This is a genomic window from Paenibacillus sp. FSL H7-0714, from assembly GCF_038003765.1.
GTDB lineage: Bacteria > Bacillota > Bacilli > Paenibacillales > Paenibacillaceae > Paenibacillus_AQ.
Genome location: NZ_JBBOPT010000001.1, coordinates 6745712 through 6803382, shown reverse-complemented (window position 1 = coordinate 6803382; position 57671 = coordinate 6745712). Strand labels below are relative to the sequence as shown.

Genomic DNA, 57671 nt, shown 5'->3' with positions numbered 1-57671 from the left:
TGCATTCCTACGCGGCAGGTAAGCCGGCAGTGTTTCGTTATCTGCGGATTCGCAATAGCCTGCCCTATGTATTTACAGCACTGAAGATCAACGCAACGGCGAGTATGATTGGCGCCATAGTTGGGGAATTCTTTTTCTCCTCAAAAGGGCTTGGGTATTTGCTCTCCAATTCCATTAAAGTCGCCAAAATGCCGCTGGGCTGGTCGTGTATCGTTCTGGCCGCAATTGCCGGCGTGCTTTTCTATTTAGTGGTTGAGCGGCTTGAGAAAGTATTCATTAAGTGGCATCCTTCGCAGCGTACTTAATCTCACACTCACTTACATCCAGCTATAGTGGGAATGGAAGAGAGAAACCGCCCACGGCTGTATGCATACAACGCACCACGATGATTGTCCATACTGTGCTTGTTACAAACTTAAATTACGATAGGGGGAGTTCGATTGATGAACGGGAAAAAACGCAAATTTCGTGGTGGTTTGTTGGCAATCGTGATGATGTTGAGTGTTTCTTTAATGGCGGGTTGCGGTGGCAACAATAATAACTCGGCAGCTGAAGCTACGACTGCCCCTGAAGCTTCTACAGCTCCTGAGGCAAGTGCTACGGCTGAACCAGCGGCTGATCCAGTTACAGTGAAGCTACAGCTGAAATGGGTGCCGCAGGCACAATTCGCTGGATATTTTGTGGCGCAGGATAAAGGATATTACAAGGAAGAAGGACTAAATGTAGAGATTCTGCCGGGAGGTCCAGATATTGTTCCAGAGCAGCAAGTGGCTGGGGGCTCCGCAGATATCGGTGTTGGCTGGGTAGCAAGCTTGCTTCCAAGTCTTGAGCAGGGAATGCCACTCGTGCAAATTGCTCAAATCTATCAAAAGAGCGGATTGGTCCTGGTCTCCAAAAAATCGGCGGGCATCAACTCAGCTGCTGATCTTAAGGGTAAAAAAGTCGGTAATTGGATGGGCGGCAACGAGTTTGAACTATTAGCGTTATTCGATAAATATAAGTTCGATCCTAATAAGGATCTAAGCTTTACGAAGCAAGGGTTCACGATGGATCAGTTCTTGGGCGATCAGATCGATGCGGCCTCAGCGATGACCTATAACGAGTACCAAGTAGTGTTGGAGTCAGGCATTAAGGCTGAGGATCTGAATGTCATCGACATGAATACAGAAGGCGTTGCAATGCTTGAGGATAACTTGTTCGCCAATAAGGAATGGCTTGCGGAGAACAAAGAGACTGCGGCAAAGTTTGTGCGTGCCTCCCTGAAGGGCTGGAAAGATGCAATTGCTGATCCTGCAGCCGCCGTGGATAGTGTAATGAAGCAAGCAGAAGACGGCAGTACTACTAAGGAGCATCAATTGACGATGATGACCGAGGTTGCCAAGCTGATTCTGCCTGAGGGCTTTGACAGTGCGAAGATGGGATATACCGATGCAGCGGCGTTCCAGCAAACGGCTGATATTTCGCAAAAGTTCGGTGTTATAAAAGAGCCTGCTAAGGTAGATGAGGCGTACACGAACGAAATCGTAGAAATGGCCGCAAAATAACCAACTGAGCTTAATGTTATAGTGGATGGCCGCCTGATCTGGCGGTCATCTATTATAATCAGCAGTCCATCAGTGCATCTGAAACAGAGAAAGAGGTGCGAGCTATGTCTCTCCTAGTAACGCAGGCTGAAAGAGTTAAGAATTATGTGAATGGAGCTTGGGTAGAATCGTCGTCCGGGCGAGATGAAGAGGTATATAATCCGGCGACGGGTGAAGTGATAGCTTATGTGCCCATTTCCAGTAAGGAAGAGCTGGGTGCGGCGGTAGAAGCGGCTGCTGTGGCATTTCAAGCGTGGAAAAGGGTCGCTGTGCCGCGTCGCGCCCGCTACTTTTTTCAATATCAACAGCTGCTGGTAAAGCATTGGCATGAGCTGGCCGAGCTGATTACGCTGGAGAATGGCAAAAGTCTGGAAGAGGCGCAAGGTGAGGTGCAGCGTGGAATTGAGTGTGTAGAATTTGCCGCAGGCATCCCCACATTGATGATGGGCAGCCAGCTTCCGGATATTGCTACCGGAATTGAATCCGGGATGTACCGCTATCCACTGGGGGTTATCGGGGGGATTGCCCCGTTTAATTTTCCGATGATGGTTCCTTGCTGGATGTTTCCGCTCGCCATTGCTTGCGGGAATACCTTTGTGCTGAAGCCTTCTGAGCGTACGCCTCTGCTGGTCAATCGGTTAGCTGAATTATTTGCTGAAGCGGGCTTTCCGCCAGGTGTGCTGAATGTGGTTCATGGAGCGCATGAGGTGGTGAACGGGCTGCTGGAGCATGATGAAGTGAAGGCGATTTCGTTCGTCGGTTCGCAGCCGGTTGCGGAATATGTATATAAGGGGGGGACGGCGCAGGGGAAGCGGGTTCAGGCATTGGCAGGCGCTAAGAATCACTCGATTGTGTTACCTGATGCGGAGCTGGATAATGCGGTGAAGAATATAATTGCCGCTGCGTTTGGCTCAGCGGGTGAGCGGTGTATGGCTTGCTCGGTTGTAGTGGTTCATGAGGATATTGCTGACGAGCTAGTGAGTCGTCTGGCTGCGGCTGCAGATGAGCTTAAGATTGGTAATGGTGCCGATGACGGGGTGTTTTTGGGTCCAGTAATTCGCCAGTCGAATAAGGAGAGGACTCTTTATTACATTGAGACTGGTGAAGCTGAACAAGCCAAGCTAGTGAGAGATGGGCGGAAGGACGCTGCTGCGGGCGGTGTGGGTTATTTTATCGGACCGACGATATTTGATCATGTACAGCCGGGAATGACCCTCTGGAAGGATGAGATTTTTGCACCGGTGTTGTCTGTGATCCGTGTGAAGAGTTTAAGTGAAGCTATTGCGGTGACGAATCAGTCTCCATTCGCGAACGGGGCGTGCATTTACACAGATAGCGCTAAAGCGATCCGCGAGTTCCGGGAAGAGATTGATGCAGGGATGTTGGGTGTGAATCTGGGTGTGCCTGCGCCCATGGCCTTTTTCCCCTTCTCAGGTTATAAGAAATCATTCTATGGAGATCTGCATGCCAATGGACGCGATGGGGTGGAGTTCTATACGCGTAAAAAGATGATCACTGCCCGTTATTAGAGAAGATGAGCTACTGAGAGGAGAAAATGTTATGCAGAGTCTGGGGAACGATAGTGAGCTTGCGGTAAACAAGGATCGGAAATATTTATGGCACAACATTACACCTTATAGTGAAAAGAATCCGCCTATGATTGCCGCCTCGGCGAGTGGGTCGTGGATTACGGATATACAGGGCAATCGATTTTTGGATGGGATGTCTGGCTTGTGGTGTGTAAATGTGGGATACGGGCGCAAGGAGCTGGCGGAAGCTGCTTACAATCAATTGCTAACGCTGCCTTATTTTCCGCTGACTCAGAGTCATCTCCCGGCTATTGCGCTGGCAGAGAAGTTGAATGAGTGGCTTGGAGACGAGTACGTGATCTTTTTTTCCAATAGTGGGTCAGAGGCTAACGAGGCTGCTTTCAAAATGGCCCGCCAGTACCAGCAGCAAATCGGCCAGCATTATCGCCATAAATTCATTGCCCGTTATCGTGGGTACCACGGTAGTTCGCTTGGGGCATTATCTGCAACGGGCCAGGCACAACGCAAATATAAATATGAACCGCTGGCGGGTGGTTTTCTGCATGTAGCTCCCCCGGACAGCTATCGCCGCCCGGTCGGGATGACTGTGGAAGAATTCAACCTCCAGTGTGCACAGTCCATAGAGGATATGATCATCTGGGAAGGCGTGGAGACGGTAGCTGCGGTGATTATGGAGCCTGTAATTACGGGTGGTGGCGTCATTGTACCGCATCAGGTTTATTTGGATCGGGTGCAGGAAATCTGCCGCAAACACGGTGTGTTGCTTATTATGGATGAAGTGATTTGTGGATTTGGACGCTCTGGACGTAAGTTTGGACATCACAACTTTAATGTGAAGCCTGACATCGTGACAATGGCTAAGGGGTTGACCAGTGCTTATCTTCCCTTATCTGCCACTGCTGTTCGTAAGGATATCTATGAAGCGTTCAAGGATAATAGTGATGATTATGGTCATTTTCGCCATGTGAATACTTTTGGTGGCAATCCGGCTTCGTGTGCACTAGCGTTACGCAATCTGGAAATTATCGAGCAGGAGAAGCTGGTGGAGCGTGCAGAGCTTTTGGGCAAAAGACTGAACACTGCATTCACCGAGTTACTTGATCACAAACTTGTAGGTGATGTCCGCAGCTTTGGTTTGGTGACAGGCATCGAGTTGGTTGAAGATAAGGTTAGCAAAAAGCCAGTTGATCTGAGTATTGTGAAAGGCATTATTGCTGAATGCAAATCAAAAGGACTTATTATCGGCAAGAATGGCGATACGGTAGCTGGGTTCAACAATGTGCTTACCTTCGCCCCGCCGCTATCCTCCACGGATGAAGATGTAGAGTTTATTATCGATACGTTTAAATCTGTACTGAGCGGGGGCTGGGTAAAGTAATTTTGTCCGGATATAGAAATTGGTAGGCGCGCAGGGCAACCTGAATGGAGATCCGGTTCTCTGGCTGCATGAAGTCTTCACCCAGTAGCTCTGTTATTTTGTCCAGGCGATAATAAAGGGACTGTCTGACAATGAATAAGTTTCGAGCGGCAATTTGTTTGGAACCATCATGATCCAGATAAACACGAAGGGTAAGCAGCAGCTCGCTGCCTTTGGTTTGGTCGTGGTCGATTAGCGGGCCGAGATAACTGCGAATGAAGTTCTGCAACGTTTTTCCGTCATTTAAGCTCAACAGCAACTGGAATACACCCAGCTCTTCATAGAAGAGTAGTGACTTCTGGTAACAGGAGTATAACGACAATGCCTGTAGGGCTTCCTGATAACCGGAATAGGCTCGTTTTAGGCGCTTATGCGATTTGCTGACTCCAATGACGAGCTGCAAATCCTTGAGCTTCTCATCGGAGCGGATGTTCTGCAGGGCTTCAAGTGCTTGTTGAAGTCGCATTTTTCCAGGCATTTTCGATTGGATATCGAGGGCGATGACGGTGAGGCGATTGTTCTTAAGGGTGATCAGCGGACGTAAAGAATATTTCTCAAAGATGGAACGCAGGATGAGCGAAAGGTGGAAGGTAATGGACTCCCATTCGTTCTCCGAGCTGTTCCATTTTACATCTCTGGGGTTCTTGATCTCTATAAGGCATACACGGTAAGGGAGCTCATTGACCACGTTGAAATTGGAGCCGATCAGGCCCTTTAAGCGGTTATCATCTTCGATGCGGCCATTGATCAGCTCGTCGACCCATAGATTTTCTGAAAAAAGCTTACGCTCCTCCATATACCGCGTCCGCAGCAGCTCTTGTGCAATGGACAAAGAGGCGGAATCCAGCAGCAGACAGTCGAACTCCTGTGGTTTGTGATTGCATACCATCAGAATGTAAGCCCAGGTCTGATCCAGCGCACCTACAGGCTTGAGCGCGATGGTCTTCTGTCCATATTCCCGGATATAGGGGGCAGCGTCAGGTTGAATTCCTTCCAGCTCGTCGCCGAAGGCGGTGAAAAAATTCAGCAATGGAGCCTGCTCTTCCGGCGGAAGTGCCGGAAAAAATAAGGGTTTGCCTTGCAGCTGCATATAGACAATTTGTGTGCGGGTACTTTTGCACAATAATTGCAGTACTTTCAGCGTTCCTTGTGAAGTTAAGGTCAGACGGTGGAATTCACGTGAGATTTTTTCAAGTTCTTGGAGCATCCGGTGATGCCGGTTAATGATAATCGAGTGAAGATCCAACGTGATATCTACGAAACGAACCGTGCGGGTGAAGATGATTAGCGGAAAGTCATGCCTGTCGGCTAAGTCGATCATCTCTTGCGGGATGGTGCTGAAATACGTACCTAACTCAATACATAGGCAAGCTGCATTTTTGTCGATCAGGTTCTGCATAAACTCCAAGGAGGAAGGGAGATCGACACTTGCACCAATCCCCGTAGTCAAAATCATTTCTTCGCCATGAATCAGAGTCTCGAAGTTGGCACTTTCCAGTACATGCACCCAGCGAATGGCACGGCTTAGGCCGCTTTTCCCGCCGATCACCTCGGCTTCTGCGAATAGTGGTCTTTTTAAAGCGTCACGAATGGTTAATACAAGCTCCCAGTCCATAGTTACTCCCCCTCGATCTTCTGCGCTCTGGCCTTCGGCTAACGCCCTGTTATTCTCAGCCTATTCTCACACGTAAAAAATACAGTTTTGAAATTAGACAAAGTGTCTAATGCAACGAAAATTCGAAATGACTATAGTTTGATTAACGGATGTCAGTATATATAACCTAATTAGTAAGGGCGTTGAGAGATAATTTCTGTTAATGCTTATATTACTACAATAATTCAATGATGTAAGCAAAATATTCAGAAAAAAATTGAATTAATGTTATATTATATAACATAAAAATGAGAAAGTACCCATAAGGAGTGATTAGTGATGGAGCATTCTTCTCCGTTAACAGCATTTACACCAGATATGTTCATGCGTAACTTTGCCGAGGCTGAGCCGCCTCTGACTCATAAGGGTGCCATGGATGAGGCTAATCGCTGTCTATATTGCTACGATGCCCCTTGCATAAAAGCTTGTCCGACCAGCATTAATATCCCCTCCTTTATCAAACGGATCGCTACTGACAATTTGAAAGGCTCGGCACAGACGATTATGGATTCCAATCCTGTGGGTGCCAGCTGTGCTCGCGTGTGTCCTACAGATGAACTGTGCGAAGGAGCTTGTGTGTTAAATGATGCTTCGGCGCCGATCCAAATCGGACTACTGCAGCGTTATGCGACAGATTGGGCGATGAACAGCGGAGTTCAATTATTTAAGGCAGGCATTCCTAACGGGAAAAAGGTAGCTGTAATCGGTGGTGGTCCTGCGGGATTGTCAGCGGCTAGGGAGCTCGCCCGTGAAGGTTTTGCTGTAGTGATCTACGAAGCGAAGGCGTTAGCGGGTGGGCTGGATACGCATGGGATTGTGTCGTTTCGGCTTCCGCAGTCTGTATCTATTTGGGAAGTAGAGCAGGTAGAGAAGCTGGGTGTGGAAATACGTACAGGTGTAAAAGTCGGAGTAGATGTCTCTGTAGATGAGCTGAAGTCGAATTATGATGCCATCGTTTTGGCAGCGGGTATGGGTTATGTGCCTCCAATAGGGATTGAAGGTGAAAAATTGGCTGGCGTATATGATGCCATTGCACTCGTAGAATCCACTAAGACTGGCATTCCTTTGCTGGAGCTGATGGGTCAGCGTGTTGCTGTCATTGGAGCGGGCAATACAGCTATTGATGCAGCTACATGCTCAGTGCGACTTGGAGCCACTAATGTAAAAATGATCTATCGCCGGACCCGCGAAGAGATGACGGCTTACGATTTTGAATATGAATTTGCGAAGCAAGAAGGTGTGGAGTTCAGCTGGCTTACCTTACCGAAACGTATCGTGGGGGATGAGCTTGGAAATGTAACCGCACTGGAATGTGTGCAAATGAAGCTGACAGAGGAGCTGGGCAAGGATGGACGTCCAGTGCCTATGCCAATAGAGGGTTCGGAGTTCTTGATTCCTGTAGATGCAGTTGTAATAGCTATAGGTCAAAAGCGTCGCCTAGATCTAATAGATTCCTTAGGCCTTGTGCATGACCGTGGGGTTGTAAAGGTGGATGAAGCCACCTGTCAAACCTCCGATCCGCAAATTTATGCCGCAGGCGATATCATATTTGGTTCAGGCAAAGGCGAGGCCATGGTTGTATCAGCGGCACAGCAGGGAAAAGATGCGGCCCATGCGATTGTTAAACAATTCTCAGGCCAGCAGGAGGTCGTTGTTAGATCAGCGGGCTGAGCGTAGAAATCAAATTGGATTTTACATGACAGGGAGGGAACATCATGGCAGATTTAAGTATTAATCTCGCAGGAATCAAATCACCGAATCCGTTCTGGCTGGCCTCTGCGCCCCCTACGAATACAGGCTATCAAGTGCAGCGGGCCTTTGAAGCAGGTTGGGGTGGTGCGGTGTGGAAGACGCTCGGTGATCCGATCATTAATACCTCATCGCGGTTTGCGGCAGTAAATTTCAATGGGCAACGGGTTGCGGGCTTTAACAATATTGAACTGATCACCGACCGTCCGCTTGAAGCTAATCTGAAGGAAATTTATGAAACAAAAAAAAGATTCCCGAATCATGCGATTATAGCCTCCCTGATGGTAGAACCTTCGCAGCATAAATGGCATGAGATTGTTAAGCGGGTAGAGGATGTGGGTGTAGACGGTCTGGAGCTTAACTTTGGCTGTCCGCACGGGATGGCTGAGCGTGGGATGGGCGCTGCTTCGGGGCAGCAGCCTGATCTGGTGCAGGCACAGACCACCTGGGTAAAAGAAGTAGCTACGACCCCGGTGATTGTGAAACTGACGCCCAACATTACGGATATCACCGTCGTTGCCCGCCATGCGGTTAAGGGGGGAGCGGACGCGATTAGTATGATCAACACGATCAATAGTCTTGCTGGTGTAGATATTCATAGCTGGAATACGATTCCGAACGTTGGAGGTCAAGGTGCGCATGGAGGTTACTGTGGTCCAGCTGTGAAGCCTATTGCGCTTAGCATGGTAGCTGAGTGTGCTCGTGACCGGGGAGTAGGCATTCCTATCTCCGGTATTGGAGGGATTTCGAATTGGCAGGATGTTGTGGAGTTTATGCTAATGGGTGCTACAGGTATTCAGGTATGTACAGCGGTTATGCATCATGGTTTCCGGATTGTGGAGGAAATGATCGATGGGCTGAACAACTACTTGGATGATAAGGGGTTGGCTTCTGTAACAGAGCTAATCGGCAAATCGGTATTCAGATACTCCAACTGGGGTGATCTGGATCTCAACTATAAGGTCGTTGCCCGTATTAATGAGAACAACTGCATCAACTGTAATAAATGCCATATTGCCTGCGAAGATGCTTCACATCAATGTATTGATATGTTAACTAATGCAGATGGGAAAGCTATTCTACAGGTCCGCGAGGAAGATTGTGTAGGTTGTAATCTTTGTTCTATTGTCTGTCCAGCAGACGGCGCGATCGATATGGTTGCAGTGGATACCGGGGCAGCCCCACTGACCTGGAATGAGCGGCAGAAAGTGATCGGAAGTTTGAATGGCACCTATTCGGAAGTGGAGGTGGTGTAAGGATGAAGAAGATTATAAAAAATGGCATCATCGTTACCGCAGCAGATACTTATACAGGTGATGTGGCGATTGAAAACGGGGTTATTACGGAGATTGGCCTTCATTTGGATGTCCCTGGTGCGGAAATTATTGATGCCTCGGGGTGTTATGTTTTTCCTGGAGGCATTGATCCTCATACGCATCTGGATATGCCTTTTGGCGGCACGGTTACAGCTGATGATTTCGAGACGGGAACCATCGCGGCTGCATATGGCGGAACGACCACAGTCATTGATTTTTGCTTAACCACCAAAGGGCAACCGCTACAGCAAGCCGTAGATACATGGCATCATAAGTCACAGGATAAAGCGGTGATTGATTACAGCTTCCACCTTATGGTCTCAGAATTAAACGATAAAGTACTGGGTGAGCTTCCGGAGATAATTGAGAATGAAGGCATTACCTCGCTCAAAGTATTTATGGCTTATAAGAATACTTTTCAGGCGGATGACGGCACACTTTTTAAGACCCTCCAAGCCGCGAAAAAAGAAGGTGCACTCGTGATGGTGCATGCGGAGAATGGAGATGTCATTGAATATCTTGTAGAGCAGGCCTTGGCCGCAGGCAATACCGACCCGATCTTTCATGCGCTGACCCGCCCGCCGGAGCTGGAGGGTGAAGCTACGGGACGCGCAGCTTATCTAACTGAACTGACAGATTCTCAGCTGTATGTTGTACACGTGACCTGTGCGGAAGCTGCTTGGAAGATTGCTGAAGCGCGTAAAAAGGGACTACGCGTCTACGGCGAGACTTGTCCACAGTATTTAGTGCTGGATCAGACGGCGCTGGAAAAGCCTAATTTCGAAGGTGCTAAATACGTGTGGTCTCCGCCCCTGCGTGAGCAGTGGAATCAGGATGTATTGTGGGATGCGCTATGGAGCGGCAGCTTACAGACGATTGGCTCTGACCAGTGCTCGTTTGATTTTAAAGGACAAAAGGATCTGGGGCTAGGGGATTTCTCCAAAATTCCGAACGGTGGGCCGACCATCGAGGATCGGTTTACGATTCTCTATTCAGAAGGTGTGCAGAAAGGCCGGATCTCATTGAACAAATTCGTAGACATTATTGCTACCTCTAGCGCCAAGCTGTTTGGATTGTATCCGCAAAAAGGCACGGTCGCGGTAGGCAGTGACGCTGACCTGGTTATTTTTGATCCTTCTGTTGAAAGAACCCTTTCTGCGGATACGCACCATATGAATGTCGATTATAATGCGTTTGAGGGCTTTGAAGTAAAGGGAGAGCCTGTTTCCGTCCTCAGTCGAGGCGAGTTTGTGATTCGAGACAAGCAATTTGTTGGTAAACCGGGGTCGGGAAAATATTTAAAGCGCAAGCATTTTGCAGCGGAGGCTCCTCTTCCTTCCAAGGCGGAAATTAGCGGAGGTGTTGTCTGATGTCTGCTTTTGCGGAATATGCCAAAGAACAGCAGGAGATTGATGGGCTGCTTTTTAAAGGATATACGATTGCCAGCATCCAAGAGGATTTGGACGGTGCACGAATAAAGTTTGTTAGAGGGGAACCGGCTAAGGGCTCGATGGAGTTATTATTGCTGACAGCAGATGCCCGTAAGTACGTGACAACCCTTGTGGTTGCAGGGCTGAGGGCGGAAGGTAAGCAGGCGGGTTGTTACAGTGGAGAGGTTTGAAGTGAGGGGATTTGAAGCTGAGTAGTGAGCCTGCGCAGGATAGGGGGCCTACTGCTCGGCTTTTTATTGTGCGCATGAAAGGGGCGTGGAGATAACTTCCCTGAAAATAGCCGATTATCATCGCGGAATACACTTTTTAGGGAAATCCTCCCTAAAAAGTAGCTGATTATGGTCCCGAATAGACGTTTTAGGGAAATGCTCCCTAAAAATCCCTGAAATACGCCGATTTTGCTCAAATTCGCTAAATATTAGGGAGGTTTTCCCTGATTTGCAGTTATAGGCACCTGAAAGACCAAAAATCAGGGAGGATTTCCCTAATCTATTGCTGTCGCTGCTACTCTCGCTCCATATACTCATGCCGTAATATGGACATGATATGCAGAGATTCAAAGTGTTCTCCTACTTTTATACAGTCACGTAGAGTGCCTTCCAGTGTAAAGCCACAGCTTTCATAGACATGGCGTGCCCTGTGGTTATGGTCTCTAACATCTAACCATAGGCGATGTGATTCAGTGTGGCGAAAGATCCAGTCGGTCACGAGACAAAGCGACAACTTACCATACCCAAACCCCTTGGAATGGATGACGATTCTTTTAATACAAACGGTAAGATGAGTGTCTTGAAGTCCTGTAATGATGATATAACCGACTCTTTTTCCTGAACTATCCCAAATTGTAAGATGTAGAATATCTGGGTCTTGGAGGGCTGCAGCGTGTTCCGCTTTAGTCCATTGACCAATATAGATGCGGTTTAGTTCACTTTGTTCGATGGCTAGAACGAACGCTAAATCCTGTACGGTGGTACGTTGTAAATCCAAGGCTTCTGAATGGAGGATCATAACCATGCGCCCCTGTCTCATATGTATTTTCTATCTATGGTAACTGACGGTCTGCTCGATGTCATTCATGTAGTTCTAGCTTGTTTTCTTTATATTGGAAGAGCTGTAGGAATGCTCGCAACTTCGTGTATAATTGAGACCAGGTGTTAAGAATTCCAATCGGATGAGGAGATCAGCTGGTTATGTACTTTCTTGATATTATGTCTTGGCTGACAGAGGATAATCTGCGGCATCTGCTTGAACAATATCGTTCGTTTGGGCCCTTTCCGGGCATTGCGTTAACGTTTTTGAAATCATTTATACCACCACTACCAACTATTGCGATCGTCGGATTAAACGGGGCTGTATATGGTTTATGGTTAGGTTTTTTGTATTCTTGGATCGGCTTGGTTGCGGGCTGTGTGACAACATTTTGGATTATTCGCAAAGTAGCTTCGCATCGGTATCTGCGAAAATGGGCAGAACGGCCAAAGGTAGCCAAAAGTATGACATGGGTGCGGCAAAGCGGATTCAGTTATGTATTTCTGCTTAGTATATTCCCGGTAGGCCCCTTCGTTGTAATTAATATGGCTGCTGGTCTTGCTGGTATGAGGTTTCGTTCATACCTCCTTGCGCTCACCGTGGGCAAAGCGATCATGGTATTCGCAGTTTCATATATTGGAAATGATCTGGAACGATTTATCCGCCAGCCGTGGGAGATCATCTATGTCTTGGTGTTTATTGGATTGTCACTATGGGGAGTTAAAGCCATCGAGACGCGGTTCGCTAGAACAGTGGAAGATGGAAACAAGGCCGCTTAGTACTGTGAATGGACTATTTTAATAGAACAAAGGAGGAAATGATGATGAAATATCGTAAACTTGGCAGTACAGGGATGAATGTATCGGTGATCGGATTGGGTACTTGGCAGTTCGGTGGAGAGTGGGGCAAGGATTTCACTCAAGCAGAAGTCGATGCCATGTTAGATAAGGCTGGAGAGCTCGGTATTAACCTGATTGATACGGCAGAATGTTATGGAGATCACTTGTCCGAGAAGTTCATCGGGGGTTATCTGGCTCGCCGGAAACGTGAGGACTGGATTGTAGCTACGAAATTCGGTCATCATTTTCAGGGACATTTGCAGCGGGAACAGTTATGGCGTGCTGAGGATGTGCTGAAGCAGCTGGATGATTCCCTGCGTGCACTTCAGACCGAGTACATCGACCTCTATCAATTCCATTCCGGAACGGATGAGCAATTCGATAATGACAAGCTGTGGAGCATGCTCGACAGACAGAAGCAGGCAGGGAAAATCCGTCATTTAGGCGTCTCGATAAGTGCATCAGTCTCGGGTGTACATCAGACCTCTGCAGCAGCGGATGTGCAAGCAGAGGCCATACAAGTAGTATATAATCGGCTGGATCGTCAACCTGAGGAAGAGATTCTTCCGCTCTGCATCGAGCATAAATTAGGTGTGTTGGCGCGTGTTCCGTTAGCGAGTGGTTATTTAAGCGGCAAGTACAAGCCGGATGCGGTATTTGGTCAGGGTGATGTGCGTGCTAACCATAAAGAGGATGTAAGGCAAAAACAGCTGCGCGCTGTAGCTGAAATTGCTGCCAATGAAGTCCCTTCTGGACTCGATATGGCGCAGTGGGCTTTGGCGTGGTGCCTTCAGCATCCCGCAGTAACCAGTGTAATTCCAGGTTGTAAGAATGTAGAACAGGTTATCTCCAACGCTAGTGCTGCCGATCTGGACATGGTGAAGGACATTACACAATAAGCTGGGAACTACACCGAAAAAAGTGCTTTGACCTTCGCCTCTGCGGGATCCTCATTGTAAATATGGGTCCAACTGTTCGTAGAAGCATCATAAAAATAGTCCTGTTTCCATTGTTGGAAATGGATCACGATATTTCGTACAGCGGATACAATTCTCTCTACCTCCTGATTCGTCATAATGGGGTGTAGAGAGATGCGGATCCAACCCGGTCTAAGCGACTGGTCTCCTACAGTAATTGCCTCAGCGATCTGAGCAGATTGCGCCCACCCTAATTCAAGTAAGTAATGCCCATAAGGACCTGCACAAGAGCAACCACCCCGGGCTTGTATACCAAAGCGATCATTTAGTAGTTGAACTGCAAGATTATAATGAATATCACGTAGTGTAAAAGAGACAATGCCATGACGTTCTGTATGATGTCCAGCTAGCAGCGAGCATTCGGGTATGCTACGGAGCCCGTTCATTAATTGCTGGCATAGCTCGTGCTCTCTAATCACCATATATTGACCGTTTCCATTCATCTGTTCCTTCAGCTTCACACAAAGTGCCGTCCGAAAAGCTTGCAGAAACCCCGGTGTTCCCCCGTCTTCCCGCATCTCTATTTCGTTGGTGTAGCGGCGTCCCCCCCAAGGATTGACCCAAGCCACTGTACCTCCACCCGGTTCGTCAGGAATACGTCCATTACTTAGAGCCTCATCAAAAATTAGAACGCCATTCGTGCCCGGTCCACCCAGAAATTTATGCGGAGAAAAAAAGATTGCATCCAGCTTCTCCAGCGGTGAGACAGGATGCATATCGATAGGCTCATAGGGTGCACTGGCGGCAAAATCTACAAAACATAGGCCTCCGTGGCGGTGCATAATCGCGGCAAGCTTCTGGTAGGGAGTCTGAATTCCGGTCACATTGGAGCAAGCCGTAAATGAACCGATTTTCCAGCGACGATGCTGATACAATTTCAACTGGGCTTCAAGCTGCTGAAGATCTATATTTCCGTTTTCTCCGGGAGGAACAGTCACAACATCACCAATCCCCTCCTGCCAGGGAAGGATATTGGAATGATGCTCCATATGGCTGGTGAAGATCACAGGACGTTCCTCCATCGAATGGGAGCTATAGTCCTGAATCCACTCAGGGAGTCTTAAGCCCATGATACGCTGCAGCTTGTTTACAGCTCCCGTTGTTCCATTTCCGCAGAAGAGCAGGATGTCCTGAGGGCCAGCATTTACATGCTTTTTAATAATTTGTCGCGCTTCATTATAAGCCAGTGTCATGGTTAAACCGGTCGTGTTGGAGTCTGTATGTGGATTACTAACATATGGACCGAAGGCTTCCTGCAGCTTCCGTTCAATCGGTTCATATAAGCGTCCGCTTGCGGTCCAATCGGCATACAGCAGTGGCTGTCTACCATAGGGTGTGGTGATCTGATGCCGAATTCCAATGGTGTGCTCACGAAAAATCTCGAAATGGTTTTGTAGTGAAGCGGGCGTCTCTGCAGAAGAGGCGTGGATGATGTTTAGCACGGATTTCCCTCCAGCCCGTACGCCGATAGTGGTAAGGTCATAGTTTATTTTCGGCGTGCCAGTAGTTTCTATGGCATCAGTATATGCTTGCTTGGAGAATTGGGTTAAAGCCTAGGTGGAGTTTATAGGAATAACAAATAAAGGAGATAGAGGTGAATGGTGTAATTAATATACAACATTGTTTTTTATTTACTTATAATGAAACTTTTTGAGATCTACTGCGTCAAATAATACGATTTGAAATAATGAATGTACCATGAAGTAAAAGCACTGTCTCGTTATATAAGAGGAAGGTAAAGTTAGGGGCCACTTATATTCACAAATGGAGCAGAGGAGTCAAATCATGCATTTAAAAAAACTATCATTAGTTGTACTATTGGCCGTATCTCAGACTGCTGCGGCAGTGCCCGTTTTTGCTGAAGCTGGAAATATTACCTCCAGTAACACCAGTGGAGTAAGAGTGGCTACTACATCTGTTGCGGAAGTAATTCCAGAAGCTACTGATCCATTGCCATCATTGACACGTCCGGTAGTAGAAGGGGCAACACCAACAGCGACAGTAACGCCAATTACAGGGGGAACAACCGATTCTACTTTAACAACGTTACCATCCCCCACACCGAGTCCAAGTCTTACACTTATACCTGCGACCACCACACCACCGATTACAACTGACATAGTTAATGCAGGGGCTAGCAATCAGCTTGTACTTATGATGAATAGTAACAAAATGTATCAGAATGGCATTGAATATTTGGCTAATCAGCCAATGGCAGTGAAGAATGGCGTTTCCTACGTTTCGATTAGAGCTATGGTTGAACGTGTAGGTGTGAAATACATTTACGATTATAAGACGAAAGAGACTATTGTTACTAAAGGCAGCGACGTTATGCGGTTCAAGACAGACAGTAAGATTTATTCCGTAAATGGTAAGAATGTGACAATGAAAGGTCCAGCATATCAATTCAAAGGAACCTTTATGATTCCATTGACGTCCATTACTGGGGCGCTGGGCATTCCGTATACCGTGGATAATGTGCAAAAACGAGTCATTCTTTCGCTAAATTTGAAGCCTAAAGCTTCTTTTACAGTACCGGCTATAATTTATGCTGGTGATCCAGTGAATTTCCTGACTTCTAGCTCTTCACCGATTGGTTCAGCCATAGTTGAAGAGAAGTGGGAAGGGAAGCAGGATATCTATGATACACCTGGGCAATATGTAGTATCCTACTCTGTTAGGGATGCTAATGGACAATGGAGTGATCCTTACTCCACGACGATCACGATTCTAAAACCGAATACACCGCCGGTTGCAAATTTTACGACCGATAAGAATTCCTACAAAATGGGTGAGATGATCACTTATACGGATATGAGCACCGACCCAGACGGAGATACACTTAAAACAACGACCTGGACGAATAAAGCGGAAGCTTTCTTCACGCCTGGTCCTGCAACAGTTTCTATTCAAGTAGAAGATTCACATGGCGCAATCAGCACTTTTGAAAAAGTCATTAATATTACGGGTGAAGTCTTGTACAGTAAGGAAGATTTCTATAGATTGTTCGCTTCTCCGGGTAGTGTATTTGATATTGACGGATCCAATGTTCCAAACTGGCAGAAGGTAGCTTATACGCTCACTTCTGAGCCTTATAATCTTATTCGCGCTAACAGTCCAGAAACCGTAAATATGGAAGGGATTACTTATCGTGAAACATCGTTCGGTGGAACCCGCTTTTTGATTCACCACAAGAATAATATGAATACTAAAATGAAGGTATATGTGATAGCTAAGAACAACAATCTATCCCCTACGACGATCACAACAGAATATTTAGGCGTTGGAGGCCCACATCCATTTCCGGAAGCTACGGGTAAACTCTCAGTGCAACGTTACTGGGAATCCATGCAAACGAAAAAAGATTACAAGACAACGGTCCTGCAACCTGGTGAAAGCGTCTCTATCCTGTCTGATCTGAATAATATTGCAATAAAACCGAGCGAAATCGTTTCACTCCAAGCGGACTTATATAGTGATTATCCTATTGAATACAATGTTATGATGATTGATGCGAATAAAGATCCGTTAACCACACTTCCTATGCTTCCAATACTGGATCGTGATGGCGTGCATAACCGAGGGACTTATGCTGATTCTACACGTATCATGACTGTTACGGATGAAGTAGGGAGAACACCTGCGAGACTTCTCATCGGTGATAATTCAAGTGATTTGAATTTGATGGGCACCGACCCTATGTCAGGAACTGGTGCATCCAATGCAGGTAACTTCGGAGTACTATACAAAATCAAATTTGAACATGTTGCTCCAAATTCATTAATTACCTTTAACCCGCGTGGTGGTAATTATATGGGACCTGTTATGGTGAATGGTCAAATTGTTCAAATGCCAAGTACCGGCAGTATTACAAATGCAAACTTGAATAGTGTGGTTTATCGTACAGGTGATGAAGGGGGCTCTGTTGAGATATTGTTCACTGCAGCGTCTGGTAGTAATTTGCCGGTTAACTTCCTGATTACACCGCAACCACCGAAGAGATAGTTATGCAAAGTAATCATTAGGGGGACCAAAAGGCGAGATTCCATTCAGCTATGAATGAGAATTCGCCTTTTTGCTTTTCATTTCATGTGATCTTTTCGATACTCCCTTGCGGTCATGCCTAGATGCGTCTTGCAGTAGGTAGAGAAGTAGGCAGAGGAAGCGAAGCCGAAGATATCACTAATATCCTGAAGCGCCATATTTGTATGGATCAGGAAGTTCTTGATCGCATCAATTCTTTCTTTATGGATGAAGTTGAGGACAGTGCTCCCTGTTTCTTGTTTGAATAGCGTTGCGAGGTAATTCGGATGCAACTGCACGATTTCCGCAACCCGCTCTAGCGTAGGCTTCTCTTCAATGTGCTTTTTAATATAGGCGATCGTCTTATTAATGATGGGTCCATACGAATACGAACGATGGGTTGAGATGACACTAATAAAGCTATTTAGCATGAGGTATTCAATCTCAACGGTCTTCACGATCGAGTCGCTCTCATCAATTAAGTTGATGTAATGGTCACTGAGAATGAACGCGGACTCGGAATCGACTCCCGCCTCAATGATCGCACGCGTAAAAATGGTGCAGCTAGCGACTAGAGAATATTTCAACGACTGCAAAGGCTTCGGTGACAGGTTGGCTCGTTCCAGCAGGTTGATTTCATTCAATATTTTAACGGCACCTTCACGATCAATGCGTTGGATTGCATAGACGAGCTTCTTTTCGTGCTCATAGGAAGGATGCATATAGTTCTGATAGCGATTCTTCGCCATATTGCGTTCGAGGAAGGCAGTAATGTCTAGCATGGATAATCTCCTTTAGGCTACCTGTTTAAGGGAGGATTTTACAATATAATCCGTATTTATAAATCGAAACTAATGTTAAGAATTTATAATTAAGTGTTATATTATCGTGTAATATCAGTTTTGTAAAGGCTTTCAATTTTAGAAATACAAATAAAAATTATGAAATCTTCAGAAGAGGGGTATTGCAGATGAAGAAAAAAGTAGGGGCAGCATTATTATCTGTAGCTATGTTATCCACGTTAGTCGCTTGTGGAGCAAAAAGTGATGATGGGGCAAACAAGGCAAATAGCGCAGACACAACGTCTAAAGGAACTGGTAAAAAAGCGGTTATTACAATCATTCAGAATAAAGTAGAAATCCAAAGTGCACTAGAGGATGCAGTGAAAGAATTCAATAAAACTCAAGATAAATATGAAGTACAAGCATTAGGAGCAGCAGGCGACAACCTGATGACGGTGCTCCAGACACAATTCAGCTCCGCCCCAGAAAAAGCACCAACCATTTTCACAACAGCATCTGGCTCAGAGTTTCAAAAATATCTTCCATATATGGCACCCTTGGATGATATGAAAGCGGCTAGCAAAATTGTTGAAGGACAAGATACAGCAGCGCGTAATGATGGTAAATTATATGGCTTGCCAGTTGCGCTTGAAGGCTTCGGACTTATCTACAATAAGGATATGTTCAAGGAAGCAGGCGTGAATGCGGATGATATTAAGACATGGGATGATCTTGTAGCAGCAAGCACGAAGCTAGAGCAAGTGAAAGGCGTGAAGAAGGCCATAGCGTATGCACAAGAGTCTTACTTCCGTTTCATGCATCCATTTAACTGGCCATTTGCATTAATGAAAGATACATCGGGTACGATTGCTAAGATTAATGCTGGCGAATTGAAGCTTCAAGATATTCCTGAATTGAAAGAGTACGTTGCTGATCTGGACAAGATCAAAGACCATACGAACTTGAGTAAAGATACGTATGATGAACAAGTTGCAGGCTTCGCGGCAGGACAATATGCGATGATTCACCAAGGAAACTGGGCACAAGGTCTCTTGAACGATTATGATGTGAAATTTGAATACGGTTTCTTGCCAGTACCGTTCGAAGGTAATCAAGGGATTGCGGTAGGTAACAGTAACTTCTTCCGCGTGAACAAGCATGCATCGGAAGATCAACAAGCGGGTGCGAAGGCGTTCTTGGATTGGTTGCTAACAGATCCAGCGGGTCAGCACTATGTAACGGATGAGTTTAACTTTATCCCTGTGTACTCCGGTTTTGATACTAGCAAAATGGATCCGTTATCCCAAGAAGTGAACCGTTATGCAAGTGAAGGCAAGACAGTGAAATGGGTATTCGATCAATTCCCAGCGGGAGCAGATCAAGAGTTTGCGAACCAAATGGAAAAATACTATGCAGGAAAATTAACGGGCGAGGGCTTGTTAGAAGCACTTCAGAATGTTTGGATGACTGCGGTTAAAAAATAATCGTATGGCTATGGAGGCTGCTTCTCGAATATTCGTTAAGCGGCCTCTTCCTGTTTTGTAGAAATGGATAAGAGGTGAAACCATTGAAGAAAAGTGTAAAGAGAAATTTAATAGCCGCAGCTTTTATTGTTCCATCATTATTCATCTTTATAAATGTAGTCATCATTCCATTCGTTATGGGGATTGTGTACTCTTTTACAGATTGGGATGGGTTTAAATTTGCAGGTTCTAACTTTGTAGGCTTCGATAATTATGTACGGGTGTTTCAAGATTCAGATTTTCTTACATCCTTCGGCCTGACATTTAAATATGCCGTATGCATGATTATTCTCGTTAACGTTATCGGACTTTCACTCGCGATGCTGGTGACTTCCAAAATTAAGTCGCGTAATCTTTTACGCTCAATATACTTCCTGCCGAACTTGATCGGTGGTCTGATCCTAGGTTTCATCTGGAAGTTCGTATTCACGAAATTCTTCGTACAGGTTGGAGAAGTAATGGGAAATAGCTCGATCTTCTTCAATTGGTTGGATGATCCGACGGCTTCCTTCTGGGCGCTGGTCTTCGTAGGAACATGGCAAATGGCCGGCTACGTCATGATCATCTACATCGCAGCTATTCAAGGTGTTTCGGATGAGGTGCTGGAGGCAGCTGATATGGATGGCGCAGGCGGATGGATGCGATTCCGCAAAATTATGTTCCCACTCATTATGCCAGCCTTCACGATCAGCTTGTTCTTGACGCTGTCGAACGCATTCAAACAATATGATACCAATATCTCACTAACGAACGGTGGTCCTTACGGTACAACCGAGCTTGTTGCAATGAATATCTTTAAAACCGCGTTTAGTATGAATCAATATGCGCTCGCGCAATCCAAGGCGATTATTTTCTTCCTCGTCATCTTAGTTGTGACGGTTACGCAGGTCGTTATCTCGAAGAAAAGGGAGGTTGAACAATAATGAAACGTCGCAATAAATCAACTTCAATATTGCTTGAAGTTATAGCTTGGGTTAGTGGACTTCTTATGCTGTTGCCTATGTATATTATGTTTGTGAATTCGTTCAAAGGACGTGCCGAGATATTCACCGATACGTTCGGCCTGCCGAAATCCTTTTCCTTCGAGTATTATGCTGCGGCAATGGACAAAATGAACTTTTTGTCAGCATTTAAAAACTCGCTCTTAGTGAGTGTCATTAGTATTGGGCTTATTATTATCTTCTCAGCGATGACATCTTGGATGCTTGTTCGCATGAAGAATAAATTGTCCAATGGCATTCTCCTCTTATTCGTAGGTACGATGCTCATCCCGTTTCAATCGGTGATGATTCCGTTAATGCAATATTTAAACAAATGGGATATCCCATCACTTAATTTCTCTATGATTAATACACATTATGGCCTAATTTTCATGTACATCGGATTTGGGCTAAGTATGTCGGTCTTCCTCTATCACGGTTTTATTAAAGGGGTACCGATTGCTCTTGAAGAAGCGGCAATGATCGAAGGCTGTAATACGTGGCAGACATTCTGGAAGGTTGTATTCCCAATGCTTACGCCAATTACGATGACTGTAGGAATCTTGAATCTATTGTGGATTTGGAATGACTATTTACTTCCATCCTTGACCTTAACAAGCCCAGCGCTTCGTACCATTCCATTGTCAACCTTCTTCTTCTTCGGAGAATTTACAATTCAGTGGAACCTTGCAATGGCAGGACTTGTCGTATCGATTATTCCGGTTATTATCTTTTATCTGTTCGCACAGAAATACATTATTAAAGGCGTTATGGCAGGTGCAGTGAAATAGAATTGGATGAGGGGGCCTTCATATGAAGTCGGGCTGGATTATTGAGAATCATAGGGATATGCAAGACCTCGGCGTTAGTGAGAGTATTTTTAATGTGGCTAATGGTTATGTAGGTGTTCGAGGTAATTTTGAAGAAGGTTATGAAGGTGACGAGCCAACGGTTCGTGGAACATATATAAATGCATTTTATGATATTACACCGATGCTATATGGGGAGAGCGCGTATGGCTTTCCCGATACACAACAGAAACTTGTGAATGTGATGGATGTACAGGATGTGACCATTCATATCGGGGAGGAGAAGTTCAGTCTTTTCACAGGAACGGTCGTATCTGGGCGGCGTTATCTCGATATGCGCGAAGGGAAGTACGTACGGCTCGTGCACTGGATTTCACCACAAGGTAAAGAGGTCGAAATTTCATTCACACGCATGGCGTCATTGACAACACTCGAATTGTTCACGATAGATATTGAGGTAACTCGTATCAATTGTCAGGATGAAGTGACGATTACCTCTGGCGTGAATGGCGATGTGAGTAACTATACGAATGCGAAGGACCCTCGTGTTGCATCGGGTCATGCCAAGCTATTGGATATGAAGAATATCGAGGTGTTCGACGAGACCTCCTTACAAATCGTGCTTGAGACAAATACATCGAAGCTACAAGTGGCGGCAACAACAGTTCATCAGACAACGCCTGCGGTGAACAGTGAACTGATCAAGGGTGAGAAAAGTGTAATGGTGCGGTATGCGTTCCCAGCCGGTAAGGATATTGTTCAATTCACAAAATTCAACGTATTTACAGATACACGTCGACACGAAGATCCAGCTGCTCACGGACGTGAGTTGATGGCTTTGGTATTAACGCAAGGGATTCAAGCGGCTTACATGGCACAAGAAGTATATTTACAACATTTTTGGGAAATTGCAAATATCGAGATCCAAGGTGATGAGGTACTTGAGCAAGGTCTTCGATATAACGTTTATCAGTTGCTGCAATCTGTGGGCAAAGATAAATACAGTAACATCGCAGCCAAAGGCTTAAGCGGTGAGGGCTACGAGGGACATTATTTCTGGGATACCGAAATCTATATCCTGCCGTTCTTCATCCTCTGTCAGCCAGAGCTGGCGAAGCAGTTGCTTCGTTACCGTTATACGATTCTAGGCGAAGCGAAGAAGCGTGCGCTAGAGCTAGGCCACAAGAAGGGGGCCGCTTACGCATGGCGTACCATTACAGGGGAAGAGTGCTCGGGGTACTTCCCAGCTGGTACGGCACAGTATCATATTAATGGTGATATTGCTTATACGTATATTCAATATTATCTCGCGACAGGCGATAAAGATTTCATTGCGGAATTCGGTGCGGAAGTCGTATTTGAAACTGCAAGAACTTGGATGGAGCTAGGTCATTATCATGAAGGTCTATTCAAGATTGATGATGTAACAGGTCCGGATGAGTATACGGCCATCGTAAACAATAACTATTACACGAATGTACTTGCAAAATATAATCTAGAGTGGGCTGCATCGTGGTATAAGCAGCTGGCAGAAACTCATCCTGCGGCATGGGAAGCTTTGTGTAGTCGCATTGGCTTAACAACAGATGAGATTACAGCATTTGAAGAAGCGGCTGCGAAGATGTATCTGCCTTTCGATGAGAAGTTGAACATTCATGCACAAGATGATTCTTTCTTAGCGAAGAAGGTGTGGGATTTCGAGAACACACCGGAAGAAAAACACCCACTGTTGCTTCACTATCACCCGCTACACATCTATCGTCATCAGGTGTTGAAGCAGGCTGATACGGTGCTGGCGCATTTCTTGCTCGAGGATGGCATTTCAACCGATGTCTTGCGGAACTCCTACGATTATTACGAGAAGCTGACAACTCATGATTCGTCCTTATCCTGCGCGATCTATAGCATCATGGCTTCGAAGTTAGGTTACTCGGACAAGGCGTACGATTATTTCATTGAAACTGCACGAATGGATTTGGATAACACTCATGGCAACACGAAAGACGGATTGCATATGGCGAACATGGGTGGTACATGGATGTCGATCGTCTATGGCTTCTCGGGTGTAAGGATCAAGGATGATCATTTGGCTTTGAACCCGACATTGCCGAAGCAATGGAAGGGATACACCTTCACGATGCGTTACCGTCAAGCGACGATTACCGTGGAAGTGAATCATTTGAAGACGCAATTAATCGTGGATGCACAAGAGCTGATTCATATCAAAGTAATGGAGAAGCACTTCAAGATTCCAATGGGCAAGACAATCATCACGGTATAATTTATATCCTTACAATTGAAATCCGAAGCGGCATGGGAAATTCCCCATGTCGCTTTATGTTTTCTTATATTAATTAATTTCAACCGCTAAATGAACAGCTGAACATCACTCTCCAAAGCATCTTTTAAATACGCCGCAGCATCGATAATCTCGACCTCTGGCAGCAGTTCTTCTGTTTTAAAGCCCATGATTTCGACGGAGAGCTTACAGGCATAGAACTTGATGTTTTTTTTACGAGCTCCTTTTAGAAAATGAATCAGCTTCGGCGCGCCTTGCTCCTCCATCATCTCCTCTAGCATCATCCGGCCCAGCCCGCTGAAATTCAAATGGGAGAGTGGCAGCTGCCCAGGACCCTTTGGCGTAATGACATCCATCAGCTTCTCATAAATACTTTTATCCTCTAGCGTCATCTTCTCCGGATCACGCACCAGAAACAAACCCCAGAAAGAGAAAAACATCGTAACCTCTACATCAATATCTCTCGCGGCATTCGCTAGGATCAATCCCGCCATGGCTTTGTCGTATTCTCCGCTGAACATCAGAAGATTTATTTTTTTACTCACCTGGATAGTCCTCCCGTTACTTATATTGAATTATAAGAAAGTATAAGTTTCACGATATACGTTATCCTTATAGTTCTCGCATAAACGTTTAGCGTCCTTAAGAGGACGCCGTAGGCGTTTTAGCTTGGAATGTCATTAGTATGGTTATGGAGGGGAGAAGTATGCGAAGGGACCTTCCGAATTCACAAAAAAAGCCCCCTTACGGGAGCTTCATCACCTTTATTTTGTTACCTAGCTTCTACTAATGTACTTCAGAATCTTTGGATTCTGGATCTAAGGTGCTGCGGATGTCATGGTAACGGGCGGAAAGCCAAATGCTTCCGGTAAATAATACGATGAGTCCAAGAACGATAGAAAATCGCCAGTCGCCTGCTTTGAAGTTCAGCTGAAGTACCGTTAGTACAAGCGAAACCTGGGTCCAGACCAGTGTTCTTTTGCGAAAAGCCGCAATATCTCCAGACATCTTTGGGATATTCCGAATGATCCAATAGGCAATAACTGCGAGAATAAGCGCAAATATAGCGGTTACGGCTAATTCAGAAGAGGATAGGACATGCATGGTCTCAGGCATCCTTTCGGCTTGCAAAAGTTAGGATTCAAAAAAGGTGAGTTACTATTTCTTGAAAATACCTAGCGGAGCTCCGATCGGTAAGAAAGTGCGTCCGAAATGAGCGTTTAGCACAGAAGCGCCACATCCGTATAAGGATACGATACCAATTCCAAGTTCGGCACAAGCAGCAAGCTTATGGAAGAATTCTGGAGCGATACCAAAGGAATCGAAGGTTAGTCCAATAAAAAGGAAATCTATCAATACAAAAATGATAAGCAAAACTCTATTAGCCTCAACTGCGCCAATGGTCATAAAGATTGTAAAGATCAAGTAACCCAGAAATACAAATCCGAGCTGCTTAGGATCTACAGCCTCTGCAAGTGTTGGGCCGAATACGCCGAGCTTGATCAGCCAGCTGCTAGCCATGCCGAACCAAAAGAAAGCGTAGGCGCCAAAGGCAGTCATACCAAAGGTGTTGTTGTGCTTAGCATCTTGAATTGCGGCAAATAGTTGAGCAAATGCTCCCAGGAAGATAGCCCAAGGAATGACGTAGCTAAGTCCTGTTGTAAACTCAAGCTTCTGTGAAGAAGCAACCAATGTGACAATAGCCAGTCCGAATAGCCCGATGGCGCTAGGGTCTGCGGTGACGATTTTGACAGATTGGGTGTTAGGGGATTGCGCTGACATGACAGTAAAAGCCTCCATTATTATATATAGTTTTACGCTCTTAAAAACAGCACTCAAGGAGCGCTGTTCATAGGCTTGCCTATCATATCATATTGGTATGTGCTTGCCTATAAAACAGCGCTCATTTTTTGTTGTAAAAGGGTGGCCTTATGTCCAATAAGAGGTTATTTACATTTTTAGCTTCAATGAAGAAACCTTTTAGCCAAACAAACCGAGGTATTATGTCAAGATTAGACATTATATGCAGTGATAATCTTCACAATCTGTTGAAAATTGATGTATAATAGTCAGTGATAATTATTATCAAGTCATAATGAAAAGGCGGTAAGCTTGAAGTGAGCAAATGGACATTATTTACGAAGGCGACCCGGTTTTGGAGTTTTTCAGTTATGCTTATCCCGATTGTTTTAGGTACAGTTGGGGCATATGTATGGGAAAGGTCATTCCATCCGGTCTTATTTATTCTAACCTTAATAGGAGCGATTTCGGCGCATCTGTTTTCCAATATGGTGAATGATCTGTGGGATTATCGCAACGGAACAGATACAGAGGCGAAGAATTCCGCTGGTGAAATCAGCACAAACTCCGGGCTACTGACAGGTGGAATCCTCTCGGAGTCTTTTTATGCAAAGATGACCTGGAGTATGTTGGCGATTGCCCTTATCTGTGGTGGAATCCTAAGTATATATAGCGGTTGGAATATCCTCTGGTTTGTACTTGTAGGTGCTTTAATCGCTTATTTCTATGTAGCCCCACCCCTGCGGTATGGCTATCGCGGTAAGGGATATAGTGAGATGGCTATCTTTATAGCTTTTGGGATCATGCCTGTGTTAGGTTCCTTTTTCGTACAAACCGGTCATTTTAGCATGAAGCCTGTCATCCTTTCATTGCCGGTTGGATTCTTGACTACATTGCTATTGTTTAATCATCATTTCTTACATTGGAAAGCGGACGAGCAGGCTGGAAAACTTACGCTTGTTGTAGTGTGGGGTGAACAGAAGGCACTTGTCTTCTCGCGTGTGCTTCTCTTCACCGGTTATGCTTCTGTAGTGATCTGTGTGCTGATGGGCGTACTTCCAGTTTATGCACTATTGGCTTTGGTTACGGCCTTCTGGCCAATTCGTATTTATCGTGGACTGAAGCCACATAATGCTTCACCAGCCTATATCCCGCTCATGGGTGCTTCACAAAAAGCCTCCGTTCGTTGCGGAGTAGTGATGGCAGCAACCTTACTAATTCAAGGATTATTCTGAAAATATAAGAATATATAGGTTTCACGCTATACATTATCCTTATATTTCTCGCATAAACGCTTACCGTCCATTAGGGACGCTGAAGGCGTTTTTGCTTGTACTAATAATTACCATACAGAAGGAGTGAGCTTTCATGGAAAAGAAGGACAAGGAACTGTTGAAGGAAGAACAAAATGTTAAAGGCAATCAAATGGTGCTTGGAGATTTCCACTCCATTTTAGAAGAAGGAAAGGTCTGGAAGACAGGTGGATTTACACTGCCTGATGGATCCTTTTGGGCTTATCGTGAACCGGAAGCAGTAGTTATCGTTCGTAATGATACGCTGTATGTGCGTGCGAAATTATCTCGTGAGAACCATCAAGTACAAATTCTAGACAATGCTAAGCATATGTATTACTCCGCGGAGCCAGTGGTAATTCCTGAGGCTGGAGAGATTAGCTTTGAGCTGCAAATTCGTAGCCGTACACAAGGAACAGCACCTGGAGATTTGTATGATGGTTATGTATCGCTGAACTTGCTTGATTTTACGACAGGTGCGGCGCTAGACTTTTTTGCGGGAAATGATAAATATGCTAGTGTATATGGTATTTTGCCGTTCCCGGGGGTACAAGTACCAGAGAGCAAAGGAACGAAATATTTCTGCATCTTTAAAGAAGATACGGATTTCAAACCACGTGAATTTAATACCTACCGCATAACGTACCACCATGGCAACGATGAGGCTGTATTCTATTTGAATGGCAAAGAAGTGCGTCGTGAGAAAAATATTCCGATTAAATTCAATAACTTTACAGTGGCGCTCGGAATTATGACTGAGAAGGATCTGAGTCCTGAAGGCAGTGTGTCTGTGCATGGACAAACAGTTATTGCAGAATGGTCCCCAGTGAAGATTACAGCGACTGAACAGTAATACCTTGCAGGCTCAATTGATAAATAAGGGTGTATGGTGTGAATATTAAAAGCTTTCTAAGATTTGTGGAGCTGCCGACAAAAGTAGCCAGTATGATCCCCTTTCTGATGGGAACGCTGTATGCCCTGTATCGGTTTGAGGATTTTTATGTGTTGCGTTTTGGTCTGATGTTCGTTTCCCTGCTTAGTTTTGATATGGCAACGACGGCGATTAACAACTATTACGATTTCAAAAAAGCTTCCAAAACTCACGGCTATGGCTATGAGACGCATAATGCGATTGTGCATTTTAAGCTAAAAGAGAGCACCGTCGTGGCGACGATTGTTATTTTGCTGGCTTTGGCTGCAGGGGGCGGGATTGCGCTTGTTACGCAGACGGGTTTACTGGTCTTTTTGCTGGGTGGGCTGTCGTTCTTGATAGGGATCCTTTATTCGTTCGGGCCGATCCCGATTTCGCGGATGCCGTTAGGTGAGTTGTTCTCGGGTTTGTTTATGGGCTTTGTCATTATTTTTATTTCTGCCTATATTCATACGGACGAGCATGTGGTATCGCTGTTGCTTCAGAACGGTTGGGTCAGCTTGAATATCAATATTATGGAAGTGCTGTACCTGTTCTGGTTCTCTGTTCCTGCCATTTTGGGGATTGCAGGGATTATGCTCGCTAATAATATTTGTGATATTGATGAAGATGTGGAGAACCGCAGGTACACGCTTCCGGTCTACATTGGCCGACGTAATGCGCTTGTGCTGTTTAAATCTCTATACTATGTCTCTTATCTGGATCTTGTAGTGCTGCTGATCTTGGGGATTAACCCTATTCTTGTCTTGGCGATTCTACTTACACTGATCCCATTGCACCGAAATATCGATTTGTTCAAACAGAAGCAGGAGAAGGCGAGTACCTTTATTCTTGCCGTCAAAAATTTCGTGTTGATGAATGCGGCCCGTATTGCTGTGCTTGGTGCGGCTGTGCTGTTAAACATGATAATGTAATTTTTCCACTGGATTAAAAAGCAGTATCTATCGGAGTCGAATCTCCTTTGGGTGCTGCTTTTTGCGCTCTGACTGTACTTTTCTATTAGTGATGAGTTTCATTCTATGATAAGGTGTCTTAAAGTATAGTAACTAATCCAAGGGAAGAGGTGTAGCCATTATGGTACAAAAACTTCGGTGGGGAATCATAGGCTGTGCGCAGATTGCGACTGGTTCAGTGATGCCAGCTATCATGAATTCAGATTCGGGAGTGATTACAGCGGTAGCGAGTCGTGGCTTGGAAAAAAGCAGCGCTGTAGCCGCAGAGTTCGGAATAGAGAAAGCATATGGCAGTTATGAAGAGTTACTTGCGGATAAAGAAATCGATGCGGTGTATGTTCCGCTCCCTAATCATCTTCATCGAGAATGGGTGATCCGTGCGGCAGAAGCAGGTAAGCATGTGTTATGTGAGAAACCGATCGCACTGAACAGTGCAGAGGCTGCAGAGATGGTGAAAGCATGCAACGATGCAGGCGTTCACTTAGCAGAAGCGTACATGTATCGGCATCATCCACGGATTGCTGAACTCCAGGACATTATCGCTAGCGGTGAAATCGGAGAATTACGCTCGATTCGAGGTACATTTACTTACAATGATGCTACAGACACTTCAAATATTCGTTTTAAATCGGCTTGGGGTGGCGGCTCGCTTTATGATGTTGGCTGCTATCCGTTAAGTGCGGCACGACTGTTGTTTGGGACGGAGCCGGAAGCTGTGACCGTGCATGCGAAGTTCTCCCCTGAGCATGATAATGTAGATATGATGGCTTCAGGGCTGGTGGAGTTTCCAAATGGTTTAAGCTTGATCTTTGATTGCGGAATGTGGGCATATAACCGCCAGCTCTTAGAGATTCTTGGGACCGAGGGACGAATTGAGGTGCCTATGCCTTTCAACGCTAGAGACGAGGATGCAGAATTCTTTGTGTACACTGGTGATGAAGTGAGACGGGTCGATGCCACAGGGGCTAATCCATACATTCGGCAGGTGAATGATTTTGCAGCCGCTGTGTTCACAGGTAAGAGACTCATTGCACCGGAGGATCCGGTGCTAAGTATGCGGCTGGTTGAAACCTGCCTTGCTTCAGCTAAACAACGGCAAAGAATTAGCATGCTGTAATAGCTGAATCTAATATGAATCTACAAAAAAACCTCCGGCTTGCTTGGTCAAGCCCCCATTTTATAGACACTGAAAAAAGACCCTAGGCAATAAGCTGTTTCCGGTACTCTACCGGAGGCAGCTTATTTAGCTTTCGTTGTGGCCGATGTTGGTTATAAAATCGAATGTAATCTTCAATTTTCCTTTGTGCCTCATCGATATTTCGGATATCATAAGGATAGAGTCCTTCCGTTTTGAGATGCGAGAAGAAGCTCTCCATAGAGGCGTTGTCATAACAATTGCCTCGGCGAGACATGCTGATTCGGGCGCCAACCTTTGGCAGCATGTCGTGGTATGCATGAGACGTGTACTGGAACCCCTGATCGCTGTGAACGATCAGTCCGGTCACGTCTTTTTGTTGACTCCACGCCTGCTGAAAGGTCCGGAGAACCAGTTCATTGTCGTTCCTAGCGCTCATTTGATAAGCAATAATTTCGTTATTGAACAAATCTTTAATAGCTGAAAGATAGAGCCACTTTTCGCCTATGCGATATTGCGTAATGTCTGTCACCCATTTTTGGTTGGGAGCATCCGCTTTGAAATCCCGTTTCAATATATTTTTCGCCACACGATCTCCTTCGGAAGTAGCATAATTAAAACGATGTTTTCGGCGGATCCTCGAACGAATGCCTAAATCCTGCATAATTCTGAGTACCTTCTTATGATTCATCCAAACCCCATGGTCTTGTAGCAAGAATAATTGAATTTGGCGATAACCGTAGACTCCGTTATACCGTTCATATACCTTTTGAATGAGCGCCTTTGCTTCCTGATCCCGATCTGTTCCTTTGCGCTTCAAGAAAGCGTAGTATCCACTTCTGGAGACCCTAAAGAGTTTACACAGGTCGCTAACGGCATACTCTTTTGCAGCGCTCTCAATGGCTCTATATTTGTGCGTTTCACCTCCTGCATCCAGATTTCCAAACACTTTTTTAGCATTTCATTTTCCCGTCTGAGCTTTTGAACATACCTATCTTGATCGATATATTCTTTACGACGCCCCCGTTGATCTAGTAACCCAAATTCCCCTAGCTCTCGGTATTTCTTCATCCATTTCTTTACCCGCCCTTGGTCTTGAATCTCAAAATGCTCCGTAATTTTCCGGTAAGTCCATCTTTCCTCCACATGTAAACGAATGGCCTCTTTTTTAATCTCATCCGAGTAAGTTTTGAACTTCTGTCCTTTAATCGCCATAAAAATACACCCCCTAGAATTTCATCGGACAAACCAGGGGTTTTATCCAATGTCTATTCTAAGGGGTGCACTTCAGCTGCTATAAGCAGCTGCCGGAGGTTTTTTTGTTTGCATGTTCGGATTTTAAACTGTGCTCAAGAGAATATCATCTTCGTCATCATTGCTATTAAAGGCTTCGCGGTCAAATTCACCTTCTGAATTCGCGACCAACAACGCGGTTACAGCTGTTCCTGTTGCATTTACAGCGGTACGACCCATATCGATGAGCGCTTCTACACCTGCAACGATAGCGATTCCTTCAAGCGGCAGGCCAAGAGCGGTTAAGACTACCGTAGTGGAGATTACGGCTGGTCCAGGTACGCCAGCTACACCAATCGAAGAGATAATACTTACTAAGACCAGCGTAATGTAGTCAGTCCAGTTCAGATCAATACCGAATACTTGGGCGGTAAACACAGCCACAATCGCCGGCCAAATGCCACCGCACGCATTAAAGTTGACCGATGCTCCTAACGGCGCAATAAAGCTCGCGATCCGCGGGGAGACATGAAGGCGCTTTGTAATCACTTCAAGATTGACAGGAAGTGTTGCGTAGCTGCTTCTAGTCGTGAAGGCAACGGTAATGGTTGGATAGATTTTGCGGAAGAAACGGATTGGATTCACCTTCGCTACTAATAGAACCAACCCGCCAAAGATAAGAACAAAATGAATAATCATTGCGACATATGAGGTAATGATTACGCTGCCCAGTTCCTGCAACGTTTCCCAGCCATAACGTGCGGTAATTCCTGCAATCAGTGCGAAGACACCGTAAGGCGTCAAGCGAATAATGAATTTCACGACCTGATGCAGTATCAGTGTCAGGGATTCAATAAGATCACGTACAGGTTTCACGGCTTCCGGTTTCTTGGAGCCAATTTTGATTATAGCTACTGCTAGGAAGATAGCAAAAATGAGCAGAGGCACAACCTTACCCGTAGCTGCTTCATTCACAGGGTTAGATGGCACAAGATCCAGAATAACCTGTGAGAAGGTCGGAATTTCCCGGGCGGCGAAATCTGCAGGTACATCCTGTTGTATCCCTTGACCAGGATTGAACAGCAGCGCAACCGATAGGCCGATAATAGAAGCGATACCCGTCGTTCCGAGGAACCAGGCGAAGGTTTTGATCCCTATTTTGCGCAGATACTCCAGATTAGTTAAGGAAGAAATACTGTTTAATACGAGTATGAATACTAAAGGGATGACGAGCATGCGAATCAAGCTGACATAAATGCTGCCGAACGTACTGATAGCTTTGGTCTCTAAATCGAAGTATTGAAAGAATATTCCGGCAATAAGTCCGATGCCAAGTCCGATGAGTACCCGAGTACCAAATCCAATGCGTTTACGTGCCAGTAGAAACAAAATTGCAAAAACAAATATGGAAGCTACAAATCCATACCAGTTCGTTTCGATGGCGGATAATAAATTGTTATCTATGTTCACTACCAATACCCCCTTAAACCTAGTTTTTTAATGTGATTAATCCTATTGAGATCAATCTATATAGAATTTATAGTAAAGTCAATGTAATAATATGTTAAAAATAATCAATCCCGATAAAAACCATGTGAAAAATAAAAATTGATTGACAAGGCGCATCGTCATGAATAATATGGAACTTAATCACAAGCCAATTGGAATCGACTGGACAGCCGGAGATTCAACGAAAGACGCGTATTTTGCGTCTCGTTGAGTCTCTTTTTTTATTTTAGAGAAGGGAGAGGTAATGGAGGTAAAGTGCAAAAATGTAGTGAAGTGGCATGGATCGACTGGACAGCCAGAGATTCAACAGGTACGTAATACGTGCCGTGTTGGGTCTTATTTTATTTGAAAAGGATGGTACACATTATGAAAAAACTTACGATATCTTTGGTTGCTGCAACTGTTGTCTTTTCCGCACTGACATATGCCGCAGTATCCGCTAATAAAAAAACAGCAGAGGCAGCATCCATTGAAGCAAGCAGTAATACAGCAGTATCCGTTTCAGCAGCAGCGGCACCCGTAGCTACTTCTGCAGCCGTAGTCGTTGTTCAGGCAGAAGCCACTTCGGCTCCTGTTACAGAAACGGTTCAGCCGGAATCTTCAGCTCCAGCAGTGGAGACTGTCTCCGCAAAAGCGACTGCTGCCCCAGAAGCAACCGTTGATTCTGCGGAGAAGGCTGTTGCCTCAGCAGCTCCAGCGGTGGGTGAAACTCAGCCTAAGGCGACCGCAGCTCCAGCCGCGGAGACCGCTAAGGTAGCTACAACTACAACCACGGTAGCCGCGACTGTCAAAACGCAAACTCAAACAGCTACACCGGTTCCAACGGCTGCGCCTACGGCAGCTCCCAAAGCAATCGTAACTGCCAAAGCAGCTCAACCGACATCTGCTCCTGTCGTATCTGCTCAGCCTAAGGCCACTGTGGCTCCTGTAGTAACGGCAACGGAAGCACCTTCGAAATCGAAATCTATTACTTTCTCCACAACTGAGGTGGTTAAAGCGACAGCCGCTCCGGTCGTTGAGTCTGCCCAACCGAAGACATCGTCTTCTGCACCTGCATCATCCACGGTCAGCGCACCAGCAGCTGCTCCAGCGGAAACGGTTCAGGCACCCGCACCGGCACCAGCCGCTGAGGAAGAGGTTTGTCCTTGATGAGCGGCAGGCTCATTCAGGATTCCTTTCAGCCCATACATCACATAAACCTATTTAAGGCGAGGTGCACATAATGATACGACCATTAACCTTTAAAAAAATTCTAACGCTGCTGCTGGCAGCCTCCCTGCTAATTCTGCCTACTCAGGCAGGAAGAGCTTATGCTAATTCGGATAACGCAGAGGCGCTAACTTCTTTTGGCTCAAGTAGTGGTGTAAGCCACTTTGATTATTTCAGTCATGTCTATGACCGTCTGAATGATCCTAACCATGTATTTAAAACGGCAACCTATGAGGATATCGTTCATCTTTTTGAGAGTGAAGGCACTTACGCTGTTCTGGTTGGCGGCGCTTGGAGCGAGAATACACAGGCCGACATCGGCTTTATCAATGAAGTAGCTAAAGAATATGGCATCTCTACGATTTATAACTTTGATACTAAGCTGGACGGTGACACGCTCCAGATTGCAGACAGCAATAATAAATTTGCTTACAAATACGTTGACCTGGTAAACAAATATTTAAAGAATTTGAATCTGTCCTCGAAGGATGTTCCAGAACGCAATGTTAGCTATACCAATAAAAACGGGGATGTCGTAACTGCTAATAAGATCGAATCTCCATTTCTCTTGGTATACAACAAGGATCACAAGGATGCACAAGGAAATATCGCTCCTGTTGTATCCTATCTGGATAAAAGCTACTCGTGGAATGAGTTCCTGACGAACGGAACACTTGATGCTACGAAGGTTAATGCGTATAAAGCATCAGTAAGAGAGGTACTTAGTGCCGCTTCTGGGTATAACACGATCGATGAATCTGCTTATATCAAGGCGGCGTTTAACAAGAACTACGAGGGCGAAAATGAGGGCAAACCTACGATCTTCAACGAATCGGACGGTACGCTCGTGTATGAACATGTGACCTACCATCAGCTGAAGCAAATTTTGGCGAGTGATGGCAACTATGCGATTTTGTTAGGTGGATCATGGTGCCCCAACACGCAAGCGGTTATCAAATATATTAATGAGTATGCCAAAAAGCATAATATCGATAAGGTCTACTTCTTCGATACGAAGCTCGACTCTGGGGTGACGGTTGCTGAACCAAGCAACAACAGCGGCACCAAGGGCAATGCCAATCCGCACAATAATAATGAGCTTCAGATTAGAACAACCAATCACCCATATGCGAAGTTGTATGTTGATTTGGTCCGTACTTATCTGACTAATATCAAGACCGAGAACAATACAGCAGCCAAACCATCTGTGATTAGTTATGTGAATGAGCTTGGAGACACTGTGATTGGAGATAGACTTCAGGTTCCATATCTGTTCACGTACAACAAGGATAACAAAGATGCAGACGGCACTAATGCACCTATTCTAGGGCATATTGAGCTTATGTACAGCTGGACGAACATCCAACCGGATTACGTGCAGGCGAATTACCCAGTCGGAGCCAGATACACTAACACTACAACAGCTCTGGATAAGCTATTCTCTAAACTGGAAGCTGTGCCCGCTGGACTTACAGGTGTTGCACCAACCGCAGCAGACAGTAAGGATGGGCAAATCTTGGGCACAAGTTCGGCCTTGGAATATAAGCTGGCTGGAGATACGGCATATACGCCAGTATCAGGATCAGCAATTACAGGGCTTGCGCCTGGTGTTTATAAAGTAAGATATGCGGCTACATCAGGATATCAAGGACCAACGAACGCAGCGGGACCGACGATCATTCCTTATAATGCTGGAGAAGATGTAAGTGTGGAGGTGCCTGCTTATATCCATCAACAAGCAGCTCCAACAGGTCTATTAGGCGTAGCTCCTACTTCTGAAGCTAACGATGATGGGCAAATTACGGGCTCAGCTGAAGGGCAGGAATATAAGGGTGTTGGAGAAGCTGATTATAAGCCTGTAACAGGCGTAGCCATCACAGGTCTTACTCCGGGCTTTTATAATGTGAGATTTGCGGCAAAAGAAGGATACAGCGTAGGTAAAGATGCTACTGTTGAAGTTCCGGCCTATGGCGAGCAAGCAGCTCCTGTAGGGCTAGTAGGGGTGGCACCGACTACTGCAGCCAATAATGATGGCAAAATCACAGGGACTACGAAAGCGTTGGAGTATAAGCTATCAACAGTTACCGATTATGTCTACGCAACAGATGTAGAGATCGTTGGACTGGTACCGGGGACGTATCAGGTAAGATACGCAGCCAAAGAAGGATTTAATGCAGGCAGAGCAGCAGAAGTGATTGTTCCAGTATTCACTGCAGAGCAAGCAGCGCCATCCGGTTTACAGGGGGTAGCACCTACCTCTACTGCGAACAATGATGGGAAAATTACAGGAACCACAACAGCCTTAGAATATAAGCTGTCCAGTGTGACTAATTATGTGTATGCACCAGATAAAGAGATTACAGGTCTAATACCAGGTACGTATCAAGTTCGATACGCAGCGAAAGAAGGTTATAAGGCGAGTCCAGTAACTAATATTATTGTCCCTGCTTATGTATCTATTTCAGACCCAGGAACAAGTGGGCCTGGCGGCAGCAATCCTGCGCCGAGCACGACCACACCAACACCAACAGCAAGCCCTCAACTGGTTGCTACAACAACAACCGGTAACACTGTGAATTTATCATCAACAGCAGCAACTAAAACGGATAAAACCACAGGAGTAACCACAGCAACAATCACGAAGGAAGCGGCTACCGAGCTTGTGAATCTTGCTAAAAAGGCAGAAGCGGATGGGAAGAAAGCCGTACTTGAAATTAAAGTAGCAGCTACTTCTGAAACCCAAACAGCCGAGCTTACGCTACCGAGAAGCATAATTAACGAGTTGGTCTCTGGTACAAGGGCCGAGATTACCATTCATTATGAGAATGTAGGTACGATTACGCTTGATGCTAAATCTTTGGCAAGTATCAGCTCAGCCTCGGATGCAGGGGATATTGTCATAACCATTGCTAAGGTTTCGTTAACGGCAGAAGGTAAGGCCGTTCTCGGGGACAGACCGGTTTATGATTTGTCGGTAAAAGCAGGTCAGAGTACCATTTCCACCTTTGGTGGGGGCATTATCCATATCAGTGTGCCGTATACACTGCAAGCAGGAGAACAGAAAGATGCGGTCATCGTATACCATATCAATACCAACGGAAGCTTGGAGAATGTACGCGGGAATTATAACGCTGCCAAGGGAACCGTAGATTTTGTTACCACACATTTCTCCCAATATATTATTGGATATAACAAGGTAAGCTTTGCGGATGTTTCAGAAACTTCGTGGTATGGCAGTGCAGTAGGTTATCTTGCGGCACGCAGTATCACATCCGGTACGGATGCAGAGCATTACAGTCCGAATGCTGCAATAACTAGAGGGCAATTCATAGTCTTGCTCTTGAATGCTTATGGCATCACACCCGACGCTACCGCAACTGATAATTTTGCGGATGCGGGCAATACGTATTACACGAACTATCTCGCGACTGCTAAGCGCCTTGGGGTAGCCACAGGTTCTGGAGATAATCAATTCCAGCCAGAGGTTCAGATCACTAGACAGGAGCTATTTACACTCTTGTATCGCTCACTTGTAGCGCTAGGTGAACTGCCATCCGAGAAGAAGGCTGTAGCTCTTTCTGATTTTGGTGATGCAGGGGAAATTGCTGGCTATGCACAGGAAGCCCTTCAGGCGCTGGTGGAAAGAGGTGTAGTAACCGGAGCGAATAGCAAGCTGAGTCCTAAAGAAGTTACTACAAGAGCGCAAGCGGCACAGGTCATTTATAATCTATTATCGAAATGATTGGCGGTAGCTGAATATAACAGTAGAACCCCCCTGCTTTTTTACAGGGGGGTTCTACTGTTAAAACTTAATGCAGATTTTTCCGAAGTGTGTACCCTTAGCCAAGTATTGCAATGCTTCAACAGATTGTTCAAATGGAAATACAGCGTCAATGATAGGGCGAAGTCCATTTTGTTCAACCGCACGGTTCATCGTCTCAAACATGTCACGGCTTCCGACATTGATGGCTTGAAGGCGTGCTTTTCTCAGAATTGCAGGGATGATTTCAAAGCCCTCGACTTGGAAGCCCGACAGACCGCCTACCAGACTGATCCTTCCACCCACCCGCAGCGCCACGATTGACTTATTTAATGTGGATGATCCACCGAGATCAACAATATGGTCTGCCCCGCGTCCCCCTGTCAGCTCAAGAACAGCCTTATCCCATTCAGGGGTCTTTAAATAATTGATACCAATATCCGCTCCCAATCCCTTTGCACGCTTAAGCTTCTCATCGCTGCTTGATGTGATGATCACCTGTGCACCGTGAAGCTTGGCAAATTGAAGCGCGAATAGTGAAACTCCACCCGTTCCTTGTATCACTACAGTCTCTCCAGCCTTCACCTTTCCTTCTTCAACAATAGCATGCCAGGCTGTAACACCAGCACAAGGAAGTGTTGCCGCTTCTTCATCAGTTAATAGATCTGGAACACGAACCAATCCCTCCTCGGGAAGCACAACATATTCTGCAAGCAACCCATCAAGCGGACTTCCAAGTGAGCTCACCCAATTTTCTTGTGTAGGTTCTCCCGAAATCCAGCTTTGAGTAAAAATACCGCTTACCCGATCACCAATCTTGAATCTGGACGTATGCTCACCTAAAGCAACAACTTCACCAACACCGTCCGATACCGGAATTAAAGGAGAGTTCAAAATTGGGTTATAAAAACCATCAATGACACCTAAATCTCTAGCGTTAAGGGAAACTGCCCGCATTTTTATACGAACTTCACCAGAACCAGGATTAGGAATTGGACGTTCGGCTACCTTCAGTTGATCGAGCCCAAATTGACTTTGAATTTCGTATACTTTCATGTGCAATCTCTCCTTCTTGAAGTGCATAGACATACAATAATCCATAAATTACACTTAAGTAAGGAGGCACTTTATAGTGTCCAGGGAACCAAAAAGTGCATGGGAGGACTTTATATGAACAATCCATTTTCGACGAATACCGTAGAGCCTGATATCTCGCTATCGATTTGTGGGTACAGTAAGGTCCTTGACATTATCTCTAATAAATGGACAGCTTTGGTCATCTATGCCATGGAAGATGGAATCATTCGTTACAGTGATATCAGAAGACGAATCGAAGGCATCTCTAAAAAAATGCTAACTCAAACTTTGCGGCAACTGGAACGAGATGGGTTGGTAAAGCGTGAGATTACACCTTCCGTTCCACCCATCGTAGAGTATTCTCTAACACCCCTAGGGGTATCTTTACTTGAGCCTATGAGAGCGTTAAATCGGTGGACGAGTCAAAATTATGTATGGGTTGAAAAGGCCAGAGCTTCATATGATCAAGTGGATCAAACAGAATAATTTGTGTGGGATAGATCTCTACACTCTAAGGGGGAACCAATGGTTCTCCCTTTTGTGCTGAAAAGGGCACTAGCATTCATAGATATAAGATTAGTGAGTTAAATTATGGAGTGGGATTCAGTTGAATGATACAATTATTGTAATTTTATGAAATAGTAATTTTTAACATCGTCAATTAGTCGCTAGAGAGGGGATTAGGATATGGGCCTTGCTGATGATCCAGTCATTGCGATTTCTGGTTTATGGATGAACTACACGGACCGAATGGTGCTAAAGGGCATTGACCTTAAGGTATACAGAGGACAAATTATTGGCTATATCGGCCCTAACGGGGCAGGAAAGAGTACAACTGTTAAGATTATGCTCGGTCTGGTAGAAGGCTATAACGGCAAAGTAGAGATTTTCGGTAGGGATATTGCTGATGGAGATGTTTCTTACAAAAAAAGAATAGGTTATGTGCCGGAGGTAGCCGAATTATATGATAGCCTCACCGCTAGGGAGTATCTAATTTTTGTAGGTGAGTTGTATGGCATGAAGCGTAGTGATGTGGATTACAAGGCTGGAAAATTAATGGCCTTGCTAGGTCTTGAGAAAGCTTATGATTCGCGGATCGCAACCTTCTCCAAAGGGATGAAACAAAAGGTACTGCTGATCTCCAGCATGCTTCATGATCCCGATATTCTGTTCCTAGATGAACCGTTGAGCGGTCTGGATGCCAATAGCGTAATGGTGGTAAAGGAGATTTTTGCATCTTTGGCGGCAAGGGGCAAGACCATTTTCTATTCTTCACACATCATGGATGTAGTTGAGAAGATCAGTAGCCGGATCGTTTTGATCGATGGTGGAGATATCGTGGCGGATGGGAGCTTTGCTGAGCTAAGAGAGAAGGGCCGCGAAGGGTCGCTTGAGGATATTTTTAATCAATTAACTGGATTTGATAAATACCGTGATATTGCTGGGGAATTTGTTGCGGTCATGCAAGAGGTATCTTCTCATGACTGATTTCTATGTGCTGAAGCTTCTGGATAAGCTGCGAGGTGGGTTTAGCCGAATCGGAGTTGATTATGATGTGATGCGGAGTATTCTGCAGGTCAAACTGACGATGGACGGAAGAAGAACACCGACAGTGCTCGCTGGAATGCAGAAGAAGGAGGAGAAGAAAGAGGGCTCGCCGCTGCGGGTGCAATGGATTTATTTACTTTTTGGCGTCATGTTAATTCCTCTTATGATGTTAACGGGGAACTATATGCTGCAGATGAGTCTAGTGTTTGGTGTAGTGATGTTTATGATTACGACCACACTGATCTCTGATTTCTCTTCCGTGATGCTTGATCTTCGGGACAAAAACATACTGGCTTCAAAGCCAGTGAACCGCCGTACCTTGAACATGGCGAAGAGCATCCACATTCTCATTTATTTATTTTCAGTGACGCTGACCTTGACCGGACCTTCGCTGATTTTATGCCTGTTCAAACAGGGAGTACTATTTTTTCTAATATATGCTGTTGAGATCATTCTGATGGACTGCTTTATTCTCGTCATTACGGCGCTGCTTTATTTACTGATCATGAAGTTTTTCGACGGGGAGAAGCTCAAGGATATTATTAATTATGTACAGATCATTTTGACTATAGGGATTACAGTAGGGTATCAGCTCGTTGTTAGACTGTTCGATATTGCTGAATTGAGCCTCTCTTTTAAGCCGGCGTGGTGGCAGTATTTGATTTCTCCGATTTGGTTTGCGGCTCCATTTGAGATGTTGATTGGCGGGGCGAGAGATACACACTTCGTGGTGCTTTCAGTGCTAGCTTTAGTAATTCCGGTTCTGCTGATTGTGGCTTATATTAAGCTGATGCCTTTATTCGAAAAGAGCTTACAGAAGCTTTCAGAGCAAGGGAACGTTGGCAAAAGTAACGCCCGAATGGTGGACTGGTTGTCGAAAGTAACTTGTAAGAACCCGGTAGAGGGCATGTTTTTTCGTTTTAGCTGGTCAATGATGAAGAATGAGCGTGACTTCAAGTTAAAGGTATATCCGGCAATCGGTTATTCCATTGTCTTCCCGTTCATTTTTATATTTGGCATCTTTTGGGATGGAAATGCATCGTCTATCAAGGATTCGAACACATACCTGATGATTTATTTCGGTGCGACGTTACTTCAGATGGTTGTTCTAATGCTAAGGTACTCTGCGGGTTATAAAGGCTCTTGGATTTATAAGCTGATTCCTCTGCCAAACACCGCACCCATCTATCGTGGAATGCTTAAGGCAGCGATAGTTCGCCTGCTATTACCTTTATTCGCTATAGAAGCGATAGTGTATCTTTGGTTGTTTGGGCTGCGGATTGTGCCAGACTTGGTAGTCGTACTGTTTGCAATGCTGATCTATGCGGTCATTTGTTTCCGTTCTTATCCCCCGGTACTACCTTTCTCAGAACGTTATGAGGCAGCTAAACAGAAGGATTACACCGCAAACTCCTTTGGGTTGTTATTTTTGCTGATGGGGATGGCAGGCATTCATTATGTCTTCACTTTGTTTATGGGTGGAGTTTATATCTACCTGTTGGTTTTGGTAGTTTTGAATCTATGGATATGGCGAATTACCTTTCCCAAAAATGTATCATCAACAGGTCATGGTTCAAGTTTTCCGGGTTGAGTGATTGTGTCAAATATGGACATTTTTCGCGTAATAAAAAAGGGTATAAATTCCAGTATTTACTTAGACAATCTTCTGAATACAGAGTAGAATACATCTAAAGTTTCTTTTTATGGATAACCTATAATCTTACGCACTCTTCCATATCTGATATTCGTGTACTGATTTTTTACTTGAGAAATACGCTGAGCGATTACGGGATTCAAAACCGGTGAAGAGGTTAACTAATGGATAAAATGGGAATCCACTTTAATGTTTGGATTGTTTTACTATCATTTGTGCTAGCGGCGACAGTTACTTATTCTGCACTAAATCTGATTTCGCAAGTTTCGCGTTCTACTGGCAAAATCCGACGTCTGTGGTTGATCTCGGGAGCTTGTGTGTTAGGCTGCGGTATATGGGCAATACATTATGTTGGGATAATGGCGAATCGCTTTCCGGCGGAGGTCAATTATTATCCAGGCAGATCTATAATATCACTATTAGTTGGTGTGTTATTCTGCTATTTGGCATTCCGGATCACATCTGTTCCTCAGTTAAAGATATGGAATTTAGTAGTAGGTGGTATTCTCTTGGGAAGCGGCTTTTCGGCTATGCATTATATCGGAATGTCTTCTATGAAGATTGCGACGAGGATTCATTATGATATATGGATTCAAGCCGTTGCTGTAATTCTGGTTTTGGTTTCGTCTTATATCGGATTATTGATGTTTCAAAAGTTTAAAGAATGCGCAGGGTTTCAGCGATGGAAGCTATACTCGGCGTTGTTTATCGGATTTTCAGTTACCGGATTGCATTACACAAGTGTAAAGGCTTGTCATTTTGAATATAACAACTTACCTGGAAGCAAACCTTTTTTTGTAGAGACTGATGTTATACTGTTAATGGCATTTTCGCTGGCAGCGCTACTTATGCTCGCAGTTTCTGCTGGCGCCGTATTTCTGGATCGCCATGTGCTTGAACGAATGGCTTATCAAGATCCGCTAACAGAGCTGCCGAATCGACATGGACTAGAACGCTATTTTAAAGATGAATTTTTTGAAAGTAGATCTGGTGCTGTTTTTATTGTAGATCTAGATCGCTTTAAGTCGATTAATGATACGCTTGGACATGATATAGGTGATATGCTACTACAGGAGGTCGCTGTTAGATTAATTCGTTCTGTAGGGGATAAAGGAAAAATATTCCGTTTAGGCGGTGACGAATTCCTGATTGCTCTTCCAGATTGCACGCTGGAGGGTGCGCAGGAAGAAGCAGGGCATATTATGCATGAACTTAAGGAATTCTATCGTATTCAGGGCAATGAGCTATATGTTACTGCAAGTGTTGGAATCAGTATGACTCCTATGCATGGGACTGATCGCTCAGCGCTAATGAAGGCTGCGGATACGGCTCTTTATACCTCTAAGGATTCAGGTAAGAATAAATGCAGTGTGTTCGACCAGGAAGTAAATCGCCATCAGTTACGGCGGATGTCGCTAGAGAAGGATCTTCGAAAAGCTTTGGCTCGTTCTGAGTTTATGGTTGTGTATCAGCCGAAATGGGATTCATATATGAATGTTACGGTGGGTCTTGAAGCGCTGCTGCGCTGGAGACACCCAGAGCATGGGATCATTTCGCCAGCGGAATTCATTCCTATTGCAGAGGAGACCGGACTGATCGTTCCGATTACCTATTGGATGCTACATGATGTGTGTAGCCAGAACAGGTTCTGGCATAAGGAAGAGATAGCTAACGTACCGGTCTCTATTAATATGTCCGCACGGATGTTTGAGGATGGGAGTCTATACGATGTTGTAGCGGAAGCACTCACATGTGCAGAATTAGAGCCACACTTTCTCGAACTGGAGATTACAGAGTCCATTGCGATGCATAACATGAAAGAGACGGTTGCACAGCTATCTAGACTTCGAATGCTTGGGGTAAGAGTATCGCTGGATGACTTTGGGACAGGCTTCTCCTCCCTTGGTAATTTGGATGAAATCCCAGTGAACACACTCAAGATTGACCAAGTATTTATTCGTAACAGCAAGATGCACTCCAAGAAAGCTATTATCAGCAATATTATTGCGATCGCGACTCATCTTAATATGGAAGTCGTAGCGGAAGGTGTGGAGACACCAGAGCAGATTGAATTGCTGAAATCACTGGGTTGTAGAGTCATGCAGGGTTATTATTACGGTCGGCCGATGCCTGTACATGAGCTGGGTGAGTGGTTTATAGCAAATACGGCAGCGTCGTGATCTCAATACATAGAAGAGGGGCTAGCGACCAAGCAGAATTTCTCTGCTTGGTCGCTAGCCCCTTTAAGTTTAAGAACTTACATGAATAAGAAGAATTATACTTTGAAACGTTCAATTAGAATCTGTAGCTTCTCAGCTAGCGAGGACAGGAAACCTGCAGCTGACTCCACTTCTTCCATGGCTGCAAGCTGCTCTTGTGAGGAGGCGGATAATGTTTCCGCACCGCTTGCTGTCTGATTAGCGACGTCTACAATATTCTGTAGAGTAGTAACGAGACCATCGGAGATGGAGGCTAGCTCGCGGACTGTTCCGGAAATCTGCTGACTTTGTGAAGCCATCCCAGAGACGGACATCTCAATCTCGGAGAAGGATTGACCTGCCGTTACGATTAATTCCCGGCCTTGATCCATCTCTTCTGTAGAGCGCTTCATGGTTTCTCCTGCTTGGTCCATCTGATTTACGATGATGCTTACGAGTTGTCCGATTTGAGCAGCAGATTGGGCGGATCGCTCGGCAAGCTTGCGTACGGATTGTGCAACTACCGCAAAGCCTCTTCCCTCTTCTCCGGCTCTTGCAGCTTCAATGGCTGCATTCAGCGACAGCAAATTGGTTTCTTCTGCGATGCTCGCAATCGTGCCCACAATATTCTCAATTTCCTTGGAGTAGCCACCCAAGGTTTCAATAATGACAGCTAAATCAGTGATGCTGTCACTGACGATGCTCATCTGTTGTGTAGTAGAGTCCATTGCTTCTCGACCTGTGCGAGCCTTTTCGGCGTTACTGGTAGCATTATTCATTGCATTATCAGCATTTCCTGCAATCTCTGTAATGAAGTGTGACAAGTCTTGTACAGACTTATATCCACCCTCCAAATTTTGCAATTGTGTATTAGCTCCATCGGCAAGTTCAATCGAAACGTTGACACTGTACTCACCAGCACGGTTAGTTTCCTGTGCGCTGGCAGAGAGCTCTTCGGATGAAGACGCAACCTGCATGGAGGTTTCATTAACTTCGGTAATGAGCATGCGCAAGCTCTGCGTCATGCCGTTGAAATTTCGAGCTAGTGTACCAATCTCATCCTTGCTGTTGAATGAAATAGGATCATGAGTAAGATCACCCTGTGCAACAAGATTTACGCCTCTGGATAGCTTTGTTAGTGGACTTACCATTCGGCGGATTAAGAGATATGCTGCCACAATAGCAATAACTAGAATGGAAGTCCCGATAATAAAAGGCTGAACAATGATGTCTCGGGTCCGTTCTTGAATTAATGGGCCATCGAAGTTAATAGCCATTAGAGCAACTATAGGCTTGGACGGATCATGATCCTGATAGATGGGGCCGTAACCCGTCTTAAGTGAGGTACCTTCGTATGTATAAACCTTGGAGTAAGCGGAATGCTTAGATTTAGTGATCATTTGTTTCTCTTCATCTGAGAAATAAAAAGTGTCGCCTGCTTTATAACCTCTTGCTTTGAAGCTTGAATCTGCGGCGAGGATCTTTCCGTCTAGCGATAAAATGAACGCCTCTTTAAAAATAGCCTTATGTGCCACAATCCAACCGATCCGGTCTTCGACAGCCTCCAATTTGCTTTGATCTCCTGCAATTAGCGCGGTAATATCTGATGGGTCAATCAGCCCGGTTGTAATATTGGCGCATCCTACCAATTCGATACCTGCTGCTTCATCTACTTGCTTATACGCAGTACGGTATCCGAAGAACCCGATGGATGATCCAACAAGAAGTAACACGATGAACATCATCCAAGTTAATTTAGTTGCCAATTTCATTCTTTGCACCAACCTTGACAAAATATGTTTTCGGAGACAATCGCTCTCACTGCTACGATTATAGCGTATCGTTAAGCCTATGACCTTACATAGAATATAGTATTTTTGTGTCGGATATTGTAAATTGATGGAAAAATTATGGAAATAAACGTGATTATGAAATCTTTAGTAGACAAAAGCATTGAATCCTGACCAGTTCTAGTGGTACGCTTGTGTTATTAAAAAACGGATTGGGAGTTGAAACAAGGATGCCGCATCAATTAGATCCGTTAATAGAGCGTCTTGGATTATCCATGTGGAGAGTACAGCGTAAGATCATGTCTCAAAGGACTTTGCATAAAGAACTCGGACTTACCGTACCTCAGATGGGTCTGTTAAATATAGTAGCGAAAGAGAAAAAGTCGCGGGTGGTACAGCTGGCGGAGTCTATGGAGGTCAAATCAAGTGCCATTACCGTGATGCTCGATCGCCTGGAAGCGCTGGGTTTTATTAAGCGTGAGACGGATGGATCGGACCGGAGAGCGGTTGTGGTGACCATCACCGAGCAAGGTCAGCAAATACTTGAAGAAGGACATTTCCGTTCAAAACAGCTGCTTGCTGAGCATTTATCTATACTGAAGCCGGAAGAGCTGCAAAAGTTTGCGGAGTACTACCGTATGATCGAGGATCAGGAACGGTAAATCTCTAGCTTTAGCTTATAGATACAGAAAGAAGGCCACCTTCTCCGGAGAGAAGGTGGCCTTCTTTGAAATATAATAATGATAAGTTCTAAGGTTCAATTGGTTTGTCTGGCAGCTGCGTAATATAGCTATGGGAAAGCTGTAGAAGTCTCAATGCTCGGTTGTATTCATCCTCAGTAGCAGCCGGTGCTTTTCCATTATAAATAGGGTATTGGGTATTATCTTCAAAGCTGTTACCCGGAATAAGCAGTCCTGAGCTGGAAATGAAAGATCCAGAAGGTAAATAATATCTTTCTGGCAGCAAATTATAAGTCTGACTGAGTAGATCTTGACCGAAAACTAGGTTATTCTCTAATGAAATTCCAAGAAGACCAGCAGCAGTTGGCATAATATCCACTTCGCCACCGACTTGCTCATAGGTCTGTGATGCTGTGCTGTCTCCTGCATGAATGAGCAGAGGAATGTTTAACATATCCGCATAGGAATATTCATGACCATAAATTTCAGTCATTAATTGCTTATCATCATGATCGAGAGAATAAATAGGCAGTCCCATATGGTCTCCATAAATCATGATCACGCTGTTATCCCATACGCCATTCGCTTTAAGCTCTTCTACGAAATGTCCGAAGGCATCATCCGCATAGTTCTGGGAACGGATATAGTCACCCACAAAAGTACCTTCGTAACGCTCTGGTAGCTTCATGCGGTATTTTTCCTCAGGAATTGTGAATGGATGATGCGCTGACATAGAAATGATCTGAGCGTAGAAGGGTTGACCCTCGTTGCTCATTTCTTTCAGTTTGTCAGCAGTTTTACTATAGAGCGTATCATCAGAAGCGCCGAAGAAGAAAACATCATCTTCACCAAAGAATGAGCGATCATAATAATGATCGAAGCCCAGTGAGTCATACAGCTCACCACGGTTCCAGAACTCTACGACATTGGTGTGGAAGGTTGCGGTCTGATACCCATTGTCTTTAAGCAAGCGTGGCAGACTTGGTAGCACCTTATCCACATAGGACATCGTTGCCGCACCACGTGGAGGGATGTAGGCGGATGTGTTCACTACGAATTCTGCATCCGACGTATTCCCTTGACCTACCATTTGATAGAAATTAGGGAAGTAAAGACTATCCTTCATTACCTTGTTCAGGTTCGGTGTAATCTCTTGTCCGTCTAGCTCAAGACCCAGCAAGAAGTTCTGGAAGGATTCCAATTGAATGATAATAAGATTTTTGCCTTTAGCCGTGCCATGAAGTGGAGAACTAACCGCAGTATTAATCCCCTTCACTTTGTTGATGGCATCTTGTGTAATGTCACTTGATTGCACAAGCTCTGGTTCTTCTTTTGCAAAGATCGTATAGGCTTCATAGTTAAGAATACCCATCTCCTGAGCTTTCTTAATTTCGTTCATACTAGCCTTATTAGGCAAAATGTTAAACAAGCATAAACCAAGTGAGACTGCGAATAGAACACTATATTTTATTTTTCCGTTACGACGGTTGATATTCTCTTTTTTATAGACACGGCCTTTCTTATTAAAGAAGAAATAGCCTCCTAGGACAATTATATCTGTAAAGATTAACAGGTAGTAAGGATCCATAAGTGAGAATACGCTGTTGCTGACAGCTGTGACTTGATTCACCTGTTCTGCGGCATGGTAAGTTACAATGACACCATAATATTTAAAATACATAATGGCTGCGAAAAAGATGGCTGTTACTAATAAATTGACTGTCATGTAATATCCAAGCTTTCGTTTGGAGGCGAACCGCTCAATAATACAGAAGAGCGCCCAGGCAAAAGGGATTTCTGTCAGTAATGATTTCCAAGGCAGCACATCATCAAAAATGACGCCCCAAGCCAGAAATGCTTTTAGGATAAAAAGTATTGTGAAAAACACAAAAGGTTTAATGATCCAACGTTTAATATTAAAGGATGACACAGCTTCCCCCTCTTTCTACATGATAAAACGCCATTTCTCAAACAGGACGAAACAGCACCAAGACAAAATGACTCTATAGTAATAAAATTTATTATGCAGGGCTAGCAGAAGAAAGTCAAAAACCGAAAGCGTAAGTATAAGCTTTGTGGAGTGCGTAAAGTTAAACACGCATAGGTGAAAGATGATGTTTATGCTATCCCATGGGGTTATACAGTGATTAAAGGACCGAAATAGACATTGGGAACAAAAAGGATATATGGATAATTAAAGGAGGTGAGAAAAGTTGGATCATACTGTAACCCTATCCGTTAGAACTCTCGTCGAGTATGTTTTTCGCAGCGGTAGTATTGAGCCTGGATTTCATGGTACTTCCTCTATGGTTGAAGGAACACGAATTCATCAGAAAATCCAAAAGCAATATAAGGAAGGTGACCGCAAGGAGGTCTATCTGAAAACAGAGATCCCTTATGGTAGCTTACTCTTTATAGTAGATGGGCGCTGTGATGGACTGCTTGTTTCGGAGGATGGGAGCCTAACGGTCGAAGAAATCAAATCAACCTCCGGACTGCTGGACATGCTGGAAGAGGGACATGAGGTTCATTGGGCTCAGGCGCTGATGTACGCATATATGGTATCGCTGGAGCAGGAGCTTTCTTCTATTCAAGTAAAGCTTACCTATGTCCACCGGGCTACTGATGAGCAAAAAAGCTTGTACCGAACGTTGTCTTTAGATGAACTGATCTCATTTGCTAATGATACCGTAGCCAGATATGCTCCGTACGCTGAGATGATGGTTCGTCATGATGCTAAGAAAGAGCAGAGCCTTCGAGAGTTACAATTCCCGTTTCCTTCTTATCGAAAGGGACAACGGCATTTTGCCGGAGCGGTGTACAAATCCATCGTAGAAAAGGTCAGTCTGTTCGCTCAGGCGCCCACAGGCATCGGAAAAACAATGTCGACGCTGTTCCCGGTCCTTAAAGCAATGGGCGAAGGACAAGCTAAAGGATTGTTCTATTTAACGGCTAAGACGGTTACCCGTTTTGCCGCGCAGGAAGCAATCTCGTTACTGCTGACGCAGGGACTTCAGCTGCATGTCATCACACTTACTGCTAAAGAGAAGACCTGTTTTCATGATGAAGGGATTTGCGGTAAGGATTCCTGTCCCTATGCGGAAGGCTATTATGATCGGATTAATGATGCGGTAATGGATCTGTTAGAGCATGAGACACTGATGAGCAGAGACACCCTAGCACTGTATGCTCACAAACATAAAGTGTGCCCGTTTGAGTTCTCGCTGGATGCAGCCTATGCCTGTGATGCGGTGATCTGCGATTACAATTATATATATGATCCCCGGATCAGCCTGAAACGGCTAACAGAGGAGAGAAAGAGAGAAACGGTGCTTCTGGTAGATGAGGCACATAATCTGGTAGACCGGGGACGAGAGATGTTCTCTGCCTCTTTGCTGAAGGCCCCCTTTCTAGAAATCCAGCGTCAGTACAAGGAAGTAAACCGTAATTTGAGTACTGCAGCTAAATCGGTGAATGCTTTTTTCATCTCCCTTCGCAAAATTTGTAATGAAGAGGGGCAAGGGCAGTGGGCTTCGTTCCCGGAGGAGCTGCCAGCCTTGCTTGAGATATTTTCTTTGGAGGCAGAACAGGAACTTATTCACCCGAGTGCCAGCATTGTTCCTCAGAATGGAGAAGGAGAGAATGTTCTTCTGGATACCTATTTTGCAGTTCAAGGGATGCTTCGCACCTTTAAGACCTATGATGAACGCTACATAACCTATGCTGAGGTTCGGCGCGGCGATGTGTACTTGAAGTTATTTAATTTGGATCCATCGCATTTACTCCAACAAATGTCTAAGAGCTTTCGAAGTCAGATTCTGTTCTCTGCTACGCTTTCTCCATTATCGTACTATCGGGATATGATTGGTGCGGTGGAGGAAGATTACAGTTTAACGGTCTCATCTCCTTTTCAGAAGGAGCAATGGGAAGTGACCGTGCTGCCTGTCTCCACACGTTATCATGACCGGGAAGCTTCCCTACTCCCGTTAACTCAGGCATTGAATCAAATGGTTTCAAAGAAGGGCAATTATCTGGTGTTTTTTCCTTCATATCTCTATTTACAAAACGTATATCAGGCCTTTACGGAGAATTACCCCGAAGTACGGACTTTGATGCAGGATACAGGCATGAGTGAGCAGGCTAGAGAAAGTTTTTTAGCTTCATTTAGTCCAGAGAATGACGAGACGCTGTTAGGATTTGCTGTACTCGGAGGGATCTTTTCGGAAGGTGTAGATCTGCCAGGAGACCGTCTCAACGGGGTAATGGTTGTTGGAGTTGGCCTACCACAGCTTGGTCTTGAGCGTAATCTGCTGCGTCAGTATTTTAATGCCAGAGGCAAAAACGGCTTTGATTATGCTTATGTCTACCCGGGAATGTGCAAGGTATTGCAAGCTGGAGGCAGGCTGATTCGAAGCGAGACAGATACAGGCATTATTGTGCTTGCGGATGATCGCTTTTTGCAGAGTCCTTATAAGCATTTGCTTCCCGAAGAATGGAGAGATTATCATATCCGCTCATAAGAGGGTATAATCTATGAAAAGGTATTCATAATCAATCGGCAGGAGGAAAAAGAATGACATTAAAAGTGGGTATTGTGGGTACGGGCTGGTTCTCTAAGGTACATGCTGATTTACTAGCAGAGATGGATAATGTCCGTTTGCAGGCAGTCTGCGGAAGCAGTAAGGCTAAAGGCGAAGATATGGCACGTCCATACGATGCTGCTGGATATGGTGATATTACGGAGATGCTGGATGCGGAGAAGCTCGATGCTGTTTATATTTGTGTGCCTCCACAATCTCATGGCGCGATCGAACGATCATTAATCAAGAGGGATATTCCCTTTTTTATAGAAAAACCGCTTAGTATGACTACTGAAATTCCCGCAAGCCTACTTCAGGATATCAAAGAACATAATTTGTTAACCTCGGTTGGATATCATTTCCGCTATCAGGAGAACATTAAACGTCTGAAAGAAACTTTGCGTGGTGACAAAGTCGGTATGATTATGGGGCAATGGATGGGCGGCATGCCAGGCGTAGCTTGGTGGCGTGATCAGAAGCAATCCGGAGGACAATTCACAGAGCAGACTACACATATCGTTGATTTGGTGCGCTATCTAGCCGGAGAAGTAAAGGAAGTTTACGGCATGTTCGGAAACCGGATTATGCATGAGCAGCATGAAGGTGTGAGCGTGGCAGATGTAGGTACCGTATCCCTGAAGCTTGAAAATGGAATTATTGCTAATATTTCAAATACATGCGTTTTACCTGATGAGGTGGGAAGTGTAGGTCTTAGCTTCTATAATGATCGGGGACTTTTGGACTGGAACCCGGATCGTCTCTTGGAAGTGCGAAGCGGCAATAGCACCGAATTTGCGAATACAGGAAACCCATATTTAGTAGAAAGTGAAGCCTTCATACATGCTGTACGGACGGGGGATCGCTCGCGCATTTTATGCGACTATGAGGATGGATACAATACCCTCAAAGTCACCTGTGCGGCCTATGATTCAGCGCAAAGCGGGTTGCCTGTTAAGTTCTAAGGTTCAATTCATAGAAAAAGGACATGCTACTTTAGATGTACTAAAGAGACATGCCCTTGGCCCAAGCTGGGTAGCCTAGTGGAGGAATATCGCGAGCAAAGCTGGCGCCACACCTATAGATAACAGCGCGGACAGAATCATCGCAATACTGGAGATGGTTCCGGTCAGTGAACTAAGCTCGAAGGCTTTGGATGTTCCTGTACCATGTGCAGCGGTTCCCAGCGATACACCGCGCGCAATTTCATTCTCAATGCGGAAGATGCGAAGTACAGTAGGGCCCATCATTGTACCCAGTATCCCGGTAATAATGACGAAGACTGCCGTAATACTCGGTACACCGCCGATACTTTGCGAGATGCTCATAGCGATCGGTGTAGTTACCGAACGCGGGACCAGACTAGCTGCCAGATCGCCGCTAACATGCAGCCATTTGGCGAGCAGAATGGAAGAGATCACCGCAACTATCGTCCCTGATAGCACGCCTGCCGCAATTTCGGCGGCGTGCTTTTTGAGTACCTTGAAGTTCTTATGCAAAGGGATGGCAAAGGCCATGGTTGCTGGTTGCAGCAAATCCGTCAGCCATTTTCCTCCCGCATTGTATGAGTCATAAGTAATGCCTGTTATAAGCAGAAAGATGATCATAATCACTGGTGTGATGATTAATGGAGAGGTGTAGACTTTACCGGTAGAAGCATAGATACGTTTCGCGAGTAAATACACCGCGACCGTGAGGCCAAAGAACAGCAGAGCGTTTAACATGATTCTTTCCGCTCCTTCGCTTTATAAATTCTACTGGTAAGTAATCCGGAACTAGCCATCACAACAAATGTGCCTAAGACGACAACGGCAAGAATGCGTAATCCATCCGTTTCCAGAATATTAGCGTATTTCATTACACCTATAGCAGATGGAATGAAGAACAGCAGGAGCTCGGCGAGTAGCCAAGAAGCACCAACTTCTACCCAATTCAGACGAATGACACCGAACTCAAGCAGGAGAAACAATATAATCATTCCGAGTATGCTTCCGGGAATAGGGATATGCAATAATGGGGTCACAGCATTAATAAGTAAAGAGAATAACATAAGTCCCGCTACCTGCAGCAAGCCTATAACAATCTTTTTCATAAGGCTTCGCTCCTTTCATGATAATGAAAGTTTACATCAATTGTTTTCATAGGTAAAATGAATAGATCGAATAAATGACATTCCTTTTGTCTATGGATTGGGGAGCACATAAATGGATATCCGACAATTAGAATATTTCGTTCAAGCGGCACGAATGAAAAGCTTTACCAGAGCTGCTGAATCATTATATATAACACAGCCCACGATCAGTAAAATGATTCGGAATATGGAGGTCGAACTGGAGGCAGACTTGTTCTACCGTGAAGGGAAGAGTGTAAGGCTTACAGACGCAGGGGAAATTTTGTTCACCAAAGCGCAAAATATCGTGGAGTCTTTCGCTAGCTTGTCTTCCGAACTGGATAACTTACGGAATCTGGAGCAGGGCCACATCCGCATCGGGCTGCCTCCAATGGTAGGAGCGAGCTTTTTTCCATCGGTGATTGGTCAATTTCATAAACGTTATCCGCAGGTTACGATTCGTCTCCATGAGGATGGGGCCAAAAAAGTGGAGGAAGATGTAGAAACGGGACTGCTGGACATTGGAATGGTCGTATTGCCTGTAGATACAGCCAAACTTCATTGTTTTACCTTTGTTGAAGAGAAGTTGAATCTTATTTTGCCTATGGGGCATCGGCTGGCCGAGGCAGAGTTAGTTCCACTAAGTGAACTGGCTGAAGAGGAGTTCGTGTTATTCCGGGAGGATTTCACGCTGCACGATCGGATTATTACGGAATGTGTAAAAGCTGGATTTCAGCCGAAGGTTATATATGAGAGTTCACAATGGGACTTGATCAGCAAGATGGTAGCTGCGGGAATGGGGATCGCATTATTACCGGAAACCATTTGCCGTGACATGGATCGCTCACGATTGATAGTCATTCCTTTGACAGATCCGGTAATTCCTTGGCAGATCGCTATGGCTTGGCGTAGAGACCGTTATTTATCATTTGCAGCACGTGAATGGATTTCATTTGCAAAGGGACTATTGAGAGAACAGTATCCAAATGAGCTTCCCCACGAGCCTATAGAACATCCGAATAAATAGCTATTTTATTTTTTGTGGATGTTCTGCAAATTTTTCTTTTTTTTTGAAAATATGTTTTTTGGTATCATGGATTATGATAGGAAGAGATGTTGATAGAGAGAAGGAGAGAGTTGTGACACTATATCAAGGTTCTTCCGAGAAAGCTTATAGAAGAGACTACAGAGAAGATGAGCTGTTTGTGACTATAGAGAGCCTTAGATGCGAATTGCTGGAAGTCGCGGAGCAACGGAGTCTTAGTGACCATGCTGTCCTAGAGCTAAGCGAGCGATTGGACGGTTATATTTTGCTGGCACAACATAAGATGATGGAGAACTTGCGCAGTCGCAAGGCAAGTGCAACAGCTTACTGCTGAAGCTCAAAAGCCGCTATTACAATAAATTAAACTTCGATACATCCATAGAATTACACTATTACAAAGATCCAACCGATAAAGAGGAGAGAAATACGCTCCTCTTTTTGTCGTACAATCTATTGGTTGTACAATCCATAACTTTCACCTATAATGTCAATTAATAGAATCTTTTCAAGTCAAACTTTGGGGGTGCCGAGTGGAGGGAAAGTTAACAACTATACGCTCAGAAATTGAGAAAAATCTGTCCCGCTCCGGCCATAATCTCGCCTCATTTTCAAAAATATGTGGCCTGAATCGTGGAAGTCTCAGTGCAATTTTGCACGGGAATCCGCCGAAGCCTATGTCCCTGGGACAAATAGATGCAATCATTAAAGCCTTTGGATTTCCTGACGGTTGGTTGTATCCTTTATATATTGATGAATGCTTTAATGAGGAGAAGGTCTCACGCCGCAGGGTAGAGCCTTTTTTAATACGTTGCGCCGAATTGGGCAAACAAAATTGCATTGATGAAACTATAGGTAGGATATTGGAGTGTACAAAGCCGCTGGATATCATTTATTCAGTTGCTGATAAGTTATTCAATAAAGGGAAAATTCAGGAGTCTTTGTTTTTTTATAAAATTGTAGTAGAGAATGAGTCTGATAGTTACAGTGAACGTCTTGCGATCAGTCATTATCGTATTTTTAAATTTTTGCAAACATTTGATATGGAAGAGAAACTACGTGCAGTGATTAGTTTTAGTCCATTCAGGGGCCGTCTTCCAGAGAATTTGCAATTGGATGGTTTATTAATGCTGACGCAGTTATGTTTCGCTCTTCGAAGATGGGAAGAAATGGAAGTATATGCTGATGAGTTGAGAGCTTTAGCCAATGCTGTTTACCGCCAAGAGCTACGTCGTAGTGAAGACAGACGAAGAGAAGCGCTTTGTACAGAGCGTCCGCTGGTTGTCTATTATGGACATGGTTATTTACTCAAAGCAATTTCGTTGTCAAAGCAGGGTCGATATGAAGAGGCTAAGAAATATACTGCTGGTTACGCAGACCTCAGCTGGTTCGAAATGTTGGATGAAGTAGGTCACCAAGCCGTAGATCAGTTCCGATTATTTGCAACCGGAAACAGCTTTACACTGGAGATGCTGGAAGGCAATGTTGAAGTTATACCAGCTTATGTAGCCTTTTTAGCTGATCATCCCGGAGAGATACTACCAGGACTTATTATTATTATGGAATCGGCTAATCGTTTCGGATTTTCTGTAGACAATGTGCTTACACGCTTCTCACGGGAAATGCTGCGATTTGAGCAGTTTGAAGATCCCATTAATATCGATCGATTATATCGGTTGTACTATCAAGTAGCTATATATCAAATAAGAAATAAACAATATATTGTAGGTGTGGAATATATTATTCAGTCTTTAGAGTTATCTATTAAGACGAATAATGGAATAGACTTCATAAAATGTGTAACTTTGTTTGAGACCAACAGGGACTATGCAACTCAGATTCAGCAGGACAAATACAGGAATTTAATAAGGGAGGTGAGAAAAGATGAAAAAATCACTATTGATGATGGCAGGCATTTTAGTATTGTTTAGCTTCATCATTATTGGTCAACCGACATTGGGAGGCGGCAATGGAGGAATGACGACCTATGAACACGGAGCGGGATTCTAATATTAAAGGTATGTTGGACATTTTAATATATAGTTACATATCCGATTTTTTTAACTCCTTACCTTCGTGGTGGGAGTTTTTTATTTCGTAATAATTGATACCGTATTCAAAATTTGACAAAGCGTTGCGCCGAAAATATAATTAGGTAGCCTAAATAATACAGTGTTTAATAATTAGCTGACCTAACTAAATTAGAGGTGAAAGAAATTGGGATAAACGGAGGAAATACAGAAAATACTGAAAATTCAGTCGCACACGAGCTTTTTGCGGCGATGAAACGGCTGCATAAAGGCCAATGGCAAAAGGGTGTTGAAGGCCATAAGCCGAGTGAGATGACTTTAATGATATGCATTGAAAAATGGAATCATTCTGATGATGAGGGTCTAAAGATATCTGAAATCAGCCGACTTCTCGGATTCACACCTCCAACTATTACGCAGTTGATTAATAGTCTTGAGGCGAAACAAATGGTGGAAAGACACGCAGATCCTTCGGACCGAAGAGTCGTACGCGTGAAATTGACGGAGAGTGGAAAAAAACTCACACGAAGAGCAGAGCAATATAGAGACGCAATGCTGGATGAGCTCGTTCGTTACTTAGGTGAAAAAGAGACTAAGCAGCTCACAGAACTGTTGCTGAAAGTACATGCATTCGTTGAGGATAATCCACCACCTAATTGGGATAGGCTACAAATGAACGGAGATGAGAAGCTTGATTAAATTATTTAAACAACTGAAGCCATTTCGAGTAGCTATTGGTGCTGTATTAATTCTTGTGTTCTTGCAGTCCATGGGCGACTTATACCTCCCTACGCTGATGTCCGACATTGTCGACAAAGGTATTGTTCAGGGAGACCGTACTTATATTTGGAAAATAGGTAGCTTCATGCTTTTAGTAGCAGGGGGCGGGGCCTTATGTTCAGTCATTGCCAGCTATTTATCAGCAAAAGTGGCAGCAGGATTCGGTAAACTTACCCGTGCACGTGTATTTAATCATGTAGAGAATTTTACACTGCATGAATTCGATAAGCTTGGTACCGCCTCTTTAATTACCCGTACAACGAATGATATTACGCAGGTACAGACTGTACTTACTATGATGCTGCGTATGATGATCGGTGCACCGATGATGATGATTGGTGGTATCATCATGGCGGTATCTGAAGATGCGAAATTATCATTG

At 44.8% G+C, this 57671-nt stretch carries 49 protein-coding genes (2 of these 49 running past the window's edge); 34 read left to right on the top strand and 15 right to left on the bottom strand.

Annotation, left to right across the window (positions count from 1 at the left end; all coding sequences use genetic code 11):
- From NST34_RS30620 to NST34_RS30605, 4 genes are all read left to right on the top strand, one after another.
- Positions 1 to 305, top strand: partial view of an ABC transporter permease gene (locus NST34_RS30620; protein WP_341129398.1) — the 3' end only. 613 nt of this gene lie to the left of the window's left edge; 305 of the gene's 918 nt are visible here — the last part of the coding sequence; its start codon lies off the left edge, out of view; it ends in the stop codon at positions 303 to 305.
- Between the two features lie 138 nt (positions 306 to 443).
- Positions 444 to 1544: an ABC transporter substrate-binding protein gene (locus NST34_RS30615; protein ID WP_341059240.1), complete on the top strand. Its 1101-nt coding sequence runs from the start codon at positions 444 to 446 to the stop codon at positions 1542 to 1544.
- A 104-nt stretch (positions 1545 to 1648) separates the two neighbouring features.
- Positions 1649 to 3112 (top strand): CoA-acylating methylmalonate-semialdehyde dehydrogenase, encoded by a 1464-nt coding sequence (locus tag NST34_RS30610; protein WP_341129397.1) that lies wholly within the window; start codon positions 1649 to 1651, stop codon positions 3110 to 3112.
- Positions 3113 to 3143: 31 nt separating this feature from the next.
- Positions 3144 to 4511 (top strand): aspartate aminotransferase family protein, encoded by a 1368-nt coding sequence (locus NST34_RS30605; protein WP_341129396.1) that lies wholly within the window; start codon positions 3144 to 3146, stop codon positions 4509 to 4511.
- Here NST34_RS30605 and NST34_RS30600 read toward each other — a convergent pair.
- On the bottom strand, positions 4477 to 6165 hold the full coding sequence (locus NST34_RS30600; RefSeq protein ID WP_341129395.1) for a PucR family transcriptional regulator: 1689 nt from the start codon (positions 6163 to 6165) through the stop codon (positions 4477 to 4479). The two genes, NST34_RS30605 and NST34_RS30600, sit on opposite strands and share 35 nt — an antisense overlap.
- A 318-nt stretch (positions 6166 to 6483) precedes the next feature.
- Between NST34_RS30600 and NST34_RS30595 the strand changes: the two genes are divergently transcribed.
- Genes NST34_RS30595 through NST34_RS30580 form a run of 4 tightly spaced genes read left to right on the top strand, consistent with a single transcriptional unit; the run spans position 6484 to position 10890 of the window.
- Positions 6484 to 7875, top strand: a complete 1392-nt coding sequence (locus tag NST34_RS30595; protein ID WP_341129394.1) for an NAD(P)-dependent oxidoreductase — start codon at positions 6484 to 6486, stop codon at positions 7873 to 7875.
- 44 nt (positions 7876 to 7919) lie between these two features.
- Entirely contained in the window at positions 7920 to 9209 is a 1290-nt protein-coding gene (gene preA / locus NST34_RS30590; RefSeq protein ID WP_341129393.1) for an NAD-dependent dihydropyrimidine dehydrogenase subunit PreA, read from the top strand.
- 2 nt (positions 9210 to 9211) lie between these two features.
- Positions 9212 to 10639 (top strand): dihydropyrimidinase, encoded by a 1428-nt coding sequence (gene hydA / locus NST34_RS30585; protein WP_341129392.1) that lies wholly within the window; start codon positions 9212 to 9214, stop codon positions 10637 to 10639.
- On the top strand, positions 10639 to 10890 hold the full coding sequence (locus NST34_RS30580) for a hypothetical protein (protein ID WP_341129391.1): 252 nt from the start codon (positions 10639 to 10641) through the stop codon (positions 10888 to 10890). Before hydA ends, NST34_RS30580 begins: the two co-directional genes overlap by 1 nt.
- Before the next feature lie 334 nt (positions 10891 to 11224).
- Here the strand turns inward: NST34_RS30580 and NST34_RS30575 are convergent, their stop codons facing one another.
- Entirely contained in the window at positions 11225 to 11728 is a 504-nt protein-coding gene (locus NST34_RS30575) for a GNAT family N-acetyltransferase (RefSeq protein WP_341129390.1), read from the bottom strand.
- Between the two features lie 182 nt (positions 11729 to 11910).
- On the opposite strand from NST34_RS30575, the gene NST34_RS30570 reads away from it, so the two are divergent.
- Both NST34_RS30570 and NST34_RS30565 read left to right on the top strand, forming a co-directional pair.
- Complete coding sequence (locus NST34_RS30570) at positions 11911 to 12528, top strand: TVP38/TMEM64 family protein (protein WP_445667681.1); 618 nt, start codon at positions 11911 to 11913, stop codon at positions 12526 to 12528.
- Positions 12529 to 12572: 44 nt separating this feature from the next.
- Positions 12573 to 13487: an aldo/keto reductase gene (locus tag NST34_RS30565; protein WP_076284881.1), complete on the top strand. Its 915-nt coding sequence runs from the start codon at positions 12573 to 12575 to the stop codon at positions 13485 to 13487.
- Positions 13488 to 13495: 8 nt separating this feature from the next.
- On the opposite strand, the gene NST34_RS30560 is transcribed toward NST34_RS30565, so the two are convergent.
- On the bottom strand, positions 13496 to 15007 hold the full coding sequence (locus NST34_RS30560) for an aminotransferase class V-fold PLP-dependent enzyme (RefSeq protein WP_076284880.1): 1512 nt from the start codon (positions 15005 to 15007) through the stop codon (positions 13496 to 13498).
- A gap of 343 nt (positions 15008 to 15350) precedes the next feature.
- Here NST34_RS30560 and NST34_RS30555 point away from each other — a divergent pair, with 343 nt between their 5' ends.
- Positions 15351 to 17570, top strand: coding sequence for a copper amine oxidase N-terminal domain-containing protein (locus NST34_RS30555; protein ID WP_341059245.1), 2220 nt, complete (start codon positions 15351 to 15353; stop codon positions 17568 to 17570).
- Between the two features lie 77 nt (positions 17571 to 17647).
- Here NST34_RS30555 and NST34_RS30550 read toward each other — a convergent pair whose 3' ends face one another.
- Positions 17648 to 18370, bottom strand: coding sequence for a helix-turn-helix transcriptional regulator (locus tag NST34_RS30550; protein WP_341059246.1), 723 nt, complete (start codon positions 18368 to 18370; stop codon positions 17648 to 17650).
- A gap of 188 nt (positions 18371 to 18558) precedes the next feature.
- Here NST34_RS30550 and NST34_RS30545 point away from each other — a divergent pair, with 188 nt between their 5' ends.
- The 4 genes from NST34_RS30545 (at position 18559) to NST34_RS30530 (ending at position 23963) form a co-directional block, all read left to right on the top strand.
- Entirely contained in the window at positions 18559 to 19854 is a 1296-nt protein-coding gene (locus NST34_RS30545; protein WP_076297952.1) for an ABC transporter substrate-binding protein, read from the top strand.
- Between the two features lie 83 nt (positions 19855 to 19937).
- Positions 19938 to 20816 (top strand): carbohydrate ABC transporter permease, encoded by an 879-nt coding sequence (locus NST34_RS30540; protein ID WP_231573358.1) that lies wholly within the window; start codon positions 19938 to 19940, stop codon positions 20814 to 20816.
- Positions 20816 to 21664, top strand: coding sequence for a carbohydrate ABC transporter permease (locus tag NST34_RS30535; protein ID WP_076284877.1), 849 nt, complete (start codon positions 20816 to 20818; stop codon positions 21662 to 21664). The genes NST34_RS30540 and NST34_RS30535 overlap by 1 nt, the downstream gene beginning before the upstream one ends.
- Before the next feature lie 22 nt (positions 21665 to 21686).
- Positions 21687 to 23963: a glycoside hydrolase family 65 protein gene (locus NST34_RS30530; RefSeq protein WP_341129388.1), complete on the top strand. Its 2277-nt coding sequence runs from the start codon at positions 21687 to 21689 to the stop codon at positions 23961 to 23963.
- 86 nt (positions 23964 to 24049) lie between these two features.
- Here NST34_RS30530 and NST34_RS30525 read toward each other — a convergent pair whose 3' ends face one another.
- The 3 genes from NST34_RS30525 to NST34_RS30515 all read right to left on the bottom strand — a co-directional run bounded on the left by NST34_RS30525 (position 24050) and on the right by NST34_RS30515 (position 25763).
- Positions 24050 to 24526 (bottom strand): DsrE/DsrF/DrsH-like family protein, encoded by a 477-nt coding sequence (locus NST34_RS30525; RefSeq protein WP_042131456.1) that lies wholly within the window; start codon positions 24524 to 24526, stop codon positions 24050 to 24052.
- Between the two features lie 241 nt (positions 24527 to 24767).
- Complete coding sequence (locus tag NST34_RS30520; RefSeq protein ID WP_042192626.1) at positions 24768 to 25085, bottom strand: hypothetical protein; 318 nt, start codon at positions 25083 to 25085, stop codon at positions 24768 to 24770.
- Between the two features lie 54 nt (positions 25086 to 25139).
- The gene (locus NST34_RS30515) at positions 25140 to 25763 is read right to left on the bottom strand and encodes an acetate uptake transporter (RefSeq protein WP_042192624.1); all 624 of its coding nucleotides are present in this window, start codon (positions 25761 to 25763) and stop codon (positions 25140 to 25142) included.
- 335 nt (positions 25764 to 26098) lie between these two features.
- On the opposite strand from NST34_RS30515, the gene NST34_RS30510 reads away from it, so the two are divergent.
- The 4 genes from NST34_RS30510 (at position 26099) to NST34_RS30495 (ending at position 30074) form a co-directional block, all read left to right on the top strand.
- On the top strand, positions 26099 to 27016 hold the full coding sequence (locus NST34_RS30510) for a prenyltransferase (RefSeq protein WP_231573357.1): 918 nt from the start codon (positions 26099 to 26101) through the stop codon (positions 27014 to 27016).
- A gap of 133 nt (positions 27017 to 27149) precedes the next feature.
- Complete coding sequence (locus tag NST34_RS30505) at positions 27150 to 27926, top strand: DUF6081 family protein (protein ID WP_341129387.1); 777 nt, start codon at positions 27150 to 27152, stop codon at positions 27924 to 27926.
- Positions 27927 to 27964: 38 nt separating this feature from the next.
- Positions 27965 to 28918 carry a 1,4-dihydroxy-2-naphthoate polyprenyltransferase gene (gene menA / locus NST34_RS30500; protein WP_076297949.1) on the top strand — a complete coding sequence of 318 codons (954 nt, stop codon included), beginning with the start codon at positions 27965 to 27967 and terminating at the stop codon, positions 28916 to 28918.
- Positions 28919 to 29078: 160 nt separating this feature from the next.
- Positions 29079 to 30074 (top strand): Gfo/Idh/MocA family protein, encoded by a 996-nt coding sequence (locus NST34_RS30495; RefSeq protein ID WP_076297948.1) that lies wholly within the window; start codon positions 29079 to 29081, stop codon positions 30072 to 30074.
- An 82-nt stretch (positions 30075 to 30156) separates the two neighbouring features.
- Here the strand turns inward: NST34_RS30495 and NST34_RS30490 are convergent, their stop codons facing one another.
- From NST34_RS30490 to NST34_RS30480, 3 genes are all read right to left on the bottom strand, one after another.
- A complete protein-coding gene (locus NST34_RS30490) occupies positions 30157 to 30957 on the bottom strand; it encodes an IS3 family transposase (RefSeq protein WP_256721794.1) in 801 nt (266 codons plus the stop codon).
- Positions 30909 to 31307 carry a helix-turn-helix domain-containing protein gene (locus NST34_RS30485; protein ID WP_076301175.1) on the bottom strand — a complete coding sequence of 133 codons (399 nt, stop codon included), beginning with the start codon at positions 31305 to 31307 and terminating at the stop codon, positions 30909 to 30911. The genes NST34_RS30490 and NST34_RS30485 overlap by 49 nt, the downstream gene beginning before the upstream one ends.
- A 123-nt stretch (positions 31308 to 31430) precedes the next feature.
- Entirely contained in the window at positions 31431 to 32789 is a 1359-nt protein-coding gene (locus NST34_RS30480; protein WP_042194660.1) for a dicarboxylate/amino acid:cation symporter, read from the bottom strand.
- 411 nt (positions 32790 to 33200) lie between these two features.
- Between NST34_RS30480 and NST34_RS30475 the strand changes: the two genes are divergently transcribed.
- Both NST34_RS30475 and NST34_RS30470 read left to right on the top strand, forming a co-directional pair.
- Entirely contained in the window at positions 33201 to 33983 is a 783-nt protein-coding gene (locus NST34_RS30475) for a hypothetical protein (RefSeq protein ID WP_340973300.1), read from the top strand.
- 73 nt (positions 33984 to 34056) lie between these two features.
- Entirely contained in the window at positions 34057 to 37785 is a 3729-nt protein-coding gene (locus NST34_RS30470; protein WP_341129386.1) for an S-layer homology domain-containing protein, read from the top strand.
- 60 nt (positions 37786 to 37845) lie between these two features.
- Here NST34_RS30470 and NST34_RS30465 read toward each other — a convergent pair whose 3' ends face one another.
- Positions 37846 to 38859, bottom strand: coding sequence for a zinc-dependent alcohol dehydrogenase family protein (locus NST34_RS30465; RefSeq protein ID WP_341129385.1), 1014 nt, complete (start codon positions 38857 to 38859; stop codon positions 37846 to 37848).
- A 114-nt stretch (positions 38860 to 38973) separates the two neighbouring features.
- On the opposite strand from NST34_RS30465, the gene NST34_RS30460 reads away from it, so the two are divergent.
- From NST34_RS30460 to NST34_RS30445, 4 genes are all read left to right on the top strand, one after another.
- Positions 38974 to 39366, top strand: a complete 393-nt coding sequence (locus NST34_RS30460; protein WP_076297946.1) for a winged helix-turn-helix transcriptional regulator — start codon at positions 38974 to 38976, stop codon at positions 39364 to 39366.
- A 201-nt stretch (positions 39367 to 39567) separates the two neighbouring features.
- Positions 39568 to 40368, top strand: a complete 801-nt coding sequence (locus tag NST34_RS30455) for an ABC transporter ATP-binding protein (protein WP_076297945.1) — start codon at positions 39568 to 39570, stop codon at positions 40366 to 40368.
- Positions 40361 to 42019: a hypothetical protein gene (locus NST34_RS30450; RefSeq protein ID WP_341129384.1), complete on the top strand. Its 1659-nt coding sequence runs from the start codon at positions 40361 to 40363 to the stop codon at positions 42017 to 42019. The genes NST34_RS30455 and NST34_RS30450 overlap by 8 nt, the downstream gene beginning before the upstream one ends.
- Positions 42020 to 42246: 227 nt before the next feature.
- Positions 42247 to 44262 carry a bifunctional diguanylate cyclase/phosphodiesterase gene (locus tag NST34_RS30445; RefSeq protein ID WP_341129383.1) on the top strand — a complete coding sequence of 672 codons (2016 nt, stop codon included), beginning with the start codon at positions 42247 to 42249 and terminating at the stop codon, positions 44260 to 44262.
- A 95-nt stretch (positions 44263 to 44357) separates the two neighbouring features.
- Here NST34_RS30445 and NST34_RS30440 read toward each other — a convergent pair whose 3' ends face one another.
- Positions 44358 to 46052 carry a methyl-accepting chemotaxis protein gene (locus NST34_RS30440; protein ID WP_042192597.1) on the bottom strand — a complete coding sequence of 565 codons (1695 nt, stop codon included), beginning with the start codon at positions 46050 to 46052 and terminating at the stop codon, positions 44358 to 44360.
- Positions 46053 to 46300: 248 nt separating this feature from the next.
- On the opposite strand from NST34_RS30440, the gene NST34_RS30435 reads away from it, so the two are divergent.
- Positions 46301 to 46732, top strand: coding sequence for a MarR family winged helix-turn-helix transcriptional regulator (locus NST34_RS30435; RefSeq protein WP_081382665.1), 432 nt, complete (start codon positions 46301 to 46303; stop codon positions 46730 to 46732).
- A gap of 88 nt (positions 46733 to 46820) precedes the next feature.
- On the opposite strand, the gene NST34_RS30430 is transcribed toward NST34_RS30435, so the two are convergent.
- Positions 46821 to 48680: an LTA synthase family protein gene (locus NST34_RS30430; RefSeq protein ID WP_341129382.1), complete on the bottom strand. Its 1860-nt coding sequence runs from the start codon at positions 48678 to 48680 to the stop codon at positions 46821 to 46823.
- A 283-nt stretch (positions 48681 to 48963) separates the two neighbouring features.
- Between NST34_RS30430 and NST34_RS30425 the strand changes: the two genes are divergently transcribed.
- Together NST34_RS30425 and NST34_RS30420 are read left to right on the top strand one after the other, a co-directional pair.
- Complete coding sequence (locus NST34_RS30425) at positions 48964 to 51270, top strand: helicase C-terminal domain-containing protein (RefSeq protein WP_341129381.1); 2307 nt, start codon at positions 48964 to 48966, stop codon at positions 51268 to 51270.
- A 53-nt stretch (positions 51271 to 51323) separates the two neighbouring features.
- Positions 51324 to 52292, top strand: a complete 969-nt coding sequence (locus NST34_RS30420; protein ID WP_341129380.1) for a Gfo/Idh/MocA family protein — start codon at positions 51324 to 51326, stop codon at positions 52290 to 52292.
- 75 nt (positions 52293 to 52367) lie between these two features.
- Here NST34_RS30420 and NST34_RS30415 read toward each other — a convergent pair whose 3' ends face one another.
- Complete coding sequence (locus tag NST34_RS30415) at positions 52368 to 53051, bottom strand: CidB/LrgB family autolysis modulator (RefSeq protein WP_042192587.1); 684 nt, start codon at positions 53049 to 53051, stop codon at positions 52368 to 52370.
- Complete coding sequence (locus NST34_RS30410; protein ID WP_042192585.1) at positions 53045 to 53419, bottom strand: CidA/LrgA family protein; 375 nt, start codon at positions 53417 to 53419, stop codon at positions 53045 to 53047. The genes NST34_RS30415 and NST34_RS30410 overlap by 7 nt, the downstream gene beginning before the upstream one ends.
- 112 nt (positions 53420 to 53531) lie before the next feature.
- On the opposite strand from NST34_RS30410, the gene cidR reads away from it, so the two are divergent.
- From cidR to NST34_RS30380, 6 genes are all read left to right on the top strand, one after another.
- Complete coding sequence (gene cidR, locus NST34_RS30405; protein ID WP_341129379.1) at positions 53532 to 54464, top strand: cidABC operon transcriptional activator CidR; 933 nt, start codon at positions 53532 to 53534, stop codon at positions 54462 to 54464.
- 112 nt (positions 54465 to 54576) lie between these two features.
- Entirely contained in the window at positions 54577 to 54816 is a 240-nt protein-coding gene (locus tag NST34_RS30400) for an aspartyl-phosphate phosphatase Spo0E family protein (RefSeq protein WP_042192581.1), read from the top strand.
- A gap of 196 nt (positions 54817 to 55012) precedes the next feature.
- Positions 55013 to 56410, top strand: coding sequence for a DNA-binding protein (locus NST34_RS30395; RefSeq protein WP_341129378.1), 1398 nt, complete (start codon positions 55013 to 55015; stop codon positions 56408 to 56410).
- Positions 56364 to 56489: a hypothetical protein gene (locus tag NST34_RS30390; protein WP_256716182.1), complete on the top strand. Its 126-nt coding sequence runs from the start codon at positions 56364 to 56366 to the stop codon at positions 56487 to 56489. The genes NST34_RS30395 and NST34_RS30390 overlap by 47 nt, the downstream gene beginning before the upstream one ends.
- Before the next feature lie 197 nt (positions 56490 to 56686).
- Positions 56687 to 57208: a MarR family transcriptional regulator gene (locus NST34_RS30385; RefSeq protein WP_081382663.1), complete on the top strand. Its 522-nt coding sequence runs from the start codon at positions 56687 to 56689 to the stop codon at positions 57206 to 57208.
- Positions 57201 to 57671 carry the start of an ABC transporter ATP-binding protein gene (locus NST34_RS30380; protein ID WP_340973283.1) on the top strand. Its footprint extends 1290 nt past the window's final position, so 471 of the gene's 1761 nt are visible here — the first part of the coding sequence; it begins with the start codon at positions 57201 to 57203; its stop codon lies beyond the right edge, outside the window. Before NST34_RS30385 ends, NST34_RS30380 begins: the two co-directional genes overlap by 8 nt.

Bases quoted from the DNA above. Each gene is read 5' to 3' on its own strand.
- NST34_RS30615 (WP_341059240.1), top strand. From the start codon at position 444: ATGAACGGGAAAAAACGCAAATTTCGTGGTGGTTTGTTGGCAATCGTG.
- NST34_RS30610 (WP_341129397.1), top strand. From the start codon at position 1,649: ATGTCTCTCCTAGTAACGCAGGCTGAAAGAGTTAAGAATTATGTGAAT.
- NST34_RS30605 (WP_341129396.1), top strand. From the start codon at position 3,144: ATGCAGAGTCTGGGGAACGATAGTGAGCTTGCGGTAAACAAGGATCGG.
- NST34_RS30600 (WP_341129395.1), bottom strand. From the start codon at position 6,165: ATGGACTGGGAGCTTGTATTAACCATTCGTGACGCTTTAAAAAGACCA.
- NST34_RS30595 (WP_341129394.1), top strand. From the start codon at position 6,484: ATGGAGCATTCTTCTCCGTTAACAGCATTTACACCAGATATGTTCATG.
- preA (WP_341129393.1), top strand. From the start codon at position 7,920: ATGGCAGATTTAAGTATTAATCTCGCAGGAATCAAATCACCGAATCCG.
- hydA (WP_341129392.1), top strand. From the start codon at position 9,212: ATGAAGAAGATTATAAAAAATGGCATCATCGTTACCGCAGCAGATACT.
- NST34_RS30580 (WP_341129391.1), top strand. From the start codon at position 10,639: ATGTCTGCTTTTGCGGAATATGCCAAAGAACAGCAGGAGATTGATGGG.
- NST34_RS30575 (WP_341129390.1), bottom strand. From the start codon at position 11,728: ATGATCCTCCATTCAGAAGCCTTGGATTTACAACGTACCACCGTACAG.
- NST34_RS30570 (WP_445667681.1), top strand. From the start codon at position 11,911: ATGTACTTTCTTGATATTATGTCTTGGCTGACAGAGGATAATCTGCGG.
- NST34_RS30565 (WP_076284881.1), top strand. From the start codon at position 12,573: ATGAAATATCGTAAACTTGGCAGTACAGGGATGAATGTATCGGTGATC.
- NST34_RS30555 (WP_341059245.1), top strand. From the start codon at position 15,351: ATGCATTTAAAAAAACTATCATTAGTTGTACTATTGGCCGTATCTCAG.
- NST34_RS30550 (WP_341059246.1), bottom strand. From the start codon at position 18,370: ATGCTAGACATTACTGCCTTCCTCGAACGCAATATGGCGAAGAATCGC.
- NST34_RS30545 (WP_076297952.1), top strand. From the start codon at position 18,559: ATGAAGAAAAAAGTAGGGGCAGCATTATTATCTGTAGCTATGTTATCC.
- NST34_RS30535 (WP_076284877.1), top strand. From the start codon at position 20,816: ATGAAACGTCGCAATAAATCAACTTCAATATTGCTTGAAGTTATAGCT.
- NST34_RS30530 (WP_341129388.1), top strand. From the start codon at position 21,687: ATGAAGTCGGGCTGGATTATTGAGAATCATAGGGATATGCAAGACCTC.
- NST34_RS30520 (WP_042192626.1), bottom strand. From the start codon at position 25,085: ATGCATGTCCTATCCTCTTCTGAATTAGCCGTAACCGCTATATTTGCG.
- NST34_RS30515 (WP_042192624.1), bottom strand. From the start codon at position 25,763: ATGTCAGCGCAATCCCCTAACACCCAATCTGTCAAAATCGTCACCGCA.
- NST34_RS30505 (WP_341129387.1), top strand. From the start codon at position 27,150: ATGGAAAAGAAGGACAAGGAACTGTTGAAGGAAGAACAAAATGTTAAA.
- NST34_RS30495 (WP_076297948.1), top strand. From the start codon at position 29,079: ATGGTACAAAAACTTCGGTGGGGAATCATAGGCTGTGCGCAGATTGCG.
- NST34_RS30485 (WP_076301175.1), bottom strand. From the start codon at position 31,307: ATGGCGATTAAAGGACAGAAGTTCAAAACTTACTCGGATGAGATTAAA.
- NST34_RS30475 (WP_340973300.1), top strand. From the start codon at position 33,201: ATGAAAAAACTTACGATATCTTTGGTTGCTGCAACTGTTGTCTTTTCC.
- NST34_RS30470 (WP_341129386.1), top strand. From the start codon at position 34,057: ATGATACGACCATTAACCTTTAAAAAAATTCTAACGCTGCTGCTGGCA.
- NST34_RS30465 (WP_341129385.1), bottom strand. From the start codon at position 38,859: ATGAAAGTATACGAAATTCAAAGTCAATTTGGGCTCGATCAACTGAAG.
- NST34_RS30460 (WP_076297946.1), top strand. From the start codon at position 38,974: ATGAACAATCCATTTTCGACGAATACCGTAGAGCCTGATATCTCGCTA.
- NST34_RS30455 (WP_076297945.1), top strand. From the start codon at position 39,568: ATGGGCCTTGCTGATGATCCAGTCATTGCGATTTCTGGTTTATGGATG.
- NST34_RS30450 (WP_341129384.1), top strand. From the start codon at position 40,361: ATGACTGATTTCTATGTGCTGAAGCTTCTGGATAAGCTGCGAGGTGGG.
- NST34_RS30445 (WP_341129383.1), top strand. From the start codon at position 42,247: ATGGATAAAATGGGAATCCACTTTAATGTTTGGATTGTTTTACTATCA.
- NST34_RS30440 (WP_042192597.1), bottom strand. From the start codon at position 46,052: ATGAAATTGGCAACTAAATTAACTTGGATGATGTTCATCGTGTTACTT.
- NST34_RS30435 (WP_081382665.1), top strand. From the start codon at position 46,301: ATGCCGCATCAATTAGATCCGTTAATAGAGCGTCTTGGATTATCCATG.
- NST34_RS30420 (WP_341129380.1), top strand. From the start codon at position 51,324: ATGACATTAAAAGTGGGTATTGTGGGTACGGGCTGGTTCTCTAAGGTA.
- NST34_RS30415 (WP_042192587.1), bottom strand. From the start codon at position 53,051: ATGTTAAACGCTCTGCTGTTCTTTGGCCTCACGGTCGCGGTGTATTTA.
- NST34_RS30410 (WP_042192585.1), bottom strand. From the start codon at position 53,419: ATGAAAAAGATTGTTATAGGCTTGCTGCAGGTAGCGGGACTTATGTTA.
- cidR (WP_341129379.1), top strand. From the start codon at position 53,532: ATGGATATCCGACAATTAGAATATTTCGTTCAAGCGGCACGAATGAAA.
- NST34_RS30390 (WP_256716182.1), top strand. From the start codon at position 56,364: ATGAAAAAATCACTATTGATGATGGCAGGCATTTTAGTATTGTTTAGC.